The sequence below is a fragment of the Hymenobacter polaris genome (assembly GCF_012927305.1).
In the GTDB taxonomy this organism is placed as follows: Bacteria; Bacteroidota; Bacteroidia; order Cytophagales; family Hymenobacteraceae; genus Hymenobacter; species Hymenobacter polaris.
Genome location: NZ_JABBGH010000001.1, coordinates 1,821,577 through 1,876,867, shown reverse-complemented (window position 1 = coordinate 1,876,867; position 55,291 = coordinate 1,821,577). Strand labels below are relative to the sequence as shown.

Sequence of the window (55,291 nt, the reverse complement as noted above, 5' to 3'; positions counted from 1 at the left end):
CCTCGGGCAGGACTGCGCCTCCCACCCCTAGGGCCCCACGCAAGCCCAAAGAGCCCGGCCAATAAGGTATGAAAAAGCCTCGGCTAGCGTAGCCGGGGCCCTGGGTACTAGCGCACTGCTTTTCACAGTCGCGTGTATGTGTCAGTAGAAGTGTAGTAGGTTGTCGCGTCCTGCGTTTTCTCTTCCGTTACCAGCTGCGTGTCCGTCAGACTTTTGATGGTCATGACGCGGGTCTGGCTGGCTCCCACGGTGTTGTAGATAGTGATGGTTTTACCATCGTAGTCGCACTTACCTGTGGCCGTAGCTCCGCCGGTCATCAAGCGGTACGTTCCATCACCGGGATACACGATGCTGAACGCGCCGCTCGCAATGCTAGAGGTGGTCGTGGTTGGCGTGCCACTCGGGCCCGTAGCCACCACGGTGCGCGTGGTCAGGCTCCAGGTGCTGCCGTAGAGTGGAGGGGGTAGTGGGGCCGGATTATCGCGTTTACAGCCAGCGAGTAAGCTGGTTAGGAAAGCGAGGGCGAGTAAGTGCTTGCGCATGGGGAAAAGGGAGTAGTAGGGTTGACCGACCAAATAGGCTAAGGGTTGCACGAGCGTTCTCCACTTAACTAGTAATCCATGCTCTCCGCAACCAGCGAGATAGCCAGCACTCCAAACAGCGGGTTGGAGGCGAGCACGTCGTTGCGGGTAGGGGAGAGGCGGCCCGAAAATAGCGCCGCTGGCTGCTTGGTAGCTGCCGTGCTCTCCCTGAACCCCCCGCCTTGTTTGGTGTAACGCACCAGCCAGGCGAGCGATAACTACCGCACCCCGTACCACTTTTTGCCTACTTGCCATGCTCTTCACGCCCTTCGCCCCTGTAGCCGACACTGCTCCACGCTCGCCCCAGTGCCGACAAGCCGACCGCTTCGCCCTATTGCTTTTTGCCCTCACTGCGGTAGCGGGTTTACTAGTGAAGTACCTGGCCTAGGGCTTGAGAAGTTGGGTGGCGGGCGTAGCTTTAGAGCGTTCAGCTAGGCTTCATCTTGTTCATGCGTAATCTATTACCTTTTCCGCTGGCGCTGCTCGCCGCCGCTCCGCTGGCGGCCCAGGCCCAGCAGGCTACTCCTAGCCTGGCTGTTGGCCTCAAGGGCGGGGCCTCGCTCACCAGCCTCACCAACCGAAGTTTAGCAAGTAACCGTGACCTGTGTGGCTTCCACGCTGGCGTGACGGCTACTCGTACGTTTACTCGAACTTTTGCCTTGCAAGCCGAGCTACTCTATTCGCAAAAGGGCACGCGCGACGAGGTGGTTGTCGGTTCCACGCACTATGACAATCGCCAGCGCCTGCACTACCTCGACCTACCCGTAGTGGCCCGCCTGCACGTCGGCAATGCCTACTTAGAAGCGGGTCCGCAGCTGGGCCTGCTGCTGCTCGCCCGCGGCCACTACGAGGGGCCGGGCCCCGGTGCCGGCGCGGGCGACCAAACCGTGAGCGACTATTTTCACCGCGTAGACTTGGGCTACGTCGCCGGCATTGGCTACCAAGTGCCGGGCGGGCCTGGCCTGGGTTTGCGCTACAATGGAGGCTTGCTAAACGCGGTCAACAATAATTTCTCCGGTTCAGCGGTGCGCAACCGCGCCTTGCAGCTTTACGTGAGCTACCAATTTCCACGGTAGCGGGCCCTAGGGCCCCACGCAAGTCCACCAACCGCTAGGCCCAAAGAGCCCGGCCAGCAATCACCGCCGCGCCCTGCCGCTCCTCGCAAACTCTTGCTACTGCCTTGCGTAGGATAGCTTTCTCCTTTCCACGAGCTTTTTAGTAAATTCCTATGCGTAAGACACTTTTGGCAGCCTTGGGCGTTGCGGGTATGCTGAGCTTTACCACCCAGGCGCAGACCACCCCCACCGGTACCGCTCGCATGGGTAAGCGCCCAGCCAGCAAAGCCACCCCGGGCAACTCGGGCAGCATGGCGCCCAACCGCTCGAGCACGGCGGGCACCCCGGATGCGGCGACCTCGAACAACCCCGTGGACGCGACCGGCAAGCCCGTTGGTACGACCCCCTCGGGCACTACGAGCACCGTCAAAGCCCACAAGCCCAAAAACTAGGGCTTCCGGCTAAGCAGCCGGTAAAGGAGCTTTTCTACCACTTTCCCCTTCGCCCTGCCCGAAAGCCCCGCCCTTCCCGGCGGGGCTTTTTTGGGACTCCTTCCTGGTCCCACAGTCCGGCGGCGAGTAGCAGGCATCGCACGGGGCGACTAGCGGTGGAACGTAGCGAAAACCAGGTCGCCGGGGTAATAAGCCGGCGCACTTGGGTTAGGCGCGTACTGGTAGTGATGCCAGACGAAAGACGTGGCCGTTACGTGCAAAAAAGAATCGACCGCCCCGGCGCCGCTCGCCTGGGAGGCATAGCTAAGCAGGGGCAGTTGCAGCGAGTAGCTAGTACTGGCCGAGGCGGTAGCAGCCCCTCCCAAAAAAGCCGCTGGGGAAACGGTAAGGATGGTGCCGTCTAGCTCCACTTTCCCGCTGGAGGCCAGTTGCCGCAGGTAGATATTACCGTAATCGGTTATCGGCTTGCTGTACACCGCATCGGCTACCCAGTGCCCAGCTAGCAGCGGGGCAGGGATTGGCGCCGGCTCGTCCCCATTTCGTGAGCAGTTGGCCAACAGACCCAGCAGCCCGGCCGCGAGTAGGAAATGCTTCATGAATTCAAGCTACGTAAAATTAGTGACCTTCAGTGCGCTTGGCCTGGCAGCCCCCACCCTAGGCCCTTCGCCAGCCCAAAAAGCCCGGTTCGGAACACTCAAAAAAAAAGCCCCGCTCATCGCGGGGCTTTACTAACCGGGCCAGGCTAGCAGCTAGCTTACCTTAGAGTAGCTACGCCGTAGGCGCTGGCCTCAGGGCATATACGTAGTAGCCTTTCCGTACAGGACGTTAGAAATGCTCGACAGGTAGGAGGCGGAGTTGGTGTTGGGCAGGTCGTAGGTGAGGTAAATACCGTAGCCGTCGGTTTTAGTCCGGGTGGCTAGCGTGGCGGCCGTCGCAGAAGAGGTAGCCGTGATTTGCACGGCCGCCGGCCCTAGGTTCGCCTTGGCCAAGCCTGGTACGTTGGGCACCGAGTAGGTCCCGTACACGGCATTCCAGCTGTAGTTCACCTTCGAGCCCACCGTCACCCCGTTGTAGGACAAGCGGCTGGAGGCCGGCCCGTAGAAGTAGAACGAGATAATCTTGTTCGGTAGCAGATTCCGCAGGGCACTCACCAAGTACACGAACGAGGAGTTGTTGGGCTGCCCCGTGCCATTAGTGCCGTAGTCGGCGTACTCGTCGTCGAAGTCAATGCCATCCAGCCCGTAGGTGTTCACCGCATTGGCTAGCTGCTGGGCAAAATCTTGGGCCGCCGCCTGACTGGGGAAATTGCTGATGCCGGCGCCCTGGTGGTTGCCCAAAATAGACAAAAGCACCTTCGTGCCCCGCGCCTGCACCGGCTGGATGTAAGTGGCCCGGTTGTTTAGTACGTTGGTGACCTGCGAGTTAAAAAACAGCGTCGCTTTCTGCGTCGACGTGTTGTAGTTGATGTTGGCCGCGAAAATGATACCGATGTCGAACAAGGGCTGGCCTGATGAGAGCGAGTACTTGGCGATGTTGTTGAAGTTGTTGTTATTAACCTCCACGTAGCAAACGGTTTTCGTGCCCGTTACGCCTACCGCATCCGTGGACGCTTGCGTGCTGGCGGGGGTAGGCAAGTCTTCTTTTTGCTGGCAGGCGGCGAAGAATAGGGTGAGCAGGGTGCCGAATAGGGCCAAGGGCCGCGCGGCTCGGACGGTTCCGATAAGCATGATAAATGTGGAAAAGGGTGGGAGAAAAGACGGCGCAAGCGGGCTTGTGCCAAAAAAGAGCGGAACGGCTGTAGCCAGGCGGGCTGGCACGGGGCAAATAGGGGCAGCTAAATTCTTTTAGTTCAGCGCCTACGAGGCGTCAGCAGTAGGAAGCGTACCAGCGCCTTGACAAGCTCAAACCTACGATGCCCGGTGGCGGCCGACGTAGGACAATTTCCCTTTAAAAGAGACATGGTTACCCGCTGGATATAATGGGTAAATACCTACTTCATCTTGCTAAAGTACTAGGCCTCGCCGCGTGTGACAGCCGGTAGCTGGCCAACTAGCTGAGGTAGTACAGAAAGCTGCCACCTAGCTGCTGCGCGCAATAAGCCCGGATAAGACACGGACTCGGGCCAAATAAAGCCAAGGACTTGCATAAGCAGGCAGCTGGGGGCTGCTATGCCTCACCGTGGGCCTAGGGCCGCCAACCAGCGCCGCCCAACTTCCCTGCTACTCGGTGGCTACCAGGTAGGCTAGCGCTTCGTCAAGCTCGTGAAACGTGCGGTAGCGCAGGGAGCCCCCGCCCGCCTTCATCGACATTTCTAAAAAGGACAGGCGAGCCACTACCTGCTCGGGAAGGATGACGACGCCCGTCAGCGGGTTGGGCCGGGGCACCAGGCCCGGCAGCCACTGGCTGGTGAACCATTGCTTTTCGTCGGCCGAGTAAGGCGTCATCTGCCGATTGTCTGACAGAAATTTGTGCCAGCCCCGCGCCAGCAGTAGCCGCCCGAGCTGGGTGAGCAGGGTCGCCAGCTCGCCGGGCTGGCGCTTACTGGGCAGGTAGCGTAGTTCGGCGTAGCGGTCAAGGGTATGTTCCAGGACCAGGCCGGCGGCACTTTGAAAGTAGATAGTGGAGGGGCTCATCAGACTGCAAAGCTACCCAGCCAGCCGAGTGCCGGGGGAAGCCTCGCCCGCCAAACTTTCCTAAATCTCCAACTGGTCTTACCCCCGCTGCTTAGCCCCAAGCCCCGGCCCAATAGCTGCCTACGCGGGGCTTAGCTACCCTCGGGCAGTACAAACGAGCGTAGCAATTGCAGCAGCAGCGTGTCGGCTTGGCCGAGGTTGGTGCGCTCTAGCTGAACCTCGGCCGGCGAGATGTAGCCTGCAAATTCAATCAGCTGCTGCGGTGGCAGAGCCTGAAAAGCCATGCTCCAGTCCATAAACGCCCGCTTGGGAATGGCTTTGTCCGCGTAGGTGATGACATCGCGGTGCCGCGGGTCCTGGCTGATGTGCGCGTACAGGAGCTGCACCGTGGCCTTTTCTCCCTCCAGCACCTGAAAAAATTGGTCGTTGCCGTAGAGCAGCATGCCCGTCACCTGGTGCATCTGGTTGAAGTCGCGGGCCTGCGTGAGCAGGTGCTGCAACTGCGCCTCATTGAAGGGGATAGTCGCCTGGCTCAGGTAGATGATGTGGTGCATAGGGACTAGCTCGTCTATAAGCTCTACCTTACGTAAGCGAGCCCGCCGCGTTGATAGTGCTAGCACCCGGTGCTAACTGGGCCGGCCTGTTCTACCAGCTACTCTCCTTGTACTTATACCCGAGCCCGAGATGCGCTTCTTCCTGCACAGCGTTGCCGCTGCCACTGGCCACCGCGTCATCTACCTTGGGGGGATAGGCGGCCGGTGCGCCAGGCTGCGAGCGACACGCGGGCCTGCCCATAGGGCTAAGGAGTGCCACCTCACCTGGGAAGAGCTGTAGCAGCACGCCTGGTAGCCCGGCCCCACCTAGGCTTCGCCCGCGCCAAAAGGACGTGTGCGTGGCCCGCTGCAGCCCCGCATCAAGTCCGGTGCCACCATCAACCACCTCAACTTCAACCAGTAGAAAATTAGTTAGGCTGCTATTATTTCTACTGCTTCGTTAACACCCATAGTTAGCGCAGCGCTCCAGCTTAGGGCCTGACTGGCTGCGGAGCTAGGGTAGCGCGCGAGCAGCAAACAGCCAGTTGCATGCCGCGGTACTCTGGTTGGGGGCGGCCCGCCGTAAGGCGCTCAGTATTTCAAGGGATTCGTTGCCGAAAGACAGCAAGCTGAACCATAACTTTGGTTATGAAACACGCCGTACTCCCGCTGTTACTCGTGCTTGGCTTCCGGGCGCAGGCGCAGCTCGCGCCCTTGGTGCGCCTCGCTGGCATTGGTACCAGCATGGCGGTCGGCTCGGCCGCCAACAACCGCCGGCAAAAAGAAACGCTGTTTGTGGTGCCGGCTACCTTCGGCACCCACGCCATTCCGCAAAAGCGCACCCCCACGGGCAAGCTGCCCAAGCCCGATAAGGGCGGCACTGAGATTCAGGCCCTTGAGCAGCTGCTGGCTGGCCGCTACGCCGCCCTGCAAGCCGATTCGACGGTTATTTTGCTGAGCGTAGCCCAGGAGAAAGAGTTTAGCCAGTTGCGCACCAGCCTGGAAGCCTTTAATCCTTTCTGGAATACCGGTCCTTATTCCGCCGAAATGAATTGCTACCGCCAGCACGACGATGTGCGCCGACGCTTAGCGCGCCAGGCTACTACTCGCTAGCCCTACCTCCACCAGCCCAAAAAGCCTGGCCAACAGCCGCAAAAAACCTTCGTTATTTATAGCGACGCTTTTTTCATCGCGTGGCAGGTTGCGCCTGGAAGCACACCCGTAGGGGCGCCCAGTCACCTCAATACGCGCGTTAATGGCGCGTATTGACCCTAGGGCTCGCGGCCAGCATGCTTGCCCTAGCGCTACGCTTTTAAGCTGCTGGAAGCTTGGCGGCCTAGCAACCGGCAGGCACACGGCGGCAAGGTAGTTCGCCAATAAACCGAGCTGCTTTGCTTGCCTGGCGCGGGCCCCGCTAGTGGTCCATTACCGTCTGAATCGCCTCGTGCGTCAGCACCGCGGCCGGGGTAGCCTCTATGTAGGCTATGGCCCGCCGAACCTTGGCCGCCATCTCCAGGTGCGCATTGGCCAGGTCGCTCATTTCCGAGCTAACCACCATAAATTGGAAGGGGCTATCGACGCGGTTCTCGGCCTCAAGTGCCGTGCTCACTATATTTTGCCAGCTGGCGGCATCCTGCTCCGTGGCGAGTAGCGTGCGGAAATAGCGTAAGGCCGACTCTTTTTCTTCTTCGCTCATGTGCGGGCTGATTAAATGCCTCCCAAGCTACGCAGAAGCTACGACCCAGCAGGAGTGGCGCGCGGCTTACCCCTAGGCATGGCCCAGGTTTGGCGGCCCTCCTCCTACCTGAAAAACCGGGCCGCGCCTAACCTGTTGGTGCTGCCCACCATCTCGCGCCAGCAGGCGGGCAGGGGCTCGTGGACGCTTGGCAATGCCGCGCTCCCGCCCCAATTTGCTGGCCAGCAATTGCCCGTGCAGGCTGCGTGGCGTACCTTTGTCCCAATCAAACGGATTACCTACGAAGAAGCAGCCAGTAATCTCTTCTTCGCTAGTGCATGGTGAAGTTAAACCTGTGAGTTATTTGCCTCTTAACCAAGGCAGATACTTGATAGAGTTCAGCTCATAGTTAGTTTTTCGGGGTGTAGCGTAGCCCGGTATCGCGTCTGCTTTGGGAGCAGAAGGTCGTAGGTTCGAATCCTGCCACCCCGACTATAATGAAGTGGATTTGACCCCATAGCTCAGCTGGATAGAGCAGCTGCCTTCTAAGCAGCCGGTCATTGGTTCGAATCCAATTGGGGCCACACAAACCCCGCATAAAAGCCCGTTAAGGGCTTTTTTTGTGTCTTGCAGGCAGCATCCACCTGCCCCCGCGCGTGCGATGGGGTGTGCCTGCAGCCGCCGCTTCGCATGGCTTGGCCCACGCGGGGCCACTGGTGCTGCCGGGGAGTAGGGTGAGCGTTGGCTTGGGAGGCAGGCGGGCTGGGCAGCTGCGTTAGCTGCTAAAAGCCCCGGCCGGGGAGGCTGGGGCTTGCCGTGCCTGGCCAGGCGTAGGTGAATGAACGCCCTAGGAGCGCCGGGGTGCCCCAAGGCGCACGTCGGTGGTGCGTTGCAGCCCTAGGGCCCGCCGCCTGGGGTGATTGGTGATTGGTGCCAGCTGCCGGCCCGAGGGCCGACGCTGGACTTTAGACGATAGATGGTACGCTAGCTAGCCGGTAGGCTGATGGCCGTGACATAGTCGGCCAGCAAATCGAATTGCTCAAAGCTGTTCACTACGACGGGGCTGCCGTGCGGTAGCTTATGGGCTACCTCGATGAAAAACCCTTTGCCTTCCCCTGCCAGGTAATAGAGATGCACCGTTCGGCCGGCCTCTAGGCGATAATGCAGGTAAGTGCCTATGGCCAAGACAATGCTCGCCTGCGCGGCGGGGCGCAGCTTCTGAAAGATAGCCAGCTTCATGGGTAACGACTAGCGTGCGCTACGGGCCTGGGCGGGCGGCAGGTTGGCTAGCTCCAGGCAGACCTGCTGCCAGGTTAGCTCGCCAGCTAAGTAGCGCGCGTGCAGCTGCTGCGCAGCGGGCGAAAGGCGCCGGCGTATGTGCGGCAAGGCTTGCTTCATCCGAGCTAGCACCAGGGCGCGCTGCTCGGGGGTTTGGGCATTTGGCCCAAAAGCAGAACTGAGTGACATGGCAGAAATAGCATAAATGACAGGTCAAATTTCCTATATAGCGAAAAACGACAAAATAGGTGTTTTCACAGATTTTAAATCTGTGAAAACACCTATTTTGCTTCTTATTATCTGCTATGATTGCCTAGTAAACCCTGCCGGATACCAACGAGGCTCTTTAGTATATGAAGAAAACTGTGCGGCACAGCGCTAAGCTGAAGTGCCGCTATGCTGCACAAGGATAGGTAGTTGTGGCTAGACCTGCGCGCCTAGTGGTACCAAGTGCGCAGGAGGCCGTTCCGTAAGCGGATAGAGGCGGGTGAAGCTGCCAGGCGATGCGGCTTTCGATGCGTGCAGCCGTGCGATTGCAGCGCGGATAAGCGCTGTTTTCACCGGTGTAGTTCTGCCTCAAACCAGCTTAGCATGGCTATTCCACTCCTAGGGCCACCCCCAGCGCCACATGCAGATAAGAAGCTGCGCTATTGCTGCGCCGATTGCGCCATTGCTGCGCCGATAATGTGCTATAGCGAGGATAGTAGGCACGTTCCCCGCCGCCAATGTGGGCAACCTATTGTCTTACTTCCACTATTCGAAGTCGGAATTCGACCATAAGTTGTTGGTGCCGACGCTTGGTTTGAGCATCTTCGTGCCTATTGTCGCTGGCCAAGTAGCTAAAGGCACGAAGATGCGGGACATAGCGCGTCTGGGCGCTCAAAAGCGAGTGAATGATGGCTGCTACCAATTGATAATAAATAAGTTAGGAATATTTTTTAATTCTAGCTTGGTCGAAGCCGGTTCTGGCAACCTGCTTAACCAATGCCCAATCAGCTAACAGTCAGCTTTTTGGGTTGGGATAACTGGCTCTAATTGTCAGTAGAAAAGTTACTGAATTTCCCACAGTTTTCGGCTTTCTGTTGGAAGCGTAGCGCCCCTAAAAAAGCCCTTGCTGACCTTGGCAAGGGCTTTTTTGGTTGTTGCCGCAGCTGCAAAAATCCCGGCCGAAAGCTAGGCTAAATGGAGCTAAAAGCCTACCTTTGGATGTTCTCTTTCTGACCGCATTTTCGGTCGGTTTAACCCCCTCTCGCATGAGTGAAGTAGTAGAAAAACAAGCTCCCGCCGCCGACTACTCGGCCGATAGCATTCAAGTGCTGGAAGGGCTGGAAGCGGTGCGCAAGCGCCCGAGCATGTACATCGGCGACACGGGTATCAAAGGCCTGCACCACCTGGTGTGGGAAGTGGTGGACAACTCCATCGACGAAGCCCTCGCCGGGCACTGCGACCTGATTCAGGTTACCATCAACGAAAACAACTCGATTACCGTCCGCGACAACGGCCGGGGCATTCCCGTCGATTTCCACGCCAAGGAGGGCCGCTCGGCCCTGGAAGTGGTGCTGACCGTGCTGCACGCCGGCGGCAAGTTTGACAAGGACAGCTACAAGGTATCGGGCGGCCTGCACGGCGTGGGCGTGAGCTGCGTGAACGCGCTCAGCACCGAGCTGAAAGTGACCGTGCGCCGCAAGGGCCACGTGTACGAGCAGGAATACAGCATCGGCGCGCCCCTGTACCCGGTGAAGGAAATCGGCGACACTGAGGAGCACGGCACGCAGGTGCAGTTCTTGCCCGACCCCACCATTTTTGCCGATACGGAGTACCGCTACGCCACCATCGCCAGCCGTCTGCGCGACTTGTCGTTCCTCAACAAAGGCATCCGCATTACTCTTACCGACCGGCGCGAAGTGTTGACCGGCGACGCGGCCCTAGGGCATGCCAACGCCGAAGGCTTCCGCTACGAGGAGTTTTACTCCACGGGCGGCCTGCGCGACTTCGTGCAGTACCTCGACGGTACTGAGCGGCCCTCGCTGCTGGCCGAGCCCATTTACGTGGAAAGCGAGAAGGGCGGCACGCCCGTGGAAGTGGCCTTGCAGTACAATACCTCCTACCAGGAGAACGTGTACAGCTACGTCAACAACATCAACACCCACGAGGGCGGCACGCACGTGGCGGGCTTCCGCTCGGCCGTGACGCGGGTGCTTAAGAATTACGGCGACAAGAGCAAGCTCTTCGAAAAAGCCAAGGTGGACATCACCGGCGACGACTTCCGCGAGGGCCTTACGGCCGTTATCTCGGTGAAGGTGCAGGAGCCGCAGTTCGAGGGCCAAACCAAGACCAAGCTGGGCAACTCGGAAGTGAGCGGCGCGGTGAACTCGGTGGTGGGCGAAATCCTGGCGCAGTACCTGGAGGAAAACCCCAACCAGGCCAACAAAATCATGGACAAAGTGATTTTGGCGGCCAAGGCGCGCATCGCGGCCCGCAAGGCCAAGGACATGGTGCAGCGCAAGAACGTGCTGGGCTCCAACTCGTTGCCCGGTAAGCTGGCCGACTGCTCGGACTCGGACCCCGAGGTGTGCGAGCTGTACCTGGTAGAAGGTGACTCGGCCGGCGGCACCGCCAAAATGGGCCGCAACCGGGCGTTCCAGGCCATTCTGCCGCTGCGCGGTAAAATCCTGAACGTGGAGAAAGCCCAGGAGCACAAGATTCTAGAAAACGAGGAAATCAAGAACATGATTACCGCCCTAGGGGTCACGTTCAACGAGCGCAAGTCGCTGGCCTTCGGCACCGACGACGAGGGCAACGAAACCGGGCCGCTGAACTTCGACAAGCTGCGCTACCACAAAATCATCATCATGACCGATGCGGATATTGACGGCTCGCACATTCGCACGCTGATTCTGACGTTCTTCTTCCGCTACATGCGCCAGCTGGTGGACCAGGGCTACATCTACATCGCCCTGCCGCCGCTCTACCTGGTGAAGCGCGGCAAGGAGGAACGCTACTGCTGGAGCGAGGAGGACCGCGTGGCCGCCACTGAGGAAATCGGCCGCGGCAAGCCCGAAACCGTGAACGTGCAGCGCTACAAGGGCCTGGGCGAAATGAACGCCGAGCAGCTTTGGACCACCACCATGCAGCCCGCCACGCGCTCGCTCAAGCAAGTAACCGTGGACTCGGCCGCCGAGGCCGACCACCTCTTCTCGATGCTGATGGGCGACGAGGTAGCCCCCCGCCGCGACTTCATCGAGCAAAACGCCAAGTACGCCAAGCTCGACGTCTAAAATCACGGATTACGCAGATTCGAGCGGATTTTACGGATTTTGTGGACGAGTTCGCAGCATACCGTTTGTAGCTGCTACAAGCAAAAGGCCACCCAGTTGGGTGGCCTTTTTTTTCGACTTCATTGCTGATAGTTCAAGCTTTAATCGTCCACAAAATCCGTGAAACCCGCTCGAATCTGCGTAATCCGTGGTCTAGTAGTGCGTTTTGCTTTCGTGCTCCTGCCAGGCGCGGAAGGACCCTAGGGCCTCGTCGCGCAGCAATTGCTGCATGGGCAGGCGGCGCTGGTTGAGGGGTTTCTCAATTTCGTCGTAGATGAACTGGTCGTCGAAGCCCACGGCGGCCGCGTCGGCCTTGGTGTTGGCATAGAACACGCGGGCGGGCCGGGCCCAATAGATGGCGCCCAGGCACATGGGGCAGGGCTCGCAGCTGGTGTAGAGGTCGCAGCCGTCGAGCTGGTGGCTGCCCAGCACCTGGCAGGCCTTGCGGATAACGTCGATTTCGGCGTGACAGGTGGGGTCATTGGTGCTGGTGACCTGGTTGAAACCGCGAGCGATAATCTGCCCGTCCTTCACCACCACGGCGCCGAAGGGTCCGCCATAGCCAGCTTGCATCTTTTCGAGCGACAGCCGGATGGCCTCGCGCATAAACTCCGAATTGGGGGGATTAGGTGAAGCGTCGTTGGTTTTCAAAGCTAAAAATCAATTTTTTATAAACAAGTGATAGAAAAATGTCGAATTAACCGGAATCTTTTAGCCGGTTGCTTGTTTGTACTGACGTGAAAGAATAGTTTTTTAAGGTGTTTTGGTTGGAAAGGCGAATGGCTCTGCTGTTCGCCTTTTTTTATGCCCGCTCCCTGGGGGCCCTCACCAGCTAATCCAAATTCCAGGCTGCGAAAGTAGCGCCTACCCATTGCCGCCGGCACTTAGGCTTAAATTGTAGTAGGCGAAACATTTGCTTTAGGCACTTGGTCATCAGCATTTCAGTGCTATTGCCTAGTTGGATAATAACTGTTTGGAAATAGGGATTGAACGGGTTGGCACTAGGATTGCCAGGGTAACATGAAGATAAGCATTTGCCAGCGGGCTGGGTAGCATAAGGCTTTTAGCTTTGGCATATTGTTGGGCTGGGTAATGAAAAAATAGTAATTTGCCGGCAATCCCTGCTGCCCTGGTGCCAGGCCGACAAGCAGCAGTTCGGCAGATTCCCTTGGCCGATAGTTGCTCGCCACTTTCCCCCACTAAAATGCTGCTTATTACTTTCGGCACATGGCCCGCGCCGTGCGCGAAAGTAGCCAGCATAAATACTTGAACCCTATGACCAAACGCCGAGAGTTTCTGAAGCAAGCAGGTGCGCTGGCCGCCGTGGCCTACGCCCAGCCGGGCCAGTTGCTGGCCGCCCCTGCCGCCGCCATCACGAAGGTGGGCATCCAGCTGTATTCGCTGCGCGACTACATTGGGCAGAGCACCAAAAGCGTGCTGGCCAAGGTGGCCCAGGCTGGCTACCAGGAGGTAGAAACCTACGGCTACAGCCCCGCTACTGGCTTCTGGGGCATGCAGCCCGCCGAGTTTAAGGCGGCGCTGGCGGCCCAGGGGCTGACCACGCCCAGCGGCCACTACGGGCTGGACGGCTACTTCCGCGACGGCAGCGAAACAGAACTGAACGGCATTATTGCGGCGGCCAAGGGCTGCGGCCAAACCTACGTGGTGGTGCCTTCGCTCGATGGCAAGCTGCTGCAATCGGTGGCCGACTTCAAAACCATCGCCAGCCGCCTCAACCAGGCTGGCAAGCGCTGCCAGGCGGCCGGCCTGCGCATCGGCTACCACAACCACAACTTCGAGTTTAAGCCCCTAGGGGGCACCACGCTCTACGAGGTGCTGCTGAAGGAAACCGACCCCAAGCTGGTTGACTTTGAGATGGATATCTACTGGGTGGTGCGCGCCGGCCAAGACCCGCTGGAGTTGATAAAGGCGCACCCCGGGCGCTTCCCGCTCTGGCACGTGAAGGACATGAACAAGACGCGCCCCGAGCTGAACACGGAAATCGGTACTGGCTCGATTGACTTCCGCCAGCTAGCCGCCCATGCCCAGGAGGCCGGGTTGAAGCACCTGTTTATGGAGCAGGAAAACTTCAGCCTCGACGCCTACCAGAGCATTACGCAAAGCGCGGCTTATATGAAAAATACGCTGTTGCCGGCGCTGCAAAAGGGCTAGGGAAGAGTTACGGAAAATATAATAGGAACGTCCTGCTCAGCTGGCGTCCGCTGGCCAAAGTCTCTCTCCTGCACAGTATGGCGTGAGAGGGATGCTTCGGCCAGCGGACGCCAACTGAGCAGGATGTTCTCGTTTAGTCAAACGAACTAGCCCATTCCCTAACTTGCGCCTAGGCCGCGGCCGGGGCAAAATCCTGGTGGGGGCTAGTTGGTAATGCAAAAACGTTTTTTATTGCCGCTGCTTCTGGCGGCGGGCGCCGCGCAGGCCCAGTCATTTACCCCTGCCGAAGTGGCCCGCTGGCGGCAGCAGGCGCAGCGCGTCAGCATCGTGCGCGATACTTGGGGCGTGCCCCACATCAGCGGCAAAACCGACGCCGACGCAGTTTTTGGGCTGCTCTACACGCAGTGCGAGGACGATTTTGCGCGGGTCGAGGACAACTACCTGACGGCCCTAGGGCGCCAGGCCGAGGTAAAGGGCGAGGCCGCGCTTTACGAAGACCTGCGCCAGCACTTGTTCATGGATTCGACGCGGGCGGTGGCTACCCTACGCCGCAGCCCGCGCTGGATGAAGGACTTGCTCCAGGCCTTCGCCGACGGCACCAACTACTACCTGGCCACCCACCCCCAGGTGCACCCGCGGCGCCTGCTACGCTTCCAGCCCTGGATGCCGCTGCTCTTCAGCGAGGGCAGCATTGGCGGCAACGTGAGCGTAGTGCCCCTGGAGCGCCTCAAGGCCTTTTACAGCCAGCAGAAGGGTACCTCCTTTCGCCCCGTGCCGACCCCTAGGGCGGCGGTAGCCGCGGCCGACGCCCGCCTGGCCTTCGAGCGGGCCGAGCAGGAGCCCACCGGCTCCAACGGCTTCGCCATTGGGCCCAGCAAGAGCGCCAGCGGCCACCCGCTGCTGCTACTTAATCCGCACACCTCGTTCTACTTCCGCTCCGAGGTGCAGGTGACGAGCCAGGCCGGGCTGAACGCCTACGGCGCCGTGACGTGGGGGCAGTTCTTTGTGTACCAAGGATTTAACGCCACTTGCGGCTGGATGCACACCAGCAGCCAGGCCGACACGATGGACGAGTACCTCGAAACGGTGAGTGAGCAGCCCGATGGCCGCCGCACCTACCTCTACGCGGGCAAGCAGGTGCCGCTGGCGGCCGATACCATTACCCTGCGCTACCTCGACGGCGGGCAGCTGCGCCAGCGGCGCTTCACCACTTACCGCACCGGGCACGGGCCGGTGGTGGGTCAGGTGGGCGACAAGTGGCTAACCGTGAGGATAATGGACGCGCCGCTGGCCGCCCTCGAGCAGTCGTACCTGCGCACCAAGGCCCGCGACTACGCCAGCTACCGCGAGGTGATGCGCCTGAACGGCAACGCCAGCAACAACACCGTCTTTGCCGACAACCAAGGCACGATTGCCTACTGGCACGGCAACTTTATGCCCCGCCGGCCGGCGGGCCCCGATTTCAGCCAGCCCGTGGATGGCAGCACCGCCGCCACCGAGTGGCAGGGCCTGCACCCCTTAGAGGAGCTGGTACAGGTGAAAAACCCGGCCAGCGGCTTCATCCAAAACTGCAACTCGACGCCCTTCACGGTGGCGGGGCCGGGTAGCAGCCCCGCCAAAAGCCAGTATCCCAGCTACATGGCGCCCGATGCCGAGAACTACCGCGCCCTCAATGCCGTGCGGGTGCTGAGCCGACCCCAAGCCTTCACGCTCGACACGCTGGTGGCGGCCGCCGACAACCCGCGCCTCATGGGCTTCGAGGAGCTAATTCCCTCGCTGCTGCGCGACTGCCAGCTGCTGCTCGACGAGCCCGGCGGCACCCTACCCGAGGGCGTGGAGGAGGCCCTGCCCATCTTGCGCACCTGGGACCTGAACTACAGCAAAGAGTCGGTGGCCCAAACCCTGGCCATTTACTGGGGCGAGCGTATTCAGCGCCTGGCGCGGCCCCGCGTGCCGGCCGGGCAGGTGCTGGACTATATCAGCTTCACCAAATTTATCATCGAGCATACCACGCCCGACGAGAAAACCCAGGCCCTGGCCGAAACCCTGGCCGAGCTGCGCCGCGACTTTGGCAAGTGGCAAGTGCCCTGGGGCGAGGTAAACCGCTACCAGCGCCTGACCGGCCGCATCGACGAAGCCTTTGACGACCAGCAGCCTAGCCTGCCGGTAGCCTTCACCTCGTCGGCCTGGGGCAGCCTGGCGGCCTTCGGGGCGCGCACCCAGCCCGGCACCAAGAAGCGCTACGGCTACGTGGGCAACAGCTTCGTGGCAGTGGTGGAGTTTGGCCCTAGGGTGGTGGCCCGCTCGGTAGTGACGGGCGGCAGCGCCAGCCGACCCGACTCGCCCCACTTCACCGACCAAGCTCCGCTATACTGCAACGGGCAGTTCAAGGAGGTCTGGTTTTACCCCGAGGACGTAGCTAAACACGTGGAGCGGCAGTATCATCCGGGCGAGTAGGGAAATTCTCCAGGAAATTGCCAGAACGTCATGCTGAGCTTGCCGAAGCATCTCTATCGAACGACCCCCTAAGCGGCGCGGTAGAGATGCTTCGGCAAGCTCAGCATGACGTCCTAAATTAATTATTTGCCTAGCTATACCGTGCTCAAAAACCTGCTCTTCCTCTGCCTGCTGGCCCTAGGAGCCCGTGCCCAGCCGCAGGCCAGCGCCATGCCGCCCACTGCTACGCTGCTGCGCCCGGCCGCCGTGTTCGATGGCGAGGCGCTGCACCCTGGCTGGGCAGTGCTAGTGGAGGGACAGAGAATAACCGCCGCCGGTCCTACCGCCACCCTGGCGGCGCCGGCCGGCGCTACCGTGCTGGAGCTGCCCGGCCTCACGCTGCTGCCGGGCCTCATCGAGGGGCACTCGCACCTGCTGCTGCACCCCTACAACGAAACGCCCTGGGACGACCAGGTGCTGAAGGAGCCGCTGGCCCTACGCGTGGCCCGCGCCACCGTACACGCCCAGCGCACGCTGCTGGCCGGATTCACTACTGCCCGCGACCTGGGCACCGAGGGCGCGGGCTACGCTGACGTGGGCCTCAAACAGGCCATTGACCAAGGTATCATTCCGGGCCCTCGGCTGCTGGTGGCCACGCGGGCGCTGGTAGCTACCGGCAGCTACGGCCCCCACTTGGCGGCCGTAGACGACCTGCCCCGCGGCGCCCAGGAGGCCGATGGCCCCAGCCTGGTGCAGGCCGTGCGCGAGCAAATCGGGCGCGGGGCCGATGTGGTGAAGGTGTACGCCGACTACCGCTGGGGGCCGGGCGAAACCGCGCAGCCCACCTACTCGCTCGAAGAGTTGACGCTGGTGGTGCAAACGGCGCGCAGCAGTGGGCGCGGCGTGGTGGCCCACGCCAGCACCGCCGAGGGCATGCGCCGCGCCACGCTGGCCGGCGTCGAAACCATTGAGCACGGCGACGGCGGCACGCCCGAAGTCTTCCGGCTGATGAGGCAGCGCGGCGTGGCGCTGTGCCCCACCGTGGCCGCTACGGATGCCACTTCGCAGTACCGGGGCTGGAAAAAGGGCCAGGAGCCCGCGCCCGCCCGCGTCGAAGCCAAGCACCGCGCCCTGGAGGCCGCCCGCCAGGCTGGCGTGGCCCTGGTGATGGGTGGCGACGTGGGCGTGTTTCCGCACGGCGACAACGCCCGCGAGCTGGAGCTGCTCGTAACCGACTATGGCCTAGGGCCATTGGAGGTGCTGCAAGCCGCCACCAGCGGCAACGCCCGCCTGCTGCACCTGCCCGACCGCGGCCGCGTGGCGCCCGGCCTGCTGGCCGACTTGGTGGCAGTGGCCGGCGACCCCACCCGCCAGGTGCAGGCCCTGCGCCAGGTGCGCCTCGTCATGAAGGGTGGGGTGCTATACCGCCAGCCCTAGGGCCGCCGCGGCTACTTTTACATCTGTTTCACCTTTCTCTTTCGCCGCATGGCCGACACCAGCCCCCAAAAACAAGCTTTATTCCAGGACGTGGAGCAGCGCCTACTCGCCCAGGGCTTCCGCATCGACCGTCAGGACCAGTCGCGCCCCTGGGGCGGCTTTTTCGTGCTCGACGAAGACCAGGCCCAGGAGTTTGCCGACCAGTATTTCAGCGGCCTGCCCGTCGAGAACCTGCGCATCTCGGGCAAGCTCAGCCCCAAAATTCTGCTTGTAGCGCCCCACCAGCGCCTGAGCTGGCAGTACCACCACCGCCGCGCCGAAATCTGGCGCGTGGTGGAGGGCCCCGTGGGCATCGCCATCAGCGACACCGACACCGAGGGCGAGGTGAAAGACTACCAGCCCGGCGAGCAGATTATGCTCACCCAGGGCCAGCGCCACCGCCTGGTGGGCCTGGCCGGCTGGGGCGTAGTGGCCGAAATCTGGCAGCACACCCACGCCGAGCAGCCCTCTGACGAGGACGACATCGTGCGCGTGCAGGACGACTTCGGCCGGTAGACCAGCGAAGCAAACAGGCGGTCATGCTCATCTGGCGTCCGCCTGCCGAAGCATCTCTACCGAACGATACCCTAGGCGGCGCGGTAGAGATGCTTCGGCAGGCGGACGCCAGATGAGCATGACCGCCTGTTTGGCTAGCTTCTACTTCAGCGGCTGCGCGGCTACGCCGGTGGTGGTCAGCTTTACTGGCTCGATGCGGCCGTTTTTGTCGAAGTGCATTTCCTCGATGCACACCTGGCGGTGGTTGCCGTCTTTGTCGCCCAGGGGGTGGCGGTGATACACGATGTACCAGCGGTCGGTGCCCGGCACGTTGATGACTGAGTGGTGGCCGGCGCCGGTGCCCACCTGGGGGTCCTGCTGCAATATTTTGCCCACTCGCTCGAAGGGGCCGAAGGGCGAGTCGCCGATGGCGTAGGCCACCGAGTAGTCGGGGCCGGTCCAGCCGCCCTCGCTCCACATGAAGTACACCTTGCCCTGGCGACGGAACATCAGCGGGCCCTCCACATACTTATCGGGGGTGATGGACTTGAAGGTAACGCCGTCGGCGAAGGGCACAAAGCCCGTAAAATCGTCGGTGAGGTGGGCGATGTTGCAGTGCTGCCAGCCGCCGTACACCAGGTAGTACTGGCCGTCCTTGGGGTCGTGAAACACGAACTGGTCGATGGGCTGGGCGCCGTTTTCGATGGTGCCCACCAGCGGCTTGCCCAGCAGGTCCTTAAAGGGCCCGGCGGGGTTGTCGGCCACCGCCACGCCAATGCCTCCCGGCGGCTCGTTGAGCTTCTCGGGGTGGTAGTCGTTGGCCCCGAAAAAGAGGTAGTATTTGCCGCCCTTAGTCACGATGGCGGGCGCCCACATAGCGCGGTGCGCCCACTTCACGGCTGCCGTGTCTAGCACGCGCGGGTGCTTGGTCCAATGCACCAAGTCGGGCGAGGAAAAGGCATCCAGGTACACCTGCTGGTTGTAGGGTGCCGAGTAGGTGGGGTAAATCCAGTACTCTTTGCCGAAGATGGCGACCTCGGGGTCGGCGTACCAGCCGGGGAAAATGGGGTTGCCGCTGGTAGCCGGGGCGGGCTTGCGCTGGGCGTGGGCCGCGCCGGCGCCCGCTAGCAGGCCTAGGGCCAGGAGGGTGGGAAAAGGCTTCATGCCGGCGAATCTACTGAAAGCAACTGATTGCTGAGCTATAAATGCTGGCTGCCGCCTGGCCCGCCGCCAATTTTTTGCCGAAATAATACTACCCCAAATCTCACGCTTTTGCCGACCTTCGCCCCGCGCCCGCCGGGGTGCCGGGGCCCCCTGGGGGTTGCTGCCGAGCCTTTTTTCCACCCACCCTTATGAAGATTTTTCGCCACGCCGCCGGGGCGGCTTTGCTAGCGCTACCTACCCTAGGGGCCCACGCCACGGTGCGCCTGCCCAGCCTGGTGGGCAACCACATGGTGCTGCAGCGCGACCGCCCGGTGCCGGTGTGGGGCTGGGCCGCGCCGGGCGAGGCGGTCAGCGTCACGTTTCGGGGCCGCACCTATCCGGCCAGTGCGCCCGATGCCCAGGGCCGTTGGCAGGCCACGCTGCCGGCCACGCCGGCCGGTGGTCCCTACACCCTCACCGTGAGAGGGCAGAATACGTTGGAGCTAACCGACGTGCTGGTGGGTGACGTGTGGCTGGCCTCGGGGCAGTCGAACATGCAGTTTAAGGTGAAGGACCCCAATGCCAACGGCTACCAGCCGGTGCAGAACGCCGACCAGGAAATAGCCGCCGCCAACTACCCGCGCCTGCGGGTGCTCACGGTGAGCCAGGCCCTGGCCTACCGCCCCCAGGCCGAGGTGCCCACCACCGGCTGGGAGGTGTGCAGCCCGGCCACGGTGGCTAGCTTTTCGGCGGTGGCCTACTTTTTTGGGCGCGACTTGCTGCAACAGTACCAGGTGCCCATCGGGCTGGTGGTGAGCAGCTGGGGCGGCACGCCGGCCGAGGCCTGGGTGAGCGCCGAGGGCCTAGGGGCCTTCCCCGAGTTTCAGCCCGCGCTCGCCGGCTTTGCCCAGCGCACCACCAGCCTGGCCGACGACCAGCGCACCTACGAAACGCGCCAGCAAGAGCTGCTGCACGGCCGCGCCCACGACCGCGGCTACCCGCCCACCGGCCCCAGCTGGGCCGACCCCGCCACCGACGCCCGCGCCTGGCCTACCATGCCGGTGCCTGGCATTTGGGAAAGCCAGCCCGGCCTGGGTACCTACGACGGCATCGTGTGGTTTCGGAAAGAGCTGGACCTGCCCGCCGCGGCCGCCGGCCAGCCCCTGACGCTGAGCCTGGGCCAGATTGACGACGCCGACAGCACCTACTTCAACGGGCAGCTGGTGGGGCACACGGCCGGCTACTCGGTGGCGCGCACCTACCAGGTGCCGGCGGCGCTGGTGCGCGCCGGCCGCAACGTGCTGGTAGTGCGCGTAGTAGATACGGGTGGGGGTGGGGGCTTGGCGGGCGGCCCGGCCATGCAGGCTACCGGCGCCGCGGGCGTGCTGCCGCTGGCCGGCCCCTGGCAGTACCAACTGGGCCTGGCCCCCGAGCAGGTGCCCCAGCCGCCCTACCCCGGCGGTGGCTCGCAGGCGCCCTCGGTGCTCTACAACGCCATGATTGCCCCGCTGCGGCCGTTGGCCCTTAAAGGCGTCATCTGGTACCAGGGCGAAAGCAACGTGGGCCGCGCCGCCCAGTACCAGCGCCTGTTTCCGGCCCTGATTACCGACTGGCGCCGGCAGTTTGGCCAGCCTACTTTGCCATTCCTATTCGTGCAGCTGGCCAACTACTTAGCCACTCAGCCCCAGCCGGGCCCCTCGGCCTGGGCCGAGCTGCGCGAGGCCCAAACCGCCGCCCTAGCCCTGCCCCGCACCGGCATGGCCACCGCCATCGACCTGGGCGTGGCCAACGACATCCACCCCCACAACAAGCAGGACGTGGGCCACCGCCTGGCCCTGGCCGCCCGCCGCGTAGCCTACGCCGACCCCACCGCCCCGCCCGACCGCGGCCCCACCTACGCCGGCCTGGCCGTGACGGGCGCGGCGGCGCGCGTGCGCTTCGCACCCGCTACCCTAGGGGGTGGCTTGGTGGCCAAAGGCGGCCAGCTGCAAGGCTTCGCCGTGGCCGGGGCCGACCAGCAGTTTCACTGGGCCACTGCCCGCCTGGTGGGTACCGAAGTGGTGGTCGAAAGCCCCCAGGTGCCCCACCCCGTGGCCGTGCGCTACGACTGGGCCGATAACCCCAGCGGCACGCTCTACAACCGCGCCGGCCTGCCCACTCCGCCCTTCCGCACCGATAAGTGGGTGAAGTAGGGGAGAGGGTCCTAGGGGTGTAATCATCAGAAAATCAGAACGTCATCTGAGCCTGCCGAAGCATCTCTTCCGCACAAGTAACTCTAACGTTAGAAGTTAGTTACCCGGTAGAGATGCTTCGGCAGGCTCAGCATGACGTTCTTTTTAATTGTTTACTCAGGGTCCCTAGGGCTACACCACAATGCGGATTTCGTAGTTTTCCTGCTGCGGGTTTTGGAGGTTGGGCACGCGCCAGGCGCCCACGCGGCTGGGGCCGTAGCCTAGGTTTACCTTCACCCACTCGTCGCGGGTGGGCAGTAGGGCCAGCACCTCGGCGCTGAGGCGCTGCAGGTCGTCCTGCACGTTCTGGTGGCGCTGGCGCAGCTCGTCGTCGTGCTGGTCGAACGAGCCGGTGGGGGGGCGCATCTCAAAGACCTGGGCAGCAGCATTTACCTCGGCATCGTGCAGCGGCTCGTTGCGCTCGGCAATCGTGAGCTTGCGCAAATCTTCCTTGGCCGCTAGGTACTCTTCTACTTTCTGCACCAGCGGCTGCAAGTTGGGGTTCAGGTAATCGAGGTTGGTGGCCATTCGGCAAAATGGTGAATTGGTGAGTGGTGAGTTGGAAAGTGAGGAAGCCCTAGGCGCCTGGGGCCGTGGCGGGCTTGTTGCGCTGGCAGCGCTCGCTGCAATATTTCACGGCTTCCCAGTTGTTGCGCCACTTCTTGCGGTACTCGAACGGGAGGCCGCAGGTGGCGCAAATTTTGGTGGGCAGCTGGCCTTTCTTGAGAGTAGTAGCCACGGGGCGAAGCAAAAGATGCACAAAGCCGCCGCACCTTTGCCGGCGGCGAGTGGCAGTTTTACGTTGAAAGCCCCCTAGGCGGCTAGGCCGGCCCTCGCTTGCGCTCGTTTTTATGCCCCATTCTGCCCCTTCTGCCGCCCCCGATTTGCTCGGCCAGGCGCTGCTCGACTACCAGCACGGCCACCACGCGGCGGCCCTCACCGTGCACTGCTCGGCGGCCGACGACGAGGCCCTGCCCGCCGCCTATTTTTTCCGCACCCTGCTGGCTATGCCCGAGCTGGAGCGCCAGGCCCTCGACGAGTGCCGCGGCCGGGTACTCGACCTGGGCGCCGGCGCCGGCTGCCACTCGCTGGAGCTGCAAAGCCGCGGCTTCGCCGACGTAAAGGCCATTGACCACTCGGCCGGCGCTGTGCAAGTGATGCAGGCCCGCGGCGTGCGCCAGGCGGCCCAGCACGACATCCACTACCAGCGCGCTGCGCAAGAGCTGCCCTTCGATACCATCTTGCTGCTAATGAATGGCCTAGGGCTGGCCGGCACCCTGGGCGGCCTCGACAAGCTCTTGGCCCACGCCCGCACGCTGCTGGCTCCCGGCGGTCAAATCCTGGCCACTTCCACCGACATCCAGTACCTATTTACCGACGAGGACGGGGCGCTCAATCTTAACCTGAACGCCGACTATTACGGCGAAGTCGAGTACCAGTTTGAATACAAAAAGCAGGTCGGTAACCCTTTTCCGTGGCTGTTCATCGACGGGCAGCTGCTGGAAGACGCCGCCCGCCAGGCCGGCTACGAAGTCGATTTCCTGGGCCACGACGAAGGCGGGCAGTACCTGGTGCGCCTCACGCTGGCCGGCGGCTTTGAGCCAGCAATTGAGTAGCGGCTGTTACTCGCTGCAACCGACAACCCAAAAGCACCCCGCGCAGCCCAACCCGGCCTCGCTAGTGTGCCTACTATCCGAGGGCAAGGCGTAGCAAAGGCGCAGCCGGCTGTTTTGCAACCACCAGGCACCTCTCCTAATCAGTTACTATATGTCGCACCACTCCCAAACTTATACCGTGCGCTGGGCCGAGCTGGACCCCAACGGCCACATGCGCCACTCGGCCTACGCCGACTTTGCCGCCGACCAGCGCGTGCACTGGCTGGCCAGCCTGGGCTTCGACGTGGCCCGGTTTGCCGCCCTGCGCCTAGGGCCCATCCTGTTTCGCGAAGAAACCAAGTACCTCAAGGAGCTGCACGGTGGTGAAACCATCCGGGTGGAGGGCCGCGTGGTCAGCCAAACGCCGGGCGGTGCCCGCTGGACCATCGAGCACACCATTTACAAAGCCAACGGGCAGCCCGCCGCCATCGTCACGGTAGATGGCGCCTGGCTCGACCTCGGCCGCCGCAAGCTCACAGCCCCGCCCGCCGAGCTGGCCGCCGCGATGCAGGAAGAAGAAATGTAGGAAATGGTAAGAATGTAGAGATGTGGGAAATGTGAGAATGATAGGAAATATAAGAGCCATTTTTGTATCTCTACATTTCCCACATTCTCACATTTCCCACATCTCCACATTGTTCACTTTCCCAGCGCCTTGGTGATGCGGTTGAGCTGCTGCTGGTGGTGCAGGGTGTGGTCGAGTACCGACGTGATAGTTTGGTCCAGCGTGAGCCAGCCGGCCCTAGGGTGCCGAAACACGGTGTGGCGCAGCTTATTGCCCGGAAACTCGTGCAGCACTTGCTCCAACTCGCGCCGGATGCCGGCCCACTGCTGGCGCAACTCGGGCAGGGGCGCAATGGTTTCGGGCTGGGGCGGGGGCGGCAGCGTGGGCGGCACCTTAAACCGCAGGCCCGGCAGGCGCAGCCCCAGGCGCAGCAGCAGCGCGCGCGCGCGGGTGCCCACCGTGCTGAGGCGCCAGGTGTCGTGGTCGGCGGCCAGGGCTTTGCGCAGCGCGTAGGTAATGCTTTTTTCGGCCGTCAGCAGGTGGTGAACAACCTGGGCGGCGGCCCACTGGCCGGGCACTGGCGCCACGTAGGCGCGGGGCCCTAGGGCCTCGGCGGTGGCCAGGGCGCGCGTGGTGGCCCGGTCGAGCTGCTCGATTAGCAGGTGTAAGCTGTTCGTCATAGGGTGGGCGGGTGGGCTAGGGGAGGGCGGCGTAGCTTTGGGCAAATACTATGCCCTATACGCAAGTTGGCCGCCCGTGGGGTGCCGTAGGCTGGCCGAACTGTAAGCCTAGTTTCATCCGCTACCGTCGTGCTTTTTAAGAATACCATCTCCAACCTTGCCCGCTTGCGCCAAGTGGCCGAGGTGCTGCTGCGCTACGGCTTCGAGGATGTGGTGACGACCACGCCCCTGCGCCGCCTGGTGGGCCAGAAGCGCCGCCTGCGCTGGCGGCAGGACGACGAGCGCCCCGTGTTCGAAACCACGCGCTGGGAGCGCATCCGCCTGATAATCGAGGAGCTAGGGCCCACGTTCATCAAGCTGGCCCAGGCCCTGAGCAACCGCGCCGACTTGCTGCCCGAGGCCCTCATCGACGAGCTGGAGAAGCTGCAAAGCAACGTGCCGCCCTTCGCCACCGCCGAGGCCCGCCAGATTGTGGAAGCCGAGCTGGGCCGGCCCCTAGGGGCAGTTTTCCGCGAGTTCGACGACGTGCCCCTCGGCTCGGCCAGCATTGGGCAGGTGCACCGGGCGCGGCTGCACTCGGGCGAGGAAGTGGTAGTAAAAGTGCAGCGCCCCGGCGTGCGCGAGAAGGTGGAAAGCGACCTGCGCCTGCTGCACGAGCTGGTGCGCCTGACGGGCAACTTCCTGCGCAACCAGGGCCTGGCCAACCCCCAGGACGTGATTGACGCCTTCGAGCGCAGCATGACCAAGGAACTGGATTATACCCAGGAGGCCCGCGCCATGGAGCAGCTGCGCCAGCTCTACGAGTCCTACACCAGCTTCTACATTCCGAAGCCCTACCGCGAGCTAAGCACGGCCAAAGTGCTGGTAATCGAGTTTGTAGCGGGTTGCAAGATAACCGATACCGCGCAGCTGCTGGCCTGGGGCCTGCGCCCCGAAACCATTGCCGAAACTGGCATGGACGTGTACCTGACCCAGATTTTCGAGTTCGGCTTCTTTCACGCCGACCCGCACCCCGGCAACGTGCTGGTGCGCCCCGATGGCACGCTGGTGCTCATTGACTTCGGCATGGTGGGCAAGCTCACCAAGCAGCAGAAGTACGCCTTTGCGGGCGTCTTCATCGGCATGGCCCGGCAAGATGCGCGCAGCATGGCCGTGAGCTTCCGCCGCCTGGCTTTGAGCAGCGACATCCCCGACATGCGCGCCTTTGAGAACGACCTAAGCTTGCTCATTGAGGACTTCGCCGTGCTCGATGTGCAGGACATGCGCATGAGCGACCTGGCCGACGCCCTGCAGGGCATCATCTACAAGTACAAGCTACAGGTGCCGGGCGCCATCTTCCTCATCTTGCGGGCGTTGGTTATTCTGGAAGGCATCGGCCGGGTGCTGCACCCGCGCTTCAACACCTTCGAGTTTGTGCGGCCCTACGGCGCCAAAATCCTGCGCGAGCAGTACTCGCCCGAAAACATCCTGAGCGAGGCCGAGTACACCGGCACCCAGCTGCTGGCTTTGCTGCAAACCCTGCCCGCCGACCTGCGCCAGATAATGCGCAAAGCCAGCAAGGGCGAACTGCGCCTGAAGGTGGAGCTGAGCGGCTACGCCAGCCTGCTGCGCAAGGCCGACCAACTGGTGAGCCGCACCGTGCTGGCCTTGCTCACCGTGGGCACGCTGCTGTTTGCCGGCCTTAGTCTGCTGGGGCACTACCCACCGGCCATGCCCTACTACCGCGGGCTGCCCGTCGTCACCTGGTATGCCCTAGGGGCCACAGCGCTGCTCGTGCTGCTGCTTACGCTGCCCCAGCGCCCCCGGCGCGAGTAAGCCGCCCTAGGGCGTAACTTGCTGATATGACTCCTACGCTGGCTCCCATCACCAACATTTCGCAGCTCGACCCCAACGAGCACTACACTTACGCCGACTACTTAGGCTGGAAGTTTGGCGAGCTGGTTGAGCTGATTCGGGGTAAGATGCTGCGCAAAATGTCGGCTCCGACTTCCAGGCATCAGCAGTGCTCCATGAACCTTTCAGGCTTGTTGCACAGCTATTTAAGGCGTAAGCAGTGCCGCGTATTTGCCGCGCCCTTCGACGTGCGCCTGCTGCGCAGTACGGGCAATGGCGACGACCAAATAAAAACGGTGGTGCAGCCCGACCTGTGCGTGATTTGCGACCCGGCCAAGATTGACCAGCGCGGCTGCCTAGGCGCCCCCGACTGGATTATCGAAATTGTGTCGCCCGGCACGGCCACCCACGACACGCACACCAAGTTCGACCTCTACGCCGAAAACGGGGTGGGCGAGTACTGGATTGTGTTTCCGGGCGAGCAAACGGTGGCGGTGTACGTGCTGGAAAACGAGCAGTACCAGCCCCTGGGCGACTTCTACGAGCCCGGCCTCATTCCGAGCCGCACGCTGCCCGAGCTGCAGCTGCAGTGGGCCGACGTGTTTGAGCACGTGCCGTAGGCGCTGTTGGGCGGTAGCTTTGTGAGGTTCTCTTTCCCGCCCCCGCTACCCTAGCCCCCGCCATGAAAAACGCGTTTGCCCTACTGCTCAGCGTACCGCTGCTCGCTGCTAGTACTGCCTCGAAGCCCGCGCCGGGCTGGACGAACTTGCTGGACCAGAACCTGAGTAAGTGGCGAGTTTACCAGAGCTACCGCCACCAGCCCGGCTATAAGGGCCAGGTGCCGACCGATGCGCAGGGCCAACCGGTGCCGCCCATCGGCTACGATAAAAACGAGGCCAACGTGTTTTCGGTCACTATGCAGCAGGGCACGCCGGTGCTGCGCATCAGCGGCGAGGTCTACGGCTGCGTGTTTACCAAGCAGGACTATGCCAACTACGACCTGAAGTTGAAAGTGAAATGGGGCACCAAGAAATGGGAGCCCCGCCTGCAAGAGCCTCGCGACAGCGGCGTGCTCTACAACAGCCAGGGCGAGGCCGGCGTCGATTACTGGCACTCCTGGATGCTGGCCCAGGAGTTTCAGGTGTCGGAAGTGGAGAAGGGCAACGCCATGGGCGACTACTGGTGCATTGCCAGCTCGGTGGCCGACATCCGGGCCGCCCGCCACCAAGATACTTTGCGCTACACCCCTAGGGCCGCGCCGGTGGGCATGGGCAACGGCGGCCCCTACTGGTGCCAGGCCGCCGCCAGCTACCTGCCCGCCGCCGATGGCTGGACGGAGTTGGAGTTGCTGAACGTGAACGGCCAGAGTGTGCACCTGGTAAACGGCCACGTGGTGCTGGCCCTCAGTAACTCGGGCTACCTGAAGGACGGCCAGCGCCAGCCCCTTACCCACGGTAAAATTCAGCTGCAAAGCGAAGCCGCCGAGGTTTTCTACAAGGACATCCAAATTCGCCCCTTAGCCGCCCTGCCAGCCCAGTACGCACAGTATTTCCGCTAGCCTCTAACAGATTGGGAGCCCCTAGGCGTTATTTTGCAGGGAAGGCGCTGCCTGCGCAGCCAGCCCGCGCAGCGGGCGTATCTGCGCAATCCGTTAAATCCGTTAAATCTGCGGTTTATGAAGTTATTCAAATCTGCCGACCTTATCCGCAAAAGCAAGTATATCAGCCGCGACCTGAGCTGGCTGCGCTTCAACTACCGGGTGCTCGACCAGGCCCGCGACCCCGGCCGCTCGCTATTCGATAAGCTGCGTTTTCTGAGCATTACCTCGTCCAACCTCGACGAGTTTTTCATGATTCGCGTCGGCTCGCTCTACAACTACCTCGACTACGGCAAGGAGCGTATCGACTACTCGGGTTTGCGCGAGCTGCCCTTCCGGCGCAAGCTGCTCGACTTCGCCCACCGCTTCGTCAACGACCAGTCGCTGACGTATTTAAATGACCTCAAGCCGCAGTTCGAGAAGCAAGGCTTCAGCATCCGGCGCATGGAAGAACTAACGGAGGTGGAGCTGAAAAAGGTGGAGGGCTACTTCAAAAATACGGTGTTTCCGCTGCTCACGCCCATGGTCTACGACTCGTACCACGGCTTCCCGCTCATCATGAACCAGGTGCTCACCTTCGGGGTGGTCACGCGCGGCATTCCGCAGAGCGAGCCGGGCGGCGTGGCGACGCCCCTGGTGCAAGTGCCCGACATGGACAAGGGTCAGGAGCGCCTCACGTTCGTGCAGATTCCGCAAAACCTGACGCGCTTCTTCGAGATTACCCGCAAGGACCGCGTGGTGTTCGTGCCCATCGAGGAGATTGTGCGCGCCAACCTGCCCAAGCTATTCCGCAACGTGGACATCGTGTCGGCCGATTTGCTGCGCATTACCCGCAACGGCGACTTCACGCTGGAAGAATCAGAAGACATTGATACCAATTTCATCAAGGAGATTCAGGCGGGCCTGAAGACGCGCAAGCGCGGCCGCGTGGTGCGCGTAGAGGTCGAGCCCGACGCCTCGACCTACCTGATGAACATTCTGCGCGAGCGTTGGAACATCGACAACGGCAACATCTTCGTCATTCCGGGACTGCTCGATTTGCGCGGGCTCAACCAGATACTGCGCTACCCCAGCTTTAAGGGCAAGGGGGCTAAGCAGCCCGCCGCCGTGCTGCCGGTAAGCCTGCCCGAGGGCGCCGACGACAACCTCTTCGAATACCTCAAGCACCACGACGTGCTGCTGCACCATCCCTACAACAGCATCGAGCCGGTGGTGCGCCTGCTGGAGCGCGCCGCCGAAGACCCCCAGGTGCTAGGCATTAAGCAAACCATCTACCGCCTGGCCGAAGACTCGCGCGTGACGGCTGCCCTGCTCAAGGCGGCCGAAAACGGCAAGCACGTGTCGGTGCTATTCGAAGTGAAGGCCCGCTTTGACGAGGAGCGCAACATCCGGGAGGGCGCCCGGCTCGAAAAAGCCGGCTGCTTCGTCATCTACGGTGTGGGTAAGTACAAGACCCACACCAAGATGCTGATGATTATTCGCAAGGAAGGCGAGAAGGTAACGCGCTACGTGCACATCGGCTCGGGCAACTACAATGAGCAGACTTCTCGCCTCTATACCGACCTGAGCCTGCTGACGACCAACGACACCTACGGCCACGACGTGTCGGAATTCTTCAATGTCATAACCGGCCACTCACAGCCCGACGACTACGAGTACCTCATTACGGCCCCTAGGGACATGCGCCAGCAACTTATTCACCTGGTGCGCGAGGAAGCCAAAAACGCCAAGAAAGGCCTGCCTAGCGGCATCGTGATGAAGATGAACTCGTTGGAAGACCGGGAGTTAATCGACGAGTTTTACAAGGCCAGCAAGGCCGGCGTGCCCATCCGCTTCATCGTGCGCGGCATTTGCTGCCTGCGGCCGGGCCGGGCGGGCCTTAGCGAAAATATTGAGGTGCGCAGCATCGTGGGCGAGTACCTGGAGCACGCCCGCCTGTTCTACTTCCACCACGCGGGCGAGGCGCGGCTCTACGCTGGCTCGGCCGACGCGATGGTGCGCTCCTTCGACCGCCGCATCGAGGCCATCTTCCTCATTGAGAACCCGCAATTGCGCCGCGAGGCCATCCACATCCTGCAGCTCAACCTGCTGGACAACCAGAATAGCTACGTGATGCGCGAGGACGGCGCCTACATTCGGCAGCAGCCCGCGGCCGGCGAAGCGGCCGTAAACATCCACCGCGATTTTTACCGTCGCCCCGACGAAGTCGCCCTGGCCCAGGCCACGCCCGAAGGCTTGCTGGCCCTGCTGCACGCCCAGCACGCCGCCCGCCTGCGCGAGGCCGAAGCCGCTGCTGCCGCCACCAGCGCCCTGCTGCCCGTGGAAGACGACGCCGATTCCTTCGGCCAGGGCGAGCCCATTATGGAAGCCGAAGTGGAGCAGGAAGCCGACATCGCCGCCACCGTAGTAGACGAGAGCGCCTGAACTACGGACTGAGCGACCTTTAGCGGCCAGGCAGCAGCCCTTTGGATGCTGCCTGGCCGCTAGCTTTTAGGTGGTTGACAAAGCGCAAGTGTGGTTAACGTATTGGCTCAGAAAGTGTGGTCCGCAAAGCCACTAAAAAGAACCCACTTCCTAACCCGCAAAAACGGCTTAAAATCCGCGCTTTTAGGGATGCATTAAGCAGGTTGGGGTGGCCTGGTTACGCCGGACAGGGTAGGGCGTTAAGTTGAAGAAGCTGCTGGTGAGCATGATACGGGGCCTGGTAGCCGCTGCTGGAGTGCTGCCGCTCGGGATTGTGGCAACCAACGTAGTCGGCGACGCTGGTCAGCACGTCAGCCAGGCCGGCAAAAACGGGTTGCTCGCCGACGTCGAGCCCCCCCGTTTCGAGGCGTGACCAGCGGCTCGCGGCCCGCGCATGATCGTGGCAGTCGCCGCGCCGGCTCGGCGAGCGCCGGGCCTCGCGGTCACGCCGCAGCGGGCGGTACCCGTTGACGCAGTACTGCCCGCCCCGGTTGGCGGGCACGAGCAGACCCGGCGTGGGCGGCTGGGCCTAGCAAGCGCGCTGCCAGGCCGTGGTAGTTAGCTCCTCGGGCATGGGGGCCATGACGTGCCCGCCCCCCCTGTTTGCTGACCTTCTGCTACGCGCCCAGCTAAGCCCCCTCGCCGTTAGCCAGCGGCAAGCAGGTGATGTCACTGCCCCATGCCTAGGCAGCCTGCGTAGGGCCTGGGCTGGTTGGGCAGCCGGGTGGGGGGCGCAGCGCAGCCCGTGGGGGGAGTCGGTCGTGCGGGGCGGGCAGGCTTTGGGTCGGATGGCCCGCAGCCCCTGCCGGCGCCTCGCGGTGCGCCGGCGCTGGCGCCCGACGCGGTAGCCTTTTCGGCGCAAGGCGACCTGCAGCCGGCGGGTGCCGTCGCGGCGCTGGCGGCGGCCGAAGACCTTCACCAGCGCCGCTTTCCAAGCGGGCGATGCATGTTTACTTGCTGGTTGTTGAGCTTGTTGCCACGTATAGTAGCCGCTGGCCGGCCCCGCCACCACCTGGCAAAGCAAGTGCACGGGGTACTGCCTCTGTTACGCTTTGATAAAGCGGTGGCGGCTCATGGGTTGTCAGTTGCTGAGAGCCGGCGCTCATAGCAGGCAACTGGCAGTGGCTTTTTCAAATGTCCAGCTCCTGCGCTTGCCGCCGCGCCAAGGCCCGGCGCTGCCGCAACTCGGCCGCGGTGGCCGGGTCCAATTCTACCCCACGCACGGGCGGGCCGCCGCTACGGGAGTAAGCGCTTCTTTCTACTATTCCTAGAGCAGCTTGACAGTGATAGTTAAGGCCTAGGCGGCGGCGTGCGTCAAGCGGCTCGCACCGGCTAGGCGCAGGGCCTCGGCTTGGAAAGCGGCATCATGGCGCCGGCGCTTGGCCGGTTAGGGGCTGGCTTTCATGCTAATTGGAAGGTATAACCATCCTCTCCATGTTCACCTGACCACCTCAGTCCTGCGTGATACTTACTTGCGCTTTCAGATGCCAGCTGTAGTAAAGCCTAATACAGGTGCTGCTTCTCCCTCACCCAGCCGGAATTCGGGCTCGGCGGCGGCCATGTCGTAGCGCACTACCACGTCGGTCTCGAAGGCCACGAAGTACTCGCACAGCAGCGCAAGCGCGGTGGCGGGCCACGCGTTGGTGAGATAGGCCTCTAGTTCGGCTACGGTCAAGCCTTGCACGGTGACTTCAAGCGCGGGCAGCGTTTCTTGGTAGTCGCCGCCGAGTACCAAATCGCGACCTAATGCTAGGCTCCCTAGGGTGCCGCTGGTGGGCTGCGCGTTGGTGGGGACGGCTGGCAGCGGGTGCCGCTGCGGCGCCACCGAGCGCAGCCGCACAGCATGACCCAGCACGCTCTCGAAGCAGCGCTGGGTGCGGGGCAAGTCGCCCACAATGTTGCAGGCCAAGGGCAGCAGGTAAAGCAGGTTGGTGAGCACCACGGGGGGCAGGCCCGCCTCGGCTAGGCCCCAAAAACGCGCCAAGGCCTCGTTATACCAGTTGGTGGCCAAGCTGTTGAAGTAGCGCCGCTCTTCCTGCTCGAGGCGCACGCGGTAGCGAAAAAACTCCTGCTCGAAGGGCAGAAAGAACTTGCGGGTGGCTTTTTCCTTGCGGCGCTGGGCCAGGCTGTCCGCCACCATCGCCCGCACATCGGGGGGGTGCCCGCCGGGGTTGCCGCTGGGCTGGTGAAATACCTGTTGCGGCAGGGCATCGTAGAGGCCTTCGCGGTGCACCTCCAGCACGGTGCGTACCACTTCGCGGTGGTGGCGCTCGAAGGGCTCTTCGGCTACGGCCCCTAGGTCGCGGCGGTAGCGGCGGGCAAATAAGCTTACTGGCCGCACCACGAAGTCTTCGAAGGCGTAGCCATACGCCAGCAGCTCAGCCAGCAGCACCTCTAGGCGCACATCGAAGGTCTGGCGGCACTGGCGCTCGAGGAGCTCGCGGGCAGAAGGAGAACGCAACGGCATAACGCAAGTATAAGTCCCAGGACCGGGTCAGGCGGGCCCAGCCGGGTTGAATACCGAGCAGCTAGCTCCGCAGGCAGATTTCCCGTACCTTGGCAAAGTCAGTCGCCGAGCCGCCGCCGGCGCCATTTTGTCTTTTCCATGCTTCCCAATCCTGCTTCTCAAGCTCGCTCGGCTGCTACGAGCACCGTTTCCAACCTCAGCTCCCGCGTGCAGGGTAGCAAAGTTTTTGGTAGTGTGCTGCTTTACGTGCTGGGCACGGTGCTCGGTATAGGGCTGCTGGGGCTGGCGGCCGTGCGCAGCCCCTGGCCCTACCGGCTTACGTTTGGCCTGCTGCAAGTGGCGCTGGTGCTGGTGGGGTGGCTCTACGCGGCGAAGCTGCCGCGCTGGCTACCTTGGCTGCCGCCGCGGGGGCGCTGGCAGGCAGCGCTGGTGCTGGTGGCCACGGCGGCGCTGGGCGGCGGCACCATCTGGGCGTTGCGCTGGTTGCCTTGGGCGCAAGGCTATCTGCCGCCAGCCGGCTTCGTAATGGCGATAATTCCGTTTCTGCTGCCGTTCTTCTTCTGGCAATCGTACCAGGCGTGGCGGGCCGTGCCGCCGCGCCGCTACAAGCTCTGGCGCTACAACCCGCTGGCGCCTGGCCCCGACCTGACGCGCATCGACCTCAACAATTTTATGGTGGTGCACTTCTGGATGACGCGCCGCCATGGCGAGAGCCTCTACCACGACTTTTCGTCCAAAGCGCCTTACCAAATGCGGCTGAATGACTTGTTTGGCATTTTCCTGACCGACTACAACAAGCTCAAGCCCGACCAAGCGCTGCAATATCTTGATGGCCAAGGCCAAGCCTACGGGTGGCTGTTTTACGCCAAGCGGGCGTGGTGGCGCCGCCGCCACTACTACGACCCCGACCGCACGTTTCAGGATAACTTTCTGCGCCAGGGCAGCATCATTGTGGCCCAGCGGGTGCCCCTACCCTTGCCCGGAGCCTAGGCCGGAACCGGCCATTTCTTTCTACTTTTCGCCTCTCTTTTGCGGCTATGCTTCCAGACCTCACGCACTACCCCGTGAACTGGGTGGACGGGATGAAAATCGCCCGCCGCCACTTCACCGAAACCGACCAGTTCGTGCTCGACCACCTGCGCGACGCCGTGGCCCTGGAGCTGCGCGCCGACCGCTACGGCCTGTTGCCCGCTGTTAATGAGCTGGGCAGCCCCGCCGCCTTTGAGCTGCTGCTGAGCGTGGATGCCCAGAGCGAAGTACAGGCCCGCCTTACGCAATGTCGGGCCGTTACGGCGGGCGGGGCCCGCATTGAAATCACGCCCAGCAGTGCGCCGCTCACCGTGCGCACCAGCTTAGGGCAGCTGCTGGCCACCTTTGGCCTGGCGGCCACCGAGGGGCTGCGCTTCAATGTGGTGCTCACCGTCAACCCATTTGAGCGGGTGCCGACCGGCCCGCCCGACCCGGCCGAACTGCCGCCCCGCCACCCCTATACCCGCCCCGGCTACCAGTTGAGCGTGGTGCCCGCAGCGCAACTAGGCAGCCAGGCCAGCGCGGCGTTTGCGCTGGTGGTGGGCGAGCTGCTGTACGCCGAAGGAGCCCTGCGGCCAGTGGCGGGGTACATTCCGCCCAGCCTGGCGCTGGCCAGCCACCCAGCGCTGCTGCAAGCGCTGCATCAGCTTGATTTTCAGCTGACCGAGCTAGAAACGGACGCCTTCAAAATTATTCATAAAGTGAAGCTGCGCGCCGACAAGCGCAGCCCGCTGGCCGACCTGGTGCGCGAGCTGGCCGAGCGTACCGCGCTGGCCCTGGCTCAGCAGCTGACCACGCTGCGGCTGCTGGCTGCGCAGCAGCCCCCCAGCTACCTGCTGGATGCGCTGCTGCGGGTAGCCAAGCAAGTCAAAACCTCGCTTGACCTGCTCACCGAAGCCGAGCGCGAGGAGTTGCTCAAGTACTGCGAGCAGTGGTCGGAGACGCCGCCCGCTACCTTGCTCGCCGCCCTGCAAGCGGCCGTGACCCTGGCCTACGACCACCACCGCGTGCACGAGCACTTGCAGCAGCAGCAGCAGCTGTGGCAGCTCCTAGGGCTCGTTTTCCGCCAACTTAGCCAGCTCGAGTACATTGGCAAAAACCGCGAAGGCTGGCAGACCTTTATCAACGAAAATCCGGTGTTTCACCGCGGGCCCATTATCACGCCGGTGCCCGAGTCGCCGACTACGGGCGGCGGCTTGCGCTGGAGTCCCATTTAATCGCGTTTGCCTCGCCGCCCGCCGTTAGTCTACTGCCTGCATGAATCCGCTCAACCAACCCGAACGACGCACCCGCCTCTGGCAATTTTCGCTGCTGTACCTGCTGGCGCTGGCCGTGCCCCTAGGGGCCTCGTACTACCTATTTTCTAATAATAGCCTGGCTGATGAGAACGCTCGCCTGAAAAAGGAACTCGACCGCACCCACCAGGAGCAGAAGCAGCTAGTGGCTCGCTTCGACACGCTGGCGCACCACCTGCAGCGCATTGATGTGGTAGACCAGCGCCTGCGCGACGAGAAGAACGACCTCGTACTGGGCCGCCTGAACACCAGCAACCAGGACTACCTTAACGATATTGCCGTGAGCCTGAGCCAGCTGCGCCTCGACTCGGCCCAGCTGCAAGTGCCCGCGCACCGCCAGTTGGTGCGCGATGAATTGCGCGCCTTCGACCTTTTTCGCTCGAACCGCAACACGATTGATGCGCTGCGCGGGCAGCTGGCTAAGAGCGGCGCCGATGCTCAAGCCAGCGCTCGCCTAGCCGAAGAATTAGCTCAAGCTAAGCAGCAAGTTGTCACATTGCAAGCCGCTAGCATTAGCCGTCCGCCGCAGGTAGCCGCCGGGGGTGGGGGCGGCGGCGGCGCTACCCTGGTACCGCCGCCCAGCGCGGCCCTCAAGCTTCAGGTGAGCTTGCTGCAAGACCAGGTAGCCTTTGCCAATGCCGACTGCCTGCGCCAGCGCGCCCTCGACCACAAGGCCCGCAGCAAAGAGCGCAAGCAGTTGTTGCAAGAATCGCGCACGGCGTTTATCAAGATTTTGCAAGACCCCGCCACCGCCGACCTCAAGCAGAGCATCGAAAAAACGCTGGAGCCCATCAACGTGGAGCTGGGTAAGGAGCCGCGCTTCTTCGGGTTGTTTTAACGGCTCGCCGAGCCCCTAGGTCGGGCCCTAGTGCCTGGCCCACCTAGGGCGCTGGTGACGCTTTCTACGTAACTTTCTGGTATTAACGGCGGCTTAGCCGTCATTTTCTAAAGCTCCCGCCCATGTCGTTTGAAGCCGCCTTTATCGTGCAGGATGAAACGTTTAACGTGCGTAGCTTCAATTGGAGCATCCACCAGAGTGCCGACACCCTCAACCGGGCCGATACCCTGGTGCAGGGTGGGCAGCTGCATATCGAGCTCGACTCGCAGCCTAGCGACCTGCTTCATTTTTGGGCCTTGGACAACACCAAGCGGCTCGATGGCAAGATTCTGGTGTTTGAAGCCGACAGCCGCGCTGTGCGCAAAACCATCGAGTTTCAAGACGCTTACTGCGTGGGCCTGAGCAAGCATTTCGACGGCACGGCCTCGACCAGCGGCATGGTCATGACCCTGATGCTATCGGCCGGCAAGCTCCAATGCGGTGAAGTGCTGCTCGACAACAAGTGGGCGAGCTAGCCTATTTCAGGCGCTTGAAGGCGTGAAAGCCGCCCTCGCCGTAGTTGGCTAGCCGCAAGGTAGTGGGCGTTAACTGTTCGATAAGGTAGCAGTAGCAGTCGCCATCCTGTCGGTTGCGCGTGGTGAGAATGGTCGGCGTTTTGTAAACCAGCGGCTTTTCCCCGGCACACCCGCACTTAGTGGTAAGCTGGTAAGTAGACACGGCCACTGACTTCCCTTGATATTTCTCGGTGTAGAGCGTCGGCGTTATCTCCAACTCGGATAGTGGGTCGGTAGTGGATTTCCAACGACCTAGGAGCCCCGGCGCGGCTTTGACAGCGGCAGCCGGCGGGGAGCTTGGGCTGGGGGCCGCCGTGCGCGGCGCGGCCTGCCCACACGCACTCAGCAGCGCGGCGAAAAACAACGACCCACTCAACCCGGCTATTCGCAGGCGCGGCCCATGCAGTAGTGTGCTCATTTCAACCCAAATACTTTTTTAGCGTTGGCGGTGTAGCGCTGGCGGGCGGCTAGCCCGTTGTGCCCTCCGTTCACGGCCCTGGTCACCGACTCTACGTTGTCGCGGTCGGCGCGGCCGTTCAGGTCCTTGCCTTTTTTATAAATCAGCCAGAAATAGCCGGCCGCGTCGGCGGCCCAGGGCTCCTGCTCCACCAGCTTCATGCTGTTGCCCTGCGTGAGGTCGCGCCCGAGGTAGCGGCCGTACTTGACGTACACGTCGCGCCCCGTAATCTGAATTAGGCCCCGCCCGGCAAAGCGCACGCCATCGCCGGGCTGCGTGTTACCGAGGTCGGCGCGGCCCTCGTATTCCTTGCCGGTCGCATACTCGCGGGTGGCCCGGAAGTGGTCGCTTTCGACCGCTACCTGGGCCAGAAAATGCGCCTGCCGCAAGCGCGTGTTAATCTGATACTTCTGCATCGCCGTATTGAGCGGCCCGATGTGTTTTTGGATATTGGTCAGGCTAGCCTCGGGGCAGATGGCTTTGAGCTGCTCTGCCGTCACTGCCAGTGGGTTGCCTGAGTCGAGCGCCAGCGGCTGCTCCCAGTAAGCAAAGCGGGTGCGGCGGTCGTAGAGCAGCGTGCGGTGGTCGGGCAAGTGGTAGTAGTCGAGCGTCGCGTTGCCCTTGTTCGAGACCTGATAGATGGCGTAGTTGGGAGTGCTGTGCACCGGCACGCGGGCTAACGTGGCCGGCTGGGCCAGCAGCCCCAGGGTATCGACCGGGTCGAAAGGGCTGGGCAGGAAGAAGCGGTTGCTCAGCCAGTTGTCGTAGCCATACGACAGCCAGCTTGTGCGGCCCGACAGCAGTTCAATCACGTCGGGCGTGGCGAACACATTGCGAATCAGAACGTCGTATTCCATACCTGCTTATCCTCACTGCTGGCGACCGCTGCTTCGGCCGCCCGATGCTAAGTTAGGGGTAAGAAGAGACAGCCGCTTCGGCTGCCGACTGGCCGCAAAAGTACTTTACGACCATCTTTGGGGCGCCGGCCGGGCCCTCCACCGCAAGGCAGCCTATGCGCGCATCTGCGGCGCCTCCCGCACCTTTGCTACCCCTAGGCGGGCGCGGGGCGCCGGCCTGTGCTGCGCGCCAACTGCCGCCTAGGTAGTATTTTCAAGCCGCTATCTGCCTTTTCCACCCTCTAACCTTCGCTACGCATGGCGCGTCAAGTCACGTTGCACATCCAACCCAAGGGTAGCGCTGCGCCGCTGGCCGAGTTTACTTACGTGCGCATCTACCAAGACTTGCACACGCACCACTCGTTCGAGATTGGGGTGCCGTTTGACTACCTAGAGGGCCGGCAGGGCAGCTTTATGCAGCGGGCGCACCGCGAGCTGGTGGGCCAGCCCATTACCTTCTCGCTCACGCCCGACGCCGAAGGCGTGGGACAGCAATTCGCCTTCACCGGCTTCGTGACCGACATTGTGGTGGCCAGCGACAACGACTATACCGGCAGCTTCGTCATTCGGGGCTACGGCCCCAGCTGCCTGCTCACCGATGGCGTGCAGCAGCGCGCCTTCGTGAAGCAATCGTTGAGCAGCATCATCAATCAGGTATTACAACCCTACCGCGCTAACCTGCTACCTAGGGCCGTGAACCTGACCAGCCAGGCTACGCTGCCCTACGTGGTGCAGTACAACGAAAGCAATTTTGACTTCCTGAATCGGCTGCTGGCCGAGTGCCACGAGTGGTTTTATTACGATGGCACCACGCTGCACTTTGGGCTGGCCGCCGATGCGCCCACCGTGCCGCTAGAGCTGCACAAGCAGTGGAGCAGCTTTCAGCTGGAAACGGCCATCCGGCCCAGCCAAGTGGCCATGCACGGCTACGACCCCACCCAACACCAGCGCTGGGATGGCAGCAGCCCGGCCACCCCGGCGGGCCTAAGCGGCAATCCCTTCGCCGAGTTTGCCCAGCAAACGGCCCAGGATGTCTTTACGCAGCCCTTGCACGCGCCCGCGCCCCTCCCCCCCCAGGCCCGCACCGACGTGCAAACCGCCGCCAAGGATGCGGGCGCGGCCGTAGCGGCCGGGGCGCTGCTGTTTCGGGGCCGTAGCGAAAACCCCGATTTGCGCTTGGGCACCATCATCGACGCCTCGGCCGAGGCCCTAGGTAGCGATAACCTAAGCGTGGGTAGCCTGGGCAAATACCGCGTGGTGCAGCTCACGCATGAGCTGGACTATACGGGTGGCTATTCTAATACCTTCACGGCTGTGCTGCACGCCTTGCCCCAACCGCCCGCCAACCCCTACGCCCGCCCCCAGCCCGGCGTGCCCGAGCTGGCCGAGGTCATCGACGTGGCCGACCCGCAACGCCTGGGCCGGGTGCGGGTACGCTACTACTGGCCCGTGGAGAAGCCCACCAGCGCCGAAACCGACTGGGTGCGCGTGCTCACGCCCTACGCCGGCGACGGCAAGGGCCAGCTCTTCACCCCCGAGGTGGGCTCGCAGGTGCTCATGCACTACCAGCAGCAGCGCCCCGAGCAGCCGCTGGTGCTGGGCAACCTCTTCCACGCCCAAAACAAGCAGAATGCCAAGTACACCAACCCCGAAAACAACCTAAAAGGGATGCAAACGGCAGGCGGCAACAAGTTTGTGATGAGCGACACGCAGGGCCAGCAGAAAATCCTGATTTCCAACTCGAATAACAAGGATACAGGGGTTACGGTCAGCTTTCAGGGCGATGGCAGTATCCATATCCAGAGCAAAGGGCCGGTTACGGTAAATGGCAGTATTATTACCCTGGAGGCTGGTGATAAAGGGGAAATTCGGATGCACGCCAAAAATATCACGATGGTGGCCGAAGACGACGTCAAGATTAACGCAACGAATCAGGGGATAGCGTTAGATGCTAAAAACCAAATGGCACTGACTTCAAAAGAGCTATTGGCAGTGGGCAGCCAAAAGGCCACTGTTAGTTCAGATACCGAGTTAGCCCTTAATGGTGGGGGCAAAGCCACGCTGCAATCGGGGCAAACCAAAGTGCATTAAGCATTCTTCTGTATTTTTCACCGGCCCTCTTGCAAGATGATTCTGAAACTTCTCGCTTCGTCTCAACCACAGCGTTATCAAGTACGCACAGTGAGTGCCGTGCAGGTAGCGCAGATGAAGTTTGAGAATGAGTTGCTGTATGTGGTAGAACTGCGGGTGCTGGGTGAGAATGAGCACGGGTATCTTTTACAAGTAGATGTGCAGCACAGCACCCAGCAGGCCACTGACTTATTCAGCCGCGTGCTGGCCGATGTAAACCAGGTGAGCAGCAGCTTGGTACTGCAAGCCGACGCGCACGGCCGGCTGGTGGAGGTAAAGAACCAAGCGGAAATACAGCGCAAATGGCAAGCGGCCAGCCCGGCCATTCGCGCCCGCTACGCGAGTGAGCCGGCCGTGCAGCCCTTTCTGGATACTTTCGAGCAACAACTAGCGCTACCCGGCAGCATGGAGGTGAACCTGCGGACCAAAGGGGTGCACAGTGCGCTCCTAGCCGGGCTGTACGGCCAAGCCTACGCGACCGAGCCGGTTGTGAGTCACCACGTCATCCCTGGTTTTTTCAACGAGCTGGATTTGCCCTTGCTACTGGCTACTCAGGCCGAGGAAGCGGCCGACGATGCGGCCATCGTGCTTATTAGCCGCACTGGCAGCCTAGATACCGCTGCATTTTCAAACCAGGATTTTCGCCGTCTTATTCGCGGCATTGTGGATGACTACACATTTGACGTAGCGTTAGAAATTGACTGCCAGGCCCACTTTGCGCTGCATCGCCACACCGGCGCGCTGCTACGCTCGCGCCAGCACCTACGCGCCGAAGTGCCCGGCGTGTACCATAATAGCATCACGCACGAAATCTTTCCTCACCCCTCCGCATGAGCCAGCAGAAATACGTTCCTGCCAACGTCTTTCTCCGCTGCGATAAAGGCGCCACCCCCTGCCAGCTGCTGATTACGCGGCCTGGCCCCGACCTCTATGATGAGAAGTGGGCGGTGGAGGGCGATGGGTTGCCGGGCGTCAACGTTACCACTTTTGGGGCGTGCGCTATCACGCATGGGCCGTGCGTGCCGGCCACCATGCGCTGGCAGAACACGCTGATGGGGGCCTTGCAGGTAAACGCCGGCGGGCTGTTTCAAAATCCACTGCTCGACGACTCGATTCTCCCGTGCGCGGTGGGCGGCAAAATTGATATCTTCTTCACGCGAGCAGCCGTCACGCAGGCGATGCAAGCCGCTGAGAACGAGCGGCAAGTAGCGGCAGCAAAACAAGTATCGGAAGACGCTAAAGCCAAGTCCCTGCTGCTATTCGGAGCCGCTATCCTGGTGGCAGCCGTAGTGGTGGTGGCTACTGGCGGCGCCGCCCTGCCACTTATTGCCGGTGCTGCGGCGGCCGGGGCGGTAGTAGGCGGGGGCGTTGGTGCCGTAGCCGGCGGCATTGAGGGATACGCGCACGGGGGCGCTATGGGGGCTGCCAAGGGCGCCGCCGGCGGCCTAGTGCTAGGTGCCGCAATGGGGGCCGTGGGCGGGGCGGCCGCCGTGGCCGGTGGCCCCGTAGCCGTGGGGTTGCTCGAAGCATCGGGCGCCATGTTTGGCGTCGCTACCGCCGCCGATGCCTTCACGTTTTATAAGCAGCCAACGCAAGAAAATGGCTTGGTGCTGCTGGGCGATTTAGTAATACTTTTTGGCGGGCGCCTGGTAGAAGGACAAGCGCGCAAAGCCGGGGAGCTAGCCGAAGCCCGCGCAACCAGAGAATTGGAAGCGCGGCCTGGGGCGGACAAAGCGAAGTGCACGGGCAGAAATGAGCCGGTAGATGTAGCCTCCGGGGCTATGTACTTCGACTCAATAGATTTCGTCTTGCCAGGGCCTATTCCCGTGGTGTGGGAGCGCTCGTACTTCTCAACTTCCAATTATCAGGGCCCGCTGGGCTACGGCTGGTATCATCGCTATGACGTAGCCTTGTGGGTTGACCAAGAGGCAGGTACTATAGCCATGCGCCTGGCCGACGGGCGCGTGGCTATGTTTGAGGCCCCTTCGGAGGCTAACGGTTACTACAGCTACTACCGTGAGCACCACTTAGAGCTGCGGCCAGCGTTGGCTGGTGAAGCTGGCTACGACGTGCACGCAGCGCTCGAAGGAGTTACTTACCACTTCCAGGCTATTGCGCATGCGCCGTCGCCTCAGCTGCTGCGTTTAGTTAGCATCACCGACACCTACGGCCATAGCGTCCGCTTCGACTACTCGGCGGCTGGGCACCTGTGCGCGGTGCACGACAGCGTAGGGCGCGTAGTGCGCGTGGAAACCGATGCGGCTGGCCGCCACACTGCGGTGCACCTACCTACTGCCGATGGAACCGACGCTACGTTTGTGGCTGCCCATTTCGCATACGACGAGCAAGGGCAGCTTATCAGCGTAACCAATGCGGAAGACCATGCCAGGCATTTTCGTTACGAAGGGCACCGCATGGTGCAGAAGACCTTTGCCGAAGGCACTTCCTACTACTACGAGTATGACACCCTAGGCCGCTGCACCCGCACCTGGGGCGACGAGAACTACTACAACGGGCGCTTCGTGTACGAGCTAGGTCTTACTACGCTCTACTGCGATGAGCCTGAGACCGTGGAAACGTACTACCACCAGCAAGGCCTCGTTACCGCGCACCGCAACGCCTTAGGCCAGATGCACCACTGGCGCTATAGCCCCTATGCGGAGTTGGAAACGGAACAGGATGCCCTAGGGCGCACCACCAGCTTTGCCTACGATGCCCGCGGCAACTGCACGCAACTTGCGCTCCCGGACGGTGCCACCGAGCAGGTAACTTTCGACGAGCACGACCGCCGCCTGAATTATACCAACGCGGCTGGCAGCACTTGGCACTGGACGTATAACCCCGCCGGTGAGTTGATAAGCGAGCAGAATCCGCTCGGGGCCACGATTCACTACCAGTACGATGCGGAAGGTCGGGTCAGCACCATCACGGATGCGCTGAACCACGTTACTCATCTACGCTACGATGCCCAACACAACCTAGCCCATCTTGTCACGCCCGACGGGCACATTCGCTCGCGCGCTTATGACGCCCTGGGCCGGCTCGTCGAACTGACCGACGCGCTAGGCTACCGGCAGTACCGCCACTACGACCGCCTGGGCCGGTTGCTGAGCGTGCGCGAGCCCGACGGCCGTACTACTAAGCTGCACTACGACGCGGAAGGTAATGTAGTACGCGCTCGGAGCGACCAGCAGGAAGTAGCATTCGCCTATACTGCCATTAACCGCTTAGCCGTGCGGCAACAGGCCGGCCAGGAAATCCGCTTTGCCTACGACCGGCAGGCCCGACTAGTACAACTCACCAATGAGCATGGCCGCCAGTACAAGTTCGCCCTCGATGCGGCCGGCCGGGTAGTGGAAGAAATAGGTTTCGATGGTCTGACGCGCCGCTATGAGCGCAACGCGATAGGGCAGGTAGCGCGCATGCTCCGCCCGGCTGGCCGGAGCACGCACTACACCTACGACGCCGCCGGCCGCATTGCGGCCGTGGCTCACAATGACGAGGCACCTACTACCTACCGGTACGGTGCTACCGGTGCCCTGCACGAAGCCTGCACGCCCACCAGTCGCCTATGCTTCGAGTACGACGCCTTGGGGCAGCTAGTGCGCGCCGACCAAGACGGCCACACGTTGGCTTATTCGTACGATGTCCGTGGCCAGCGCACGCACCTACGCTCCTCGCTCGGGGCCACTATTGATTGGCAGCACGACGCGATGGGTAATCTTACGCAGATGCAGGCCGGCACGCAGTGGCAAGCCCAGCTACAACACGACGCCCGCGGCCTAGAATTGCACCGGCAGCTGAGCGGCGGCGTGCAGCAGCATTGGCAGTACGACGGCCTAGGGCGCCCCACTCAGCAGCTCGTGCACACCCGCACTGGCCAGCGCCAGCGCTCCTATCACTGGCAAGGGGCTGACCAGCTCACCCACCTCAACGATAGCCTATCCGGGGCCACGCGCTATACATACGACGCACTAGGCACACTCACGGGTGCCCACTATGCCGATGGGAGCCAGGAACTGCGGGTAGCCGACGCGGTCGGTAACCTCTTCCGCACGCCCACGCTTACCGACCGACACTACGCCCCCGGCGGGCAACTGCGCGAGGCCAGCGGCACGCGCTACCGCTACGACGCCGAGGGTAACCTAGTGAGCAAGACGGAGCCCAATGGCCAGCAGTGGTCCTACACCTGGGATGGGGCGGGGCAGCTGGTGCGCGTAACGCGGCCCGACGGCTACGCCGTTTCCTTTGGCTACGACGCCCTAGGCCGGCGCTTGCTCAAGCGCTACCGGGGCCGGATAACGCGCTGGGTATGGGACGGGCACGTTCCGCTGCACGAGTGGAATGAGCTAGCCCTGGGCCCCGAGGCGGGACACGCCGAGCAGGTACTAACTTGGCTGTTTGAGGCGGGTAGCTTTGCCCCGGCCGCCAAGCTCACCCAGCAAGGCGCCTACAGCGTAGTCAGCGACCAGTTGGGCACGCCCCTGGCCCTCTACGACGGGCAGGGGCAGGCCACCTGGGAAATGGCCCTTGACTGCTACGGCGCTGTGCGCCAAGGCCGAGGCCACGCCCAGGACTGCCCTTGGCGCTACCAGGGCCAGTACGAAGATGTCGAAACCGGCCTCTACTACAACCGCTTCCGGTACTACGACCCACACGCTGGGCAGTATATATCCCAAGACCCTATTGGTGTTCTCGGCAGCTTAAGTCTGTATAGCTACGTCGCAAATACAGCTAGTTGGCTGGATGTGCTTGGGCTTGCCCCTGGAAGCAACCTAGTTACTTACCCAATTTCCAGTGCGACTACCGGCCCGTTAGCGGGTGCTCGTGCCACGGGTATAGATAGAGCATGGGCACTCGAAAAGCAGCTAGTAACTGAAACGAATGCTGGTACCAGGACATGGTCACAACCAGAGATGGATTTGATTAAGAGTACGCCCAATAGTCGCTTAACCAGCGTAATGTCACGCGCTGGTTATACCGGTCACCATATCAACTCCGTTGAAGGCAACGGAACCTTAGGCCCAGCTTGGCAGGGCGACCCGCGTAATATTGTGTTCCTCGAAAACCACAACCACCCAGGTGGTTTCAATAATCACGTTCGTGGGGTAGAGGGCCACGGAGGCCACACCCAGAATGCTACTAGTGGCAATCTAATCGACCGGCAAGCCATGCTTGATGCACACCGGCAAGCGCTCAGCGCAGTTAGTACCTGTCCCTAATTTTTTTACGCTCTTAGTCTATAATACTATGGCACTGATGCAAGCCATCACTCTTTTCGCACAAGAGTTTAACAATGGAGAAGATAACTTCGGCACCATTACCATTCTTCCCAAAGAGCGCGCTACCCAGTTCGAGCCAGCACTGCGCGGCCAGCTTCGCACCTTTTATGCTAGTGTAGATTTTGACGAGTTAATTATTGGCAATACGTTCTTTCTTGAAATAGCTACGGCCGATAAGTTGCCCCGCTACCAAGAGGGCTGGCTTTATGTATTTACTAACGGCCAGAAAGAATACGAAGACACTCAAAACTGGCGCGAAAGCTGGGTGGTTTTTGGCGATAGAAATGGTGATGCAGTCTTTGCGAAACTAGAAGATGATAGGTCTCCGATTTATGGCAGCATTCAGAAACAGCAAGAATTCAAGCTGGCTTCTTCGTTAGAGTCGTTCTTGACTATTTTGACTGCCTGTTTAGTCGTGGAAGAAGAGGAATTTGGGTTTGAAACCAAGAATGAGGACTATTCTTTCAAAGAAGAATTTATAGTTAAAACCACTTCAGTAGTCGAACAATACGAAAGCCCTGAAACGGCTCATTCATTTGTGCAATACTTCTTTGGCTAAGTTCCATTTCGAAAAATAAATAACTCAGGAGTAGACCACTATCGCGGCCAGGTAATGCGTTAGATAGAAAAAAGGCCGCGTACCCCAGTATGGGTGAGGCGCCACCCGCTACACGCACGACGCGCCCACTACGCCGATGGAAGCTAGGAGCTGCGGGTAGCCGACGCGGTCGGTAACCTTATTCGCACGCCCCCGGCGGGCAGCTGCACGAGGCCAGCGGCACGCGCTACCGCTACGACGCTGAGAATAATCTGCTGGTAGCAGCCTACGCCTGCTTGGCCTAGTCCATGATGCCCACGCCCGCTAGCTGCGCGCTGCCGCCGGCTACGCCACCCGCCGTTAGCTCCAACTGCGCGGCGGCAATCGTGAGCGAGCAGCGGTAGGAGCCTACTATATCGGCGCCGGCCTCAAACACCTCCTGGTAGCCAATGCACTGCCCAGCTTTAAACGACACAGTCTCGCTGGCCATCAGGTCAGTTGCCTGAAAAAAGGACACCTGCCCATCGAGCGGATAGTGCGGCGTGGCAGCCCACACGAGTAGCTGGTCACCAGCGGGCACATCGAGCACGAGTTCCAACAAACCGTGCCGCACTCGCTCGCTGATGCGGCCGCGGGCGTCGGTGGCCTGCGTGAAGCCGTACGAGCAAAGCACTACTGGATAGTGTTGTCCGTCAATCTCTAGCCTAGCAGAATAGGAAGCCATACACAAAAAACGCTAGTGGTAGAAACTAGCCCTAGGACGCTGGTTACGTAGAGGCTGCTTCTAACTAGCTACTTTTATGATTATCAAAAGCTCAAGTTACGGTTTTTTCAGTACGTGCGGGGCCGGTACCTAGAACCGGCGGTACTGCTTCGCTCGGAGTAACGTCCTCACGGGGCCGGGCGTAAGCTAGCCCTCATGTTTTCTTAGTCATTTGCCCCATGAGTGCTACGTATTACCAACTGCCGCTTGATTTGGAAGGCATTTTAGAGCGTCGGCAGTTGCCGCGCTGCTCGGTGCAGGAGTCCATTGCGCAGCACGTGTATCTGCTGCTGACGACGCACTTTGGCGAGGCGCGCTACGAGCCCGATTTTGGCTGCCAGGTGTGGGAGCAAGACTTCGAGGCCATGGCCACCATGCGCTGGAAAGACCGGGTGCAACAGTCGGTGGAGCAGGCCATTCAAGAGTTTGAGCCGCGCCTGCTGCAGGCGCGGGTGCAGGTGGCCGTGCTCGACTTTGAGCTGAAAGGTGTAAGCCAGCGCATCCGGCGGCGGCTGGAAGTAACCGTGACGGCCGCCCTCTACCGCACCCGCGAGCCGTTCACGTTTCAGGCCAGCCTGTTTGTGGCCCCGCTTTCGGTCGATTGAGTAATTTGGCCGCGTCCTTGCTTTTTCCGCCTGCCGTGCTACCCCCCTCGCCCTTCTCGCCGCCACCCAGTACCGATTTCACCAAAGCCAGCATCAAAAGCCGCCTGACGCGCCAGGCCGCCGAGCTGTGGGGCTACGGCGAGGCTGACCTCGATGCGTTCGACCCGCTGGTAAACTTGCTGCTCGAAGCCTGCGCCGTCGAGTTTGAGAAAATCGGCCAAGAGCTGCACGCCACCCAGGGCCGCCTCATCGAGCGCCTGGCAGCCCTGCTCAACCCCGATGTAGTGGATGCGCCCCACCCAGCGCACGCCGTGGCCCAAGCCCGCGCCCGCGAGCCGCACGTGACGCTGCCCGCCGATGCGCAGTTTGCATTCGAGTTCCCGGCCGTGGGGCGGCAGGCGGCGAGCCGACCACTGCATTTTTCACCCTTGCAAACCACCCACTTAGTAGCGGGTGCGGTGCAGTGTTTGGCTACTGACGAAGCCGTATGGCAAGTAGGTCAGCAGGGCCAAAAACGCTTGGTAGCCCGCGCCTTAGCTCCCCCACCGGCGGCGCATCGGCGCCTGTGGCTGGGCCTGCGTTTGCCCATTGGTGAGCAGGTGCCTAGAGAATTGACTTTTTATATAGATTGGCTAAACGAGCCGCACCGAGCCGACTACTTGGCCTTTCTGCCGGGCGAGCAGTGGCACCTCGGCGACGTACCCTTGTCCATCAGTTTGGGCTTGGAAGCCGTTGGCGATGACGCTACGGCTAGCGGCGCGCTGGATGCGGAATACGACTTTTTGCGGCGCATCGAGCAGCAAATTCAGGCCCTGTATGCGCCACTATTTGTGCGGGTGGTGCTGCCGCCCGGCGCGCTGGCGGCCTACCTCCCCCGGCCTTACCCCGACGAGCTGACGACTGCCTTCGGCAGCACCGCCGCCACCGACCTAGCTGCGCTCACGCAGCCCCTGATTTGGCTGGAGGTACGCTTTGCCCAGGCGCTACCGCCCGCAGCGTTTGCCCAATTGACTTGCGCGCTCAATTGCTTTCCGGTTGTGAACCGGCACCTGCACCGCGTGCTTTACCGCCTGCAACCGGCCCTCAACCTGTTTCCGCTAGTGAGCGAGGAGCCGTTTCTGGCCGTGCGCAGCGTGTATAGCCTCAGCAATGTGAGCTTCCGGGCCACTACCCTGCGCGACCTCACCGAAGGCGCCACCGACACCTACACGCTGCGCACCCACGGCGTGGGCCGCTTCGACGCCCGCACCAGCCGCGAAAGCCTACGCGAATTGCTGGAATTGCTGCGCGATGAGAGCCAGGCATTTACCGCCGCCGGCACCGATTTTATTGGCGGCATTCTGCGTGAGCTTGACCAGAACATGGCGCGCCTAGAGGAGCGTCTCGACCGCCAGCGTGCCACTGAGCAGCCCGTGCCCTACCTGCTGCTGCGCCCCCGCGACGTGCGCGACAGCGTATACCTGGAGTATTGGTCGAGCAGCGGGGCGGCCGCCAACCGCCTGCCCGCTGGCAGCTCTTTGCGCGTGCAAGACGGCCACTATGTGGAAGAAGTGCGCCTACTCACCACCACCAGCGGCGGCCGCGAGCGCCCAAGGCCCGAGGAGCGCACCTACGCCCTACGTCGCAACCTGCTGGCTCGTAATCGCCTCGTGACGCTGGCCGACATCAAGGCCGCCTGCTGGGCCGAGCTAGGGGTGCAACTGGCCGCCGTGCACGTCGAGAAAGCCTTCCAGACGGGGGCCACGCCCACGGCGGGCTTCGTGCGCTGCATTCGAGTGCGCCTCACGCCGGCTGCCACCAGCTACCTGAACACGGCCGAATGGCAGCACGCCGCTGAGGCGCTACAAGCGCACCTAGGGGGGCAGTCGGCCCTCAACCTGCCCTATGAAGTGCTCGTGGAGCCAGTGGGTGGGTAACCTGGAGACTCCGCGTCACCCGCCGTGAAGCTTTCCTGATAGCTCACGCACTGCCCGGCGGTGAAGCGCACCGTTTCGTGGGCCGTGCGCCGGGCAGAGTCTTACGACAAAGAGCTAAATTAAAAGAATCTAATTATTGACAGCCAATACCTTATGCTAAACTAAATCGTCAAAATTGTTTGGTTTGATTTCTGACCTGCATAGTAAAATTGTAGTTGGTAAGGCTCTCCTAGTTGCAGTTCAAACAACGCACCGGGAAATTCTAAGCCATACTCCGTAACAATACCCTTCAATAGATAGGAGAACGTGTCACCAGCTGCCAGAAATTGGCTGTTCGAGTTTGATTGAGCAGGCTTGATAAGCAGATTGTGAGTGGGTAGCACCCGTTGGCCAGCCTGGTTTACAACTTGCAAGCCTAGCAGCTCCGCCTTGCGCGACTGGTTGGAAAAAGTAAACTCCTGAGTTGAAGACGTTTTGTTGGTGAACGTTAGCAACAATTCCAATACAGTTTCATACCGGTGACAGGTTAGCCCTATCTCTAGCCAAGTAGCCGGGTCTCTTCGGTTAGAAGTTGTAATTGCCATACTCATTATCAATAACTTGCTGCAATTGATTTTCGGTTTCGACGTATTCTTCATAACTCAGCCCTAGCTTTTCACTATGCTTAAGCAGCGCTTGTTTGGCATCATACTCCCAAGCATCTACCTCTTGCCCGCTCTCTAGCACTTTGATAGCCGGATGCTTACGTAAATGCTGAAGGGCATGAAAAGCTTCTTCAAAGAAAGTGGCAGTGCCAGGTGGGTCGTACAAGTAAATAGTTTTAGTGCCGCCACCCGCCGAATACATACCCTCTGCCTGGTTATCAAATAATTTCAGCTCCGCTTCAGGCGTGCCAATATGAAACTGCACGCCCCTTCTTTCCAAATACCCCATCCATAACTCCATACGAGCTGGCTGCATAGGGTTGGCTGGTAGGTTGGTGGCTTTGGCAAGTACAGACACATTTTCTGCCAAAGGGCCAGAGGCTACTGTAGTTGCCAACACTGGCGCCGCATGCTCCCGCGCCGCCGGGGCTACAAACGCCCCTGCCGGCTCACTAGGCGTAAGCTCCAGCTTCTCAGCCGTGGCAATGATGAGCTGGCACACGTAAGCACCCTCCCCGTCATCGCCGGCCGTGAAGTTTTCCTGGTAGCTCACACACTGCCCGGCGGTGAAGCTCACCGTTTCGCGGGCCGTGCGCCGACCGGTGTCGAAAAACGTGATGTGGCCGGCCAGCAGCTTGTCGGCCGTGTTGGCCCAGTCGAGCAGCAGGTCGTTATCGGGCACATTGAGGGTCAGGTGCAGCTGGCCGTGGCGGACTTTGGCCACGACTCGACCACCTCAATATCGCCGAGTGGTAACACGCCGCCGAAGCCCTACAAGTACACCTAGGGGGCTAGTCGGCCCTGAACCTATAGTATGGGGTGCTCCGGGAGTCTAGGGGTGGGTGATTCTATCTTCATTAGCCTGCAGTGCTGTTCTTGAAGGATTGGCGTGTGCGCCGATGGCGAAGCCGACCATTTCGTTGCCTAGGGGTTAGTGTAGAAACCCTGACGTGAACCGGGTCTGCTTGCTCCGATAGTCTAACCTCGTAGTGTACTACATCCGACTCTGTTATAGTAATTGACGCAGGTTTGTTTGGTATAGTAGCAGACAAAAGCTTATCAAATTTTTGATGGTCTTTGCTATAGAGCAAGAAGCCTTTCTGCTCCGATAGCGGCCATTTAGCCACTAGGTCTTTCAACCTCGACAAATCGGTTGTGTCGCCGTAATCTAAAATAACTAAAGCGGCTATCCAAGCCACTTTTATAAATTCATAAAACACTAATTGCAAATTAGCTGGGTCTTCGACCGAAGTAAATAAGTATTCCTTGAGAGCTGGGGTAGTAGTAAGACGGGCTCCTATTGTTGGCAAAGCCCGCGCCCGCACAGTACCCGAAGCATGGTGTAGTAATCTTACTATCTTCTCTGTGTCGAATGTGCTCATCTGAGCGTCGGGCGGCAGTAGTACTTCCATTGGTGTGGAGATTGATTAAATTAATTCTATATCACCCAGGTCAAGTTCGAGCTTAGCTAGCTCGGCGCTTAGATTTTGCTGTAGTTGAGCAACTGCTTCCCGCTCACCCATCTGTTCCATCATCTTTATTTCCAAACCATACGCATTTATTTCAGTTTGTCTGCGGAAATTCAGGTCATATAAGCCACGTGTACCTAAGAAACCAGCATTTTGGTCGTCCAGAAAATGCTGGTATTCGTGTCTCAATGCTCCAATGGAAGCATCCTCATGCAAGTGAATCTGGCCGGGCCGGCCGGGCATAGTTCCTGGTGCATACGCTAAACGCTCTTCGAAACTCAGCATAATTTCGACGCCTGCCTGTTTAAGGCTTGCCAACGTACTGCTCCATTCTTCAGGATGCGACAGCCTGCCCGGGCCTAGTATATCCCGCACGGGGTCGGCTAGATTTTTTCGATAAGCTGTTTGCTCTAGAACCCTATTTCTACTGGCTGGTTGCGTAGCCAGCTTGACTAGCAGTGCCGCAGGCTCCCGCGCCGCCGGCGCTACAAACGCCCCTACCGGCCCGCCGGGCGTGAGGTCCAGCTTCTCGGCCGTGGCGATGATGAGTTGGCACACGTAAGCTCCGTCGCTGGCGTCGCCCGCCGTAAAGCTTTCCTGATAGCTCACGCACTGCCCGGCGGTGAAACTTACTGTCTCGCGGGCCGTGCGCCGGGCGGTGTCGAAGAAGGTGATGTGGCCAGCCAGCAGCTTGTGGGCCGTGTTGGCCCAGTCGAGCAGCAGGTCATCAGGAGGGACATTGAGGGTCAGGTGTAGCTGGCCGTGGCGGACCTTGGCCACGGTGCGGCCCCGCGCGTCGGTGGCCTGCTCAAACTCAAATTGGCACTGGCGCAGTGGGTAAGTGTGGCCCGCTACTTCCAGCTCCGCATAGAATGACGACATAACTAAGCTTCTAGCTTTTTTATCACGGAACGAAGCCCTAGGCTACGCCGCCCGACTCAAGGGAGGGGATAGGCGCCGCGGGTACGGGTGCGGGGGCTTCGTGCGCAGTGGCCCACACCAGCTCGTCGCTCCCCTCGGGCTTGGTGAGCGTAAGCGTGGTGCCGGGCCGGGCCTCGCCGCTGATGATGAGCCGCGAGATGGGCCGCCGCAGTTGCGAGCGAATGACCCCCGTAATGGGCCGAGCCCCGTACTTGGGCGTGAAGCCCGACAGGGCTAGGTGTTGCCGCGCCTCGGAACTGATTTCCAGCGTGATGCCCTGGCGCCGCAACTGCTCTAGCAGAGGCCGCAGGTGGATATCGAAGATGCGGCCCACGTTCTCTTCCGAGATGGGCGCGAAGGGCACAATCTCGGTGAGGCGAGCCAGAAACTCGGGCCGGAAGTGGCGGCTCATGGTTTCGAGCAGTTCGGGGGGGGTAGGGGGCTGCCCAGCGGCAAAGGCGCGGCTCACCTGCTCGGCCCCGATGTTGGAGGTGAAGAGGATAACGGCGTTGGAAAAGTCGCCCTCGCGGCCCAGCCGGTCGTGCAGGCGGCCTTCGTCCAGAATTTGCAAAAAGATGTCAAATACCGACGGGTGGGCCTTCTCAATCTCATCGAACAGCACCACCGAGTAGGGCTTCTCCCGAATTTTGTTCACTAGCAAGCCGCCTTCCTCGTAGCCCACGTAGCCGGGGGGCGCGCCGTAGAGCAGCGCGGCCGAGTGCTCTTCCTTGAACTCCGACATATCGAAGCGAATGAGGAACGACTCGTCGTTAAATAGAAAGTCAGCCAGCGCCTTGGCTAACTCCGTTTTGCCGGTGCCAGTAGGTCCTAGGAGAAAAAACGAGCCGATGGGCTGCCCGGCCTTGGTGAGGCCCGAGCGCGACTCTAGGATGGCGGCGCACAGGGCGCGCACGGCCCCTTCCTGCCCCACCACGCGCTGCTGCAATACCTGGTCCATGCGCAGCAGCTTTTCGCGCTCGTTGCTTTGCAGCTTGCCCAGCGGGATGCCAGTTTTGCCCGACACGATGGCGGCAATATCTTGTTTTTCGACGCTTTCCTTCTTGGTATCGGCCAGGGCCAGCACGGCCGTTAGCAGCTCGCGCAGGTAAGTTTCGAGCTCGGCGCTGGTTTCGAGCTGCTCGGGCTGCTGCTCGTTTTCGAGCTGGTTGAGCCAGAGCTGGCTCACCTGGTTTTGTACCTGGTACAAAAACCAGCGCAGCTCGCGCAGGTAGTCGGCCTCGCCTAGCTCGCCTTGGCGAGCGCCTAGGGTATCAAATTCTGTTTGCAGCTGCTGAAGGCTGGCCACGGCGTGCTCGTCGAGCATCCGGATAGCGGCCATGGTGCGGTCTACCAGGTCGATGGCCGAGTCGGGTAGCTGCCGGTCTTTGAGGTAGCGCTTGGCTAGGCGCACGGCTTCGGCCACGGTGCCGGGGCCCAGGGCCAGGCCGTGGTGGGTGGCGTAGAGGGGCAGCACCCGTTCGAGCATCCGCTCGGCCACCACTACCGAGGGCTCTTCCACGCGCACGGTGTCGAAGCGGCGGTTAAAGGCCTCATCCTTTTCAAGATACTGCCGGTACTCGTCGTTGGTCGTCGCCCCGATTACCGTCAGCTCGCCGCGCGCCAGCTCGGGCTTGAGCAGCTGCGCAATGCCGCTGCCAGCGCTACCCTTGGGGTCGAGCAGCACGTGCAGCTCATCAATAAACAAGATGGCGCGGGTGTACTGCTTCAACTCGGTGAGCACCTTTTTGATGCGGTCCTCCACCTCGCCCTTGTACGAAGCGCCCGCCACCAGCGTGCCCAGGTCCAGCTCAAACAAGGTGACGTCGCGCAGGTGCGTGGGCACCAGCCCCAGGGCCAGCTGCTGCGCAAAGCCCTCGACCAGCGCCGACTTCCCTACCCCCGGCTCGCCGATGAGCAGCACGTTGGGCTTGGTGCGGCGGCCCAGTATCTCGGCCACCAGCCGGATTTCGCGGTCGCGCCCCACGATGGGGTCGAGTTGGCCGGCGCGGGCTTGGGCGGTTTTGTCGGTGCAGTAGGTGCCTAGGGCGCCACCCTGGCCGGCGGGCGCCGGGCCATTGGCGGGCGCGGTAGCCTTAGGGTCGGCCGAGGTGGCGGGGGCAGCGGGCAGTTCGGCCTGGGCGGCGTCCAAAATTTCTTTTTGCGTAAGCGGCAGTGATTTTAATTGCTCGGCGGTGAACGCCAAGCCTGGCCGCAGCAGAGCGGCTAAGGCGCAGAGCGCGTCAGGTTGCTCACGGGTAAGTTGCAGGGCTACTAACTCGGCCAGTTCCAGGGCTTGTTGCACGGCGGCCGCGGGGGTAGGCTGCTCCACGGGGCGGGCGGCCTTGGGCTCGTCTTCGAGGCGTACTTCGGCCCACTCGCGTAGGTAGTGAATATCCTTATCGAGCACGGCCACCAGCCACGAGGCCAACCCTATCTCATTGTGCAACAAGGCCATGAGCAGGTGCGGCGCAGCGTACTGGGCCTGGCGGTATTCATGGGCCACGGCCTGCGCAATGTGCAGGCTGCGCCGGAGCGAATCGGAAATAGCCACGGGCGGAAAAAGAAAATGGCGTAAAGAAGAAAGAAGCAAGCTACGGCCCGCAAGTAAGCAGGGATACTGGACAACGGCCACTTAGCTAGCGGCGAAGTCGTAGCTCCATGAAAGTGAGACTGACTCTCAACCTTCGGCCAAGCCCGGCCGTAACCCCTAAGTAGATGGTAGTTTGCGCGGCAGGCCGTATATTTTCCGGCACTTAGCTGCATTATTCCTTTTCCTTATGGCACTGTATTCCTACGGCATCGGCGGCCAGGAGCGCAAGCTCGACAATGCTTCCGAGGCAATTTCGGACATTCCGCTCAACCGCACCCTGCTGGTGCAGAAGCTTACTACCGCCACACCCCTGCGCCCACAGATAGTGGAAGGCCTCAAAACCCCCGAGGCAGTTTTTGCTCATTTCAAGCCCGAAGTGGCCGTTGAATTTCAGGATGCCGACGGCGCGGTGGTGCCCGAAAAGCTGCACTTCGCCTCACTCGGCGATTTTGGCAAAAAAGGTATCATCAACCAGAGCGACTTTCTGCGGGGGCTAGCAGCCGAAACCGACGACCTCAACAAGCTGCTACGGCAGCTCAAGTCCAATAAAATCCTGAAGGCGGCGCTGGAAAACCCCGAAACCAAGGCGGCTTTTCTCAGTGCCATTCAGGCCATGATGGACGAGCTGGCCTAGGGCCTACGCTCCTTTTTTTCGCTTTTCTGCTTCCTTTTCCCTTATGGCGCTCG

The 55,291-nt window shown here is 61.6% G+C and carries 52 protein-coding genes and 2 tRNA genes (1 of these 54 cut by a window edge); 29 read left to right on the top strand and 25 right to left on the bottom strand.

All coding sequences use genetic code 11. The features are described from left to right. Positions 1–122: 122 nt before the first annotated feature. Entirely contained in the window at positions 123–542 is a 420-nt protein-coding gene (locus HHL22_RS08040; protein WP_169530405.1) for a hypothetical protein, read from the bottom strand. Positions 543–610: 68 nt separating this feature from the next. Further along, the gene (locus HHL22_RS08035) at positions 611–781 is read right to left on the bottom strand and encodes a hypothetical protein (RefSeq protein ID WP_169530404.1); all 171 of its coding nucleotides are present in this window, start codon (positions 779–781) and stop codon (positions 611–613) included. A gap of 249 nt (positions 782–1,030) precedes the next feature. On the opposite strand from HHL22_RS08035, the gene HHL22_RS08030 reads away from it, so the two are divergent. Both HHL22_RS08030 and HHL22_RS08025 read left to right on the top strand, forming a co-directional pair. Continuing rightward, the gene (locus HHL22_RS08030; protein ID WP_169530403.1) at positions 1,031–1,657 is read left to right on the top strand and encodes a porin family protein; all 627 of its coding nucleotides are present in this window, start codon (positions 1,031–1,033) and stop codon (positions 1,655–1,657) included. A gap of 152 nt (positions 1,658–1,809) precedes the next feature. After that, on the top strand, positions 1,810–2,088 hold the full coding sequence (locus HHL22_RS08025) for a hypothetical protein (protein ID WP_169530402.1): 279 nt from the start codon (positions 1,810–1,812) through the stop codon (positions 2,086–2,088). Positions 2,089–2,237: 149 nt separating this feature from the next. Here the strand turns inward: HHL22_RS08025 and HHL22_RS08020 are convergent, their stop codons facing one another. From HHL22_RS08020 to HHL22_RS08005, 4 genes are all read right to left on the bottom strand, one after another. Continuing rightward, positions 2,238–2,684, bottom strand: a complete 447-nt coding sequence (locus tag HHL22_RS08020; protein ID WP_169530401.1) for a hypothetical protein — start codon at positions 2,682–2,684, stop codon at positions 2,238–2,240. 192 nt (positions 2,685–2,876) lie between these two features. Beyond that, a complete protein-coding gene (locus HHL22_RS08015; RefSeq protein WP_169530400.1) occupies positions 2,877–3,815 on the bottom strand; it encodes an endo-beta-N-acetylglucosaminidase H in 939 nt (312 codons plus the stop codon). A 492-nt stretch (positions 3,816–4,307) separates the two neighbouring features. Beyond that, positions 4,308–4,721, bottom strand: a complete 414-nt coding sequence (locus tag HHL22_RS08010; protein WP_169530399.1) for a hypothetical protein — start codon at positions 4,719–4,721, stop codon at positions 4,308–4,310. 131 nt (positions 4,722–4,852) lie between these two features. Further along, positions 4,853–5,275 carry a BLUF domain-containing protein gene (locus HHL22_RS08005; protein ID WP_169530398.1) on the bottom strand — a complete coding sequence of 141 codons (423 nt, stop codon included), beginning with the start codon at positions 5,273–5,275 and terminating at the stop codon, positions 4,853–4,855. Positions 5,276–5,902: 627 nt separating this feature from the next. Between HHL22_RS08005 and HHL22_RS08000 the strand changes: the two genes are divergently transcribed. Next, positions 5,903–6,367 carry a hypothetical protein gene (locus HHL22_RS08000; RefSeq protein WP_169530397.1) on the top strand — a complete coding sequence of 155 codons (465 nt, stop codon included), beginning with the start codon at positions 5,903–5,905 and terminating at the stop codon, positions 6,365–6,367. 301 nt (positions 6,368–6,668) lie between these two features. Here HHL22_RS08000 and HHL22_RS07995 read toward each other — a convergent pair whose 3' ends face one another. Further along, the gene (locus HHL22_RS07995; RefSeq protein WP_169530396.1) at positions 6,669–6,950 is read right to left on the bottom strand and encodes a hypothetical protein; all 282 of its coding nucleotides are present in this window, start codon (positions 6,948–6,950) and stop codon (positions 6,669–6,671) included. A 397-nt stretch (positions 6,951–7,347) separates the two neighbouring features. Between HHL22_RS07995 and HHL22_RS07990 the strand changes: the two genes are divergently transcribed. Next, positions 7,348–7,421: transfer RNA gene (locus tag HHL22_RS07990), tRNA-Pro, on the top strand. An 18-nt stretch (positions 7,422–7,439) separates the two neighbouring features. After that, positions 7,440–7,513: transfer RNA gene (locus HHL22_RS07985), tRNA-Arg, on the top strand. 400 nt (positions 7,514–7,913) lie between these two features. Here the strand turns inward: HHL22_RS07985 and HHL22_RS07980 are convergent. Continuing rightward, entirely contained in the window at positions 7,914–8,168 is a 255-nt protein-coding gene (locus HHL22_RS07980) for a hypothetical protein (RefSeq protein ID WP_169530395.1), read from the bottom strand. A 9-nt stretch (positions 8,169–8,177) separates the two neighbouring features. Further along, positions 8,178–8,396 carry a hypothetical protein gene (locus HHL22_RS07975; protein ID WP_169530394.1) on the bottom strand — a complete coding sequence of 73 codons (219 nt, stop codon included), beginning with the start codon at positions 8,394–8,396 and terminating at the stop codon, positions 8,178–8,180. A gap of 1,064 nt (positions 8,397–9,460) precedes the next feature. Between HHL22_RS07975 and gyrB the strand changes: the two genes are divergently transcribed. Next, complete coding sequence (gene gyrB / locus HHL22_RS07970) at positions 9,461–11,485, top strand: DNA topoisomerase (ATP-hydrolyzing) subunit B (protein ID WP_169530393.1); 2,025 nt, start codon at positions 9,461–9,463, stop codon at positions 11,483–11,485. A gap of 192 nt (positions 11,486–11,677) precedes the next feature. Here the strand turns inward: gyrB and HHL22_RS07965 are convergent, their stop codons facing one another. Both HHL22_RS07965 and HHL22_RS07960 read right to left on the bottom strand, forming a co-directional pair. Beyond that, complete coding sequence (locus tag HHL22_RS07965; RefSeq protein ID WP_169531014.1) at positions 11,678–12,130, bottom strand: nucleoside deaminase; 453 nt, start codon at positions 12,128–12,130, stop codon at positions 11,678–11,680. A 348-nt stretch (positions 12,131–12,478) separates the two neighbouring features. Continuing rightward, positions 12,479–12,784 carry a hypothetical protein gene (locus HHL22_RS07960; protein ID WP_169530392.1) on the bottom strand — a complete coding sequence of 102 codons (306 nt, stop codon included), beginning with the start codon at positions 12,782–12,784 and terminating at the stop codon, positions 12,479–12,481. 15 nt (positions 12,785–12,799) lie between these two features. Here HHL22_RS07960 and HHL22_RS07955 point away from each other — a divergent pair, with 15 nt between their 5' ends. From HHL22_RS07955 to HHL22_RS07940, 4 genes are all read left to right on the top strand, one after another. Further along, entirely contained in the window at positions 12,800–13,696 is an 897-nt protein-coding gene (locus HHL22_RS07955; protein ID WP_169530391.1) for a sugar phosphate isomerase/epimerase family protein, read from the top strand. 213 nt (positions 13,697–13,909) lie between these two features. Further along, entirely contained in the window at positions 13,910–16,153 is a 2,244-nt protein-coding gene (locus HHL22_RS07950) for a penicillin acylase family protein (RefSeq protein ID WP_169530390.1), read from the top strand. Between the two features lie 210 nt (positions 16,154–16,363). Further along, complete coding sequence (locus HHL22_RS07945; protein ID WP_169531012.1) at positions 16,364–17,569, top strand: metal-dependent hydrolase family protein; 1,206 nt, start codon at positions 16,364–16,366, stop codon at positions 17,567–17,569. Between the two features lie 48 nt (positions 17,570–17,617). After that, complete coding sequence (locus HHL22_RS07940; protein WP_169530389.1) at positions 17,618–18,124, top strand: cupin domain-containing protein; 507 nt, start codon at positions 17,618–17,620, stop codon at positions 18,122–18,124. A 141-nt stretch (positions 18,125–18,265) separates the two neighbouring features. Here HHL22_RS07940 and HHL22_RS07935 read toward each other — a convergent pair whose 3' ends face one another. Further along, complete coding sequence (locus tag HHL22_RS07935; protein WP_169530388.1) at positions 18,266–19,267, bottom strand: glycoside hydrolase family 43 protein; 1,002 nt, start codon at positions 19,265–19,267, stop codon at positions 18,266–18,268. A 188-nt stretch (positions 19,268–19,455) separates the two neighbouring features. Between HHL22_RS07935 and HHL22_RS07930 the strand changes: the two genes are divergently transcribed. Continuing rightward, on the top strand, positions 19,456–21,438 hold the full coding sequence (locus tag HHL22_RS07930; RefSeq protein ID WP_169530387.1) for a sialate O-acetylesterase: 1,983 nt from the start codon (positions 19,456–19,458) through the stop codon (positions 21,436–21,438). A 171-nt stretch (positions 21,439–21,609) separates the two neighbouring features. Here the strand turns inward: HHL22_RS07930 and HHL22_RS07925 are convergent, their stop codons facing one another. Then, positions 21,610–22,005 (bottom strand): hypothetical protein, encoded by a 396-nt coding sequence (locus HHL22_RS07925; protein WP_169530386.1) that lies wholly within the window; start codon positions 22,003–22,005, stop codon positions 21,610–21,612. Positions 22,006–22,054: 49 nt separating this feature from the next. Continuing rightward, positions 22,055–22,216: a DUF2256 domain-containing protein gene (locus tag HHL22_RS07920; RefSeq protein ID WP_169530385.1), complete on the bottom strand. Its 162-nt coding sequence runs from the start codon at positions 22,214–22,216 to the stop codon at positions 22,055–22,057. A 112-nt stretch (positions 22,217–22,328) separates the two neighbouring features. Between HHL22_RS07920 and HHL22_RS07915 the strand changes: the two genes are divergently transcribed. Both HHL22_RS07915 and HHL22_RS07910 read left to right on the top strand, forming a co-directional pair. Beyond that, on the top strand, positions 22,329–23,093 hold the full coding sequence (locus tag HHL22_RS07915) for a class I SAM-dependent methyltransferase (protein WP_169530384.1): 765 nt from the start codon (positions 22,329–22,331) through the stop codon (positions 23,091–23,093). A 151-nt stretch (positions 23,094–23,244) separates the two neighbouring features. Then, entirely contained in the window at positions 23,245–23,658 is a 414-nt protein-coding gene (locus HHL22_RS07910; RefSeq protein WP_169530383.1) for an acyl-CoA thioesterase, read from the top strand. Between the two features lie 113 nt (positions 23,659–23,771). Here HHL22_RS07910 and HHL22_RS07905 read toward each other — a convergent pair whose 3' ends face one another. Further along, positions 23,772–24,317 carry a DinB family protein gene (locus HHL22_RS07905; protein WP_169530382.1) on the bottom strand — a complete coding sequence of 182 codons (546 nt, stop codon included), beginning with the start codon at positions 24,315–24,317 and terminating at the stop codon, positions 23,772–23,774. Positions 24,318–24,446: 129 nt separating this feature from the next. On the opposite strand from HHL22_RS07905, the gene HHL22_RS07900 reads away from it, so the two are divergent. The 4 genes from HHL22_RS07900 to ppk1 all read left to right on the top strand — a co-directional run bounded on the left by HHL22_RS07900 (position 24,447) and on the right by ppk1 (position 30,171). Then, on the top strand, positions 24,447–26,132 hold the full coding sequence (locus HHL22_RS07900) for an ABC1 kinase family protein (RefSeq protein ID WP_169530381.1): 1,686 nt from the start codon (positions 24,447–24,449) through the stop codon (positions 26,130–26,132). A gap of 26 nt (positions 26,133–26,158) precedes the next feature. Further along, positions 26,159–26,770, top strand: coding sequence for a Uma2 family endonuclease (locus HHL22_RS07895; protein WP_169530380.1), 612 nt, complete (start codon positions 26,159–26,161; stop codon positions 26,768–26,770). Positions 26,771–26,832: 62 nt separating this feature from the next. Further along, the gene (locus tag HHL22_RS07890) at positions 26,833–27,708 is read left to right on the top strand and encodes a 3-keto-disaccharide hydrolase (protein ID WP_169530379.1); all 876 of its coding nucleotides are present in this window, start codon (positions 26,833–26,835) and stop codon (positions 27,706–27,708) included. A 117-nt stretch (positions 27,709–27,825) separates the two neighbouring features. Further along, complete coding sequence (gene ppk1 / locus HHL22_RS07885) at positions 27,826–30,171, top strand: polyphosphate kinase 1 (RefSeq protein ID WP_241737991.1); 2,346 nt, start codon at positions 27,826–27,828, stop codon at positions 30,169–30,171. Between the two features lie 217 nt (positions 30,172–30,388). On the opposite strand, the gene HHL22_RS07880 is transcribed toward ppk1, so the two are convergent. After that, positions 30,389–30,712, bottom strand: a complete 324-nt coding sequence (locus HHL22_RS07880) for a hypothetical protein (protein WP_169530378.1) — start codon at positions 30,710–30,712, stop codon at positions 30,389–30,391. Between the two features lie 978 nt (positions 30,713–31,690). Continuing rightward, positions 31,691–32,671, bottom strand: a complete 981-nt coding sequence (locus tag HHL22_RS07875; RefSeq protein ID WP_169530377.1) for a type VI secretion system baseplate subunit TssG — start codon at positions 32,669–32,671, stop codon at positions 31,691–31,693. A 144-nt stretch (positions 32,672–32,815) separates the two neighbouring features. Between HHL22_RS07875 and HHL22_RS07870 the strand changes: the two genes are divergently transcribed. From HHL22_RS07870 to tssD (HHL22_RS07855), 4 genes are all read left to right on the top strand, one after another. Further along, positions 32,816–33,667: a TssN family type VI secretion system protein gene (locus HHL22_RS07870; protein ID WP_169530376.1), complete on the top strand. Its 852-nt coding sequence runs from the start codon at positions 32,816–32,818 to the stop codon at positions 33,665–33,667. A gap of 47 nt (positions 33,668–33,714) precedes the next feature. Further along, on the top strand, positions 33,715–34,923 hold the full coding sequence (locus tag HHL22_RS07865; RefSeq protein WP_169530375.1) for a hypothetical protein: 1,209 nt from the start codon (positions 33,715–33,717) through the stop codon (positions 34,921–34,923). Positions 34,924–34,963: 40 nt separating this feature from the next. Then, positions 34,964–35,839, top strand: a complete 876-nt coding sequence (locus tag HHL22_RS07860; RefSeq protein WP_169530374.1) for a hypothetical protein — start codon at positions 34,964–34,966, stop codon at positions 35,837–35,839. A gap of 122 nt (positions 35,840–35,961) precedes the next feature. Continuing rightward, a complete protein-coding gene (gene tssD, locus HHL22_RS07855) occupies positions 35,962–36,354 on the top strand; it encodes a type VI secretion system tube protein TssD (RefSeq protein WP_169530373.1) in 393 nt (130 codons plus the stop codon). A 1-nt stretch (position 36,355) separates the two neighbouring features. Here tssD (HHL22_RS07855) and HHL22_RS07850 read toward each other — a convergent pair whose 3' ends face one another. Together HHL22_RS07850 and HHL22_RS07845 are read right to left on the bottom strand one after the other, a co-directional pair. After that, positions 36,356–36,811 (bottom strand): hypothetical protein, encoded by a 456-nt coding sequence (locus HHL22_RS07850; RefSeq protein ID WP_169530372.1) that lies wholly within the window; start codon positions 36,809–36,811, stop codon positions 36,356–36,358. Next, positions 36,808–37,707 (bottom strand): glycoside hydrolase family 19 protein, encoded by a 900-nt coding sequence (locus tag HHL22_RS07845; RefSeq protein WP_169530371.1) that lies wholly within the window; start codon positions 37,705–37,707, stop codon positions 36,808–36,810. The genes HHL22_RS07850 and HHL22_RS07845 overlap by 4 nt, the downstream gene beginning before the upstream one ends. A 297-nt stretch (positions 37,708–38,004) precedes the next feature. Between HHL22_RS07845 and HHL22_RS07840 the strand changes: the two genes are divergently transcribed. The 4 genes from HHL22_RS07840 (at position 38,005) to HHL22_RS07825 (ending at position 45,717) form a co-directional block, all read left to right on the top strand. Then, entirely contained in the window at positions 38,005–39,837 is a 1,833-nt protein-coding gene (locus HHL22_RS07840) for a type VI secretion system Vgr family protein (RefSeq protein WP_169530370.1), read from the top strand. 90 nt (positions 39,838–39,927) lie between these two features. Next, the gene (locus HHL22_RS07835) at positions 39,928–40,710 is read left to right on the top strand and encodes a hypothetical protein (protein WP_169530369.1); all 783 of its coding nucleotides are present in this window, start codon (positions 39,928–39,930) and stop codon (positions 40,708–40,710) included. Continuing rightward, positions 40,707–45,098 carry a DUF6531 domain-containing protein gene (locus HHL22_RS07830; protein ID WP_169530368.1) on the top strand — a complete coding sequence of 1,464 codons (4,392 nt, stop codon included), beginning with the start codon at positions 40,707–40,709 and terminating at the stop codon, positions 45,096–45,098. Before HHL22_RS07835 ends, HHL22_RS07830 begins: the two co-directional genes overlap by 4 nt. Positions 45,099–45,126: 28 nt before the next feature. Continuing rightward, positions 45,127–45,717, top strand: a complete 591-nt coding sequence (locus HHL22_RS07825; RefSeq protein ID WP_169530367.1) for a hypothetical protein — start codon at positions 45,127–45,129, stop codon at positions 45,715–45,717. A 280-nt stretch (positions 45,718–45,997) separates the two neighbouring features. Here the strand turns inward: HHL22_RS07825 and tssD (HHL22_RS07820) are convergent, their stop codons facing one another. Continuing rightward, entirely contained in the window at positions 45,998–46,420 is a 423-nt protein-coding gene (tssD, locus tag HHL22_RS07820) for a type VI secretion system tube protein TssD (protein WP_169530366.1), read from the bottom strand. A 218-nt stretch (positions 46,421–46,638) separates the two neighbouring features. Here tssD (HHL22_RS07820) and HHL22_RS07815 point away from each other — a divergent pair, with 218 nt between their 5' ends. Next, entirely contained in the window at positions 46,639–47,064 is a 426-nt protein-coding gene (locus HHL22_RS07815; protein ID WP_169530365.1) for a GPW/gp25 family protein, read from the top strand. Between the two features lie 35 nt (positions 47,065–47,099). Beyond that, positions 47,100–48,980 carry a type VI secretion system baseplate subunit TssF gene (locus tag HHL22_RS07810; RefSeq protein ID WP_169530364.1) on the top strand — a complete coding sequence of 627 codons (1,881 nt, stop codon included), beginning with the start codon at positions 47,100–47,102 and terminating at the stop codon, positions 48,978–48,980. 161 nt (positions 48,981–49,141) lie between these two features. On the opposite strand, the gene HHL22_RS07805 is transcribed toward HHL22_RS07810, so the two are convergent. From HHL22_RS07805 to HHL22_RS07785, 5 genes are all read right to left on the bottom strand, one after another. After that, entirely contained in the window at positions 49,142–49,483 is a 342-nt protein-coding gene (locus HHL22_RS07805; protein ID WP_169530363.1) for a hypothetical protein, read from the bottom strand. Between the two features lie 61 nt (positions 49,484–49,544). Continuing rightward, positions 49,545–50,348 (bottom strand): type VI secretion system tube protein TssD, encoded by an 804-nt coding sequence (gene tssD, locus HHL22_RS07800; RefSeq protein WP_169530362.1) that lies wholly within the window; start codon positions 50,346–50,348, stop codon positions 49,545–49,547. Positions 50,349–50,481: 133 nt separating this feature from the next. Then, a complete protein-coding gene (locus tag HHL22_RS07795; RefSeq protein WP_169530361.1) occupies positions 50,482–51,036 on the bottom strand; it encodes a hypothetical protein in 555 nt (184 codons plus the stop codon). A gap of 15 nt (positions 51,037–51,051) precedes the next feature. Continuing rightward, positions 51,052–51,975, bottom strand: coding sequence for a type VI secretion system tube protein TssD (gene tssD, locus HHL22_RS07790; protein ID WP_169530360.1), 924 nt, complete (start codon positions 51,973–51,975; stop codon positions 51,052–51,054). A gap of 37 nt (positions 51,976–52,012) precedes the next feature. Then, complete coding sequence (locus HHL22_RS07785; RefSeq protein ID WP_169530359.1) at positions 52,013–54,565, bottom strand: ATP-dependent Clp protease ATP-binding subunit; 2,553 nt, start codon at positions 54,563–54,565, stop codon at positions 52,013–52,015. Between the two features lie 226 nt (positions 54,566–54,791). On the opposite strand from HHL22_RS07785, the gene HHL22_RS07780 reads away from it, so the two are divergent. Both HHL22_RS07780 and HHL22_RS07775 read left to right on the top strand, forming a co-directional pair. After that, a complete protein-coding gene (locus HHL22_RS07780; protein ID WP_144849382.1) occupies positions 54,792–55,238 on the top strand; it encodes a hypothetical protein in 447 nt (148 codons plus the stop codon). A 43-nt stretch (positions 55,239–55,281) separates the two neighbouring features. Then, positions 55,282–55,291: the start of a DUF5458 family protein gene (locus tag HHL22_RS07775; RefSeq protein WP_169530358.1), read on the top strand. The gene runs 1,361 nt beyond the window's last position; 10 of the gene's 1,371 nt are visible here — the first part of the coding sequence; it begins with the start codon at positions 55,282–55,284; the stop codon falls past the right edge of the window.

What these genes read in the sequence shown, in the direction of transcription:
- HHL22_RS07905 (WP_169530382.1), bottom strand. Translation starts at nt 24,317, where the DNA reads ATGACGAACAGCTTACACCTGCTAATCGAGCAGCTCGACCGGGCCACC.
- HHL22_RS07930 (WP_169530387.1), top strand. Translation starts at nt 19,456, where the DNA reads ATGAAGATTTTTCGCCACGCCGCCGGGGCGGCTTTGCTAGCGCTACCT.
- HHL22_RS07925 (WP_169530386.1), bottom strand. Translation starts at nt 22,005, where the DNA reads ATGGCCACCAACCTCGATTACCTGAACCCCAACTTGCAGCCGCTGGTG.
- HHL22_RS07850 (WP_169530372.1), bottom strand. Translation starts at nt 36,811, where the DNA reads ATGAGCACACTACTGCATGGGCCGCGCCTGCGAATAGCCGGGTTGAGT.
- HHL22_RS07940 (WP_169530389.1), top strand. Translation starts at nt 17,618, where the DNA reads ATGGCCGACACCAGCCCCCAAAAACAAGCTTTATTCCAGGACGTGGAG.
- HHL22_RS07950 (WP_169530390.1), top strand. Translation starts at nt 13,910, where the DNA reads ATGCAAAAACGTTTTTTATTGCCGCTGCTTCTGGCGGCGGGCGCCGCG.
- HHL22_RS08010 (WP_169530399.1), bottom strand. Translation starts at nt 4,721, where the DNA reads ATGAGCCCCTCCACTATCTACTTTCAAAGTGCCGCCGGCCTGGTCCTG.
- ppk1 (WP_241737991.1), top strand. Translation starts at nt 27,826, where the DNA reads ATGAAGTTATTCAAATCTGCCGACCTTATCCGCAAAAGCAAGTATATC.
- HHL22_RS07780 (WP_144849382.1), top strand. Translation starts at nt 54,792, where the DNA reads ATGGCACTGTATTCCTACGGCATCGGCGGCCAGGAGCGCAAGCTCGAC.
- gyrB (WP_169530393.1), top strand. Translation starts at nt 9,461, where the DNA reads ATGAGTGAAGTAGTAGAAAAACAAGCTCCCGCCGCCGACTACTCGGCC.
- HHL22_RS07960 (WP_169530392.1), bottom strand. Translation starts at nt 12,784, where the DNA reads ATGCTGGCTACTTTCGCGCACGGCGCGGGCCATGTGCCGAAAGTAATA.
- HHL22_RS07795 (WP_169530361.1), bottom strand. Translation starts at nt 51,036, where the DNA reads ATGGAAGTACTACTGCCGCCCGACGCTCAGATGAGCACATTCGACACA.
- HHL22_RS07955 (WP_169530391.1), top strand. Translation starts at nt 12,800, where the DNA reads ATGACCAAACGCCGAGAGTTTCTGAAGCAAGCAGGTGCGCTGGCCGCC.
- HHL22_RS07895 (WP_169530380.1), top strand. Translation starts at nt 26,159, where the DNA reads ATGACTCCTACGCTGGCTCCCATCACCAACATTTCGCAGCTCGACCCC.
- HHL22_RS07840 (WP_169530370.1), top strand. Translation starts at nt 38,005, where the DNA reads ATGGCGCGTCAAGTCACGTTGCACATCCAACCCAAGGGTAGCGCTGCG.
- HHL22_RS08000 (WP_169530397.1), top strand. Translation starts at nt 5,903, where the DNA reads ATGAAACACGCCGTACTCCCGCTGTTACTCGTGCTTGGCTTCCGGGCG.
- HHL22_RS07825 (WP_169530367.1), top strand. Translation starts at nt 45,127, where the DNA reads ATGGCACTGATGCAAGCCATCACTCTTTTCGCACAAGAGTTTAACAAT.
- HHL22_RS07830 (WP_169530368.1), top strand. Translation starts at nt 40,707, where the DNA reads ATGAGCCAGCAGAAATACGTTCCTGCCAACGTCTTTCTCCGCTGCGAT.
- HHL22_RS07975 (WP_169530394.1), bottom strand. Translation starts at nt 8,396, where the DNA reads ATGTCACTCAGTTCTGCTTTTGGGCCAAATGCCCAAACCCCCGAGCAG.
- HHL22_RS07815 (WP_169530365.1), top strand. Translation starts at nt 46,639, where the DNA reads ATGAGTGCTACGTATTACCAACTGCCGCTTGATTTGGAAGGCATTTTA.
- HHL22_RS07845 (WP_169530371.1), bottom strand. Translation starts at nt 37,707, where the DNA reads ATGGAATACGACGTTCTGATTCGCAATGTGTTCGCCACGCCCGACGTG.
- tssD (WP_169530360.1), bottom strand. Translation starts at nt 51,975, where the DNA reads ATGTCGTCATTCTATGCGGAGCTGGAAGTAGCGGGCCACACTTACCCA.
- HHL22_RS07870 (WP_169530376.1), top strand. Translation starts at nt 32,816, where the DNA reads ATGCTTCCCAATCCTGCTTCTCAAGCTCGCTCGGCTGCTACGAGCACC.
- HHL22_RS08030 (WP_169530403.1), top strand. Translation starts at nt 1,031, where the DNA reads ATGCGTAATCTATTACCTTTTCCGCTGGCGCTGCTCGCCGCCGCTCCG.
- HHL22_RS08020 (WP_169530401.1), bottom strand. Translation starts at nt 2,684, where the DNA reads ATGAAGCATTTCCTACTCGCGGCCGGGCTGCTGGGTCTGTTGGCCAAC.
- HHL22_RS07995 (WP_169530396.1), bottom strand. Translation starts at nt 6,950, where the DNA reads ATGAGCGAAGAAGAAAAAGAGTCGGCCTTACGCTATTTCCGCACGCTA.
- HHL22_RS07945 (WP_169531012.1), top strand. Translation starts at nt 16,364, where the DNA reads ATGCCGCCCACTGCTACGCTGCTGCGCCCGGCCGCCGTGTTCGATGGC.
- HHL22_RS07965 (WP_169531014.1), bottom strand. Translation starts at nt 12,130, where the DNA reads ATGCGCGAGGCCATCCGGCTGTCGCTCGAAAAGATGCAAGCTGGCTAT.
- HHL22_RS07865 (WP_169530375.1), top strand. Translation starts at nt 33,715, where the DNA reads ATGCTTCCAGACCTCACGCACTACCCCGTGAACTGGGTGGACGGGATG.
- HHL22_RS07935 (WP_169530388.1), bottom strand. Translation starts at nt 19,267, where the DNA reads ATGAAGCCTTTTCCCACCCTCCTGGCCCTAGGCCTGCTAGCGGGCGCC.
- HHL22_RS08015 (WP_169530400.1), bottom strand. Translation starts at nt 3,815, where the DNA reads ATGCTTATCGGAACCGTCCGAGCCGCGCGGCCCTTGGCCCTATTCGGC.
- HHL22_RS07890 (WP_169530379.1), top strand. Translation starts at nt 26,833, where the DNA reads ATGAAAAACGCGTTTGCCCTACTGCTCAGCGTACCGCTGCTCGCTGCT.
- HHL22_RS07980 (WP_169530395.1), bottom strand. Translation starts at nt 8,168, where the DNA reads ATGAAGCTGGCTATCTTTCAGAAGCTGCGCCCCGCCGCGCAGGCGAGC.
- HHL22_RS07910 (WP_169530383.1), top strand. Translation starts at nt 23,245, where the DNA reads ATGTCGCACCACTCCCAAACTTATACCGTGCGCTGGGCCGAGCTGGAC.
- HHL22_RS07915 (WP_169530384.1), top strand. Translation starts at nt 22,329, where the DNA reads ATGCCCCATTCTGCCCCTTCTGCCGCCCCCGATTTGCTCGGCCAGGCG.
- tssD (WP_169530366.1), bottom strand. Translation starts at nt 46,420, where the DNA reads ATGGCTTCCTATTCTGCTAGGCTAGAGATTGACGGACAACACTATCCA.
- tssD (WP_169530373.1), top strand. Translation starts at nt 35,962, where the DNA reads ATGTCGTTTGAAGCCGCCTTTATCGTGCAGGATGAAACGTTTAACGTG.
- HHL22_RS08025 (WP_169530402.1), top strand. Translation starts at nt 1,810, where the DNA reads ATGCGTAAGACACTTTTGGCAGCCTTGGGCGTTGCGGGTATGCTGAGC.
- HHL22_RS08040 (WP_169530405.1), bottom strand. Translation starts at nt 542, where the DNA reads ATGCGCAAGCACTTACTCGCCCTCGCTTTCCTAACCAGCTTACTCGCT.
- HHL22_RS07860 (WP_169530374.1), top strand. Translation starts at nt 34,964, where the DNA reads ATGAATCCGCTCAACCAACCCGAACGACGCACCCGCCTCTGGCAATTT.
- HHL22_RS08005 (WP_169530398.1), bottom strand. Translation starts at nt 5,275, where the DNA reads ATGCACCACATCATCTACCTGAGCCAGGCGACTATCCCCTTCAATGAG.